General features: G+C 68.9%; 60 protein-coding genes, 2 tRNA genes, 1 other RNA gene and 2 pseudogenes (1 of these 65 running past the window's edge). 16 read left to right on the forward strand and 49 right to left on the reverse strand.

Going from position 1 to position 54890, the window contains the following annotated elements; translation table 11 throughout:
* The 4 genes and pseudogenes from LF41_RS09510 to LF41_RS09525 all read left to right on the forward strand — a co-directional run.
* Positions 1-414 (forward strand): annotated as a pseudogene (locus LF41_RS09510) (DUF664 domain-containing protein); the annotation flags it as partial.
* On the forward strand, positions 411-998 hold the full coding sequence (locus LF41_RS09515) for an IMPACT family protein (protein WP_036168995.1): 588 nt from the start codon (positions 411-413) through the stop codon (positions 996-998). The pseudogene LF41_RS09510 and the gene LF41_RS09515, both read left to right, overlap by 4 nt.
* Positions 998-2773: an ABC transporter transmembrane domain-containing protein gene (locus LF41_RS09520; protein ID WP_036168998.1), complete on the forward strand. Its 1776-nt coding sequence runs from the start codon at positions 998-1000 to the stop codon at positions 2771-2773. Before LF41_RS09515 ends, LF41_RS09520 begins: the two co-directional genes overlap by 1 nt.
* Positions 2774-2775: 2 nt before the next feature.
* The gene (locus tag LF41_RS09525; RefSeq protein WP_036169000.1) at positions 2776-3354 is read left to right on the forward strand and encodes an HD domain-containing protein; all 579 of its coding nucleotides are present in this window, start codon (positions 2776-2778) and stop codon (positions 3352-3354) included.
* Here the strand turns inward: LF41_RS09525 and LF41_RS09530 are convergent.
* The 18 genes and pseudogenes from LF41_RS09530 to rpoE form a co-directional block, all read right to left on the reverse strand.
* Positions 3351-4947 (reverse strand): annotated as a pseudogene (locus tag LF41_RS09530) (acyl-CoA dehydrogenase family protein). The gene LF41_RS09525 and the pseudogene LF41_RS09530 overlap by 4 nt on opposite strands.
* Positions 4904-6160 carry an FAD-dependent oxidoreductase gene (locus LF41_RS09535; protein ID WP_036169003.1) on the reverse strand — a complete coding sequence of 419 codons (1257 nt, stop codon included), beginning with the start codon at positions 6158-6160 and terminating at the stop codon, positions 4904-4906. The pseudogene LF41_RS09530 and the gene LF41_RS09535 overlap by 44 nt, the downstream one beginning before the upstream one ends.
* A gap of 56 nt (positions 6161-6216) precedes the next feature.
* Positions 6217-6423: a cold-shock protein gene (locus LF41_RS09540; protein ID WP_036169005.1), complete on the reverse strand. Its 207-nt coding sequence runs from the start codon at positions 6421-6423 to the stop codon at positions 6217-6219.
* Positions 6424-6525: 102 nt separating this feature from the next.
* Positions 6526-7287, reverse strand: a complete 762-nt coding sequence (locus tag LF41_RS09545) for an S-methyl-5'-thioinosine phosphorylase (RefSeq protein ID WP_036169008.1) — start codon at positions 7285-7287, stop codon at positions 6526-6528.
* Positions 7288-7289: 2 nt separating this feature from the next.
* Complete coding sequence (locus tag LF41_RS09550; protein ID WP_036169009.1) at positions 7290-7841, reverse strand: hypoxanthine-guanine phosphoribosyltransferase; 552 nt, start codon at positions 7839-7841, stop codon at positions 7290-7292.
* A complete protein-coding gene (gene nagZ / locus LF41_RS09555) occupies positions 7838-8836 on the reverse strand; it encodes a beta-N-acetylhexosaminidase (RefSeq protein ID WP_036169010.1) in 999 nt (332 codons plus the stop codon). Before nagZ ends, LF41_RS09550 begins: the two co-directional genes overlap by 4 nt.
* A gap of 36 nt (positions 8837-8872) precedes the next feature.
* Positions 8873-10207 carry a 23S rRNA (uracil(1939)-C(5))-methyltransferase RlmD gene (rlmD, locus tag LF41_RS09560; RefSeq protein WP_036169011.1) on the reverse strand — a complete coding sequence of 445 codons (1335 nt, stop codon included), beginning with the start codon at positions 10205-10207 and terminating at the stop codon, positions 8873-8875.
* A 57-nt stretch (positions 10208-10264) separates the two neighbouring features.
* Complete coding sequence (locus tag LF41_RS09565; RefSeq protein WP_036169012.1) at positions 10265-10909, reverse strand: YdbL family probable chaperone protein; 645 nt, start codon at positions 10907-10909, stop codon at positions 10265-10267.
* Positions 10910-10956: 47 nt separating this feature from the next.
* Complete coding sequence (locus LF41_RS09570; RefSeq protein WP_036169013.1) at positions 10957-12972, reverse strand: intermembrane phospholipid transport YdbH family protein; 2016 nt, start codon at positions 12970-12972, stop codon at positions 10957-10959.
* Positions 12973-12998: 26 nt separating this feature from the next.
* Positions 12999-13730 (reverse strand): DNA repair protein RecO, encoded by a 732-nt coding sequence (gene recO / locus LF41_RS09575; RefSeq protein ID WP_036169014.1) that lies wholly within the window; start codon positions 13728-13730, stop codon positions 12999-13001.
* Positions 13731-13733: 3 nt separating this feature from the next.
* On the reverse strand, positions 13734-14630 hold the full coding sequence (gene era, locus LF41_RS09580; protein WP_036169016.1) for a GTPase Era: 897 nt from the start codon (positions 14628-14630) through the stop codon (positions 13734-13736).
* Positions 14631-14690: 60 nt separating this feature from the next.
* Positions 14691-15365 (reverse strand): ribonuclease III, encoded by a 675-nt coding sequence (gene rnc / locus LF41_RS09585; protein WP_036169018.1) that lies wholly within the window; start codon positions 15363-15365, stop codon positions 14691-14693.
* Positions 15349-15729 carry a DUF4845 domain-containing protein gene (locus LF41_RS09590; RefSeq protein WP_036169020.1) on the reverse strand — a complete coding sequence of 127 codons (381 nt, stop codon included), beginning with the start codon at positions 15727-15729 and terminating at the stop codon, positions 15349-15351. The genes rnc and LF41_RS09590 overlap by 17 nt, the downstream gene beginning before the upstream one ends.
* A 41-nt stretch (positions 15730-15770) precedes the next feature.
* Positions 15771-16568 carry a signal peptidase I gene (gene lepB / locus LF41_RS09595; protein WP_036169022.1) on the reverse strand — a complete coding sequence of 266 codons (798 nt, stop codon included), beginning with the start codon at positions 16566-16568 and terminating at the stop codon, positions 15771-15773.
* Positions 16569-16604: 36 nt separating this feature from the next.
* The gene (lepA, locus tag LF41_RS09600; protein WP_036169032.1) at positions 16605-18398 is read right to left on the reverse strand and encodes a translation elongation factor 4; all 1794 of its coding nucleotides are present in this window, start codon (positions 18396-18398) and stop codon (positions 16605-16607) included.
* Positions 18399-18495: 97 nt separating this feature from the next.
* Entirely contained in the window at positions 18496-20010 is a 1515-nt protein-coding gene (locus LF41_RS09605; protein ID WP_052116299.1) for a Do family serine endopeptidase, read from the reverse strand.
* 60 nt (positions 20011-20070) lie between these two features.
* A complete protein-coding gene (locus tag LF41_RS09610; protein WP_036169034.1) occupies positions 20071-20931 on the reverse strand; it encodes a sigma-E factor negative regulatory protein in 861 nt (286 codons plus the stop codon).
* Positions 20928-21545, reverse strand: coding sequence for an RNA polymerase sigma factor RpoE (rpoE, locus tag LF41_RS09615; RefSeq protein ID WP_036169036.1), 618 nt, complete (start codon positions 21543-21545; stop codon positions 20928-20930). The genes LF41_RS09610 and rpoE overlap by 4 nt, the downstream gene beginning before the upstream one ends.
* A 204-nt stretch (positions 21546-21749) precedes the next feature.
* Here rpoE and LF41_RS09620 point away from each other — a divergent pair, with 204 nt between their 5' ends.
* Positions 21750-23801 (forward strand): 3-hydroxyacyl-CoA dehydrogenase NAD-binding domain-containing protein, encoded by a 2052-nt coding sequence (locus LF41_RS09620; RefSeq protein ID WP_036169037.1) that lies wholly within the window; start codon positions 21750-21752, stop codon positions 23799-23801.
* Here LF41_RS09620 and LF41_RS09625 read toward each other — a convergent pair whose 3' ends face one another.
* The 13 genes from LF41_RS09625 to LF41_RS09685 all read right to left on the reverse strand — a co-directional run bounded on the left by LF41_RS09625 (position 23802) and on the right by LF41_RS09685 (position 34286).
* A complete protein-coding gene (locus tag LF41_RS09625) occupies positions 23802-24167 on the reverse strand; it encodes a PilZ domain-containing protein (protein WP_036169039.1) in 366 nt (121 codons plus the stop codon). It lies immediately after the preceding gene.
* Entirely contained in the window at positions 24164-25132 is a 969-nt protein-coding gene (locus tag LF41_RS09630) for a DNA polymerase III subunit delta' (RefSeq protein ID WP_036169041.1), read from the reverse strand. Before LF41_RS09630 ends, LF41_RS09625 begins: the two co-directional genes overlap by 4 nt.
* Entirely contained in the window at positions 25129-25773 is a 645-nt protein-coding gene (gene tmk / locus LF41_RS09635; protein WP_036169044.1) for a dTMP kinase, read from the reverse strand. The genes LF41_RS09630 and tmk overlap by 4 nt, the downstream gene beginning before the upstream one ends.
* Positions 25770-26849: an endolytic transglycosylase MltG gene (gene mltG / locus LF41_RS09640; RefSeq protein ID WP_425599473.1), complete on the reverse strand. Its 1080-nt coding sequence runs from the start codon at positions 26847-26849 to the stop codon at positions 25770-25772. Before mltG ends, tmk begins: the two co-directional genes overlap by 4 nt.
* A 17-nt stretch (positions 26850-26866) precedes the next feature.
* Positions 26867-27682, reverse strand: coding sequence for an aminodeoxychorismate lyase (gene pabC, locus LF41_RS09645; protein WP_036169046.1), 816 nt, complete (start codon positions 27680-27682; stop codon positions 26867-26869).
* Positions 27679-29034: an aminodeoxychorismate synthase component I gene (locus LF41_RS09650; protein ID WP_036169048.1), complete on the reverse strand. Its 1356-nt coding sequence runs from the start codon at positions 29032-29034 to the stop codon at positions 27679-27681. The genes pabC and LF41_RS09650 overlap by 4 nt, the downstream gene beginning before the upstream one ends.
* Before the next feature lie 23 nt (positions 29035-29057).
* A complete protein-coding gene (fabF, locus tag LF41_RS09655; protein WP_084073521.1) occupies positions 29058-30290 on the reverse strand; it encodes a beta-ketoacyl-ACP synthase II in 1233 nt (410 codons plus the stop codon).
* Positions 30291-30359: 69 nt separating this feature from the next.
* Positions 30360-30599, reverse strand: coding sequence for an acyl carrier protein (acpP, locus tag LF41_RS09660; RefSeq protein WP_036169052.1), 240 nt, complete (start codon positions 30597-30599; stop codon positions 30360-30362).
* 120 nt (positions 30600-30719) lie between these two features.
* Complete coding sequence (fabG, locus tag LF41_RS09665; protein WP_036169055.1) at positions 30720-31466, reverse strand: 3-oxoacyl-ACP reductase FabG; 747 nt, start codon at positions 31464-31466, stop codon at positions 30720-30722.
* A complete protein-coding gene (gene fabD / locus LF41_RS09670; RefSeq protein ID WP_036169057.1) occupies positions 31463-32410 on the reverse strand; it encodes an ACP S-malonyltransferase in 948 nt (315 codons plus the stop codon). The genes fabG and fabD overlap by 4 nt, the downstream gene beginning before the upstream one ends.
* A 72-nt stretch (positions 32411-32482) precedes the next feature.
* Positions 32483-33463, reverse strand: a complete 981-nt coding sequence (locus LF41_RS09675) for a beta-ketoacyl-ACP synthase III (RefSeq protein ID WP_036169059.1) — start codon at positions 33461-33463, stop codon at positions 32483-32485.
* Positions 33464-33526: 63 nt separating this feature from the next.
* Positions 33527-33718, reverse strand: coding sequence for a 50S ribosomal protein L32 (gene rpmF, locus LF41_RS09680; protein WP_036169062.1), 192 nt, complete (start codon positions 33716-33718; stop codon positions 33527-33529).
* Positions 33719-33758: 40 nt separating this feature from the next.
* Positions 33759-34286, reverse strand: coding sequence for a YceD family protein (locus tag LF41_RS09685; protein ID WP_036169064.1), 528 nt, complete (start codon positions 34284-34286; stop codon positions 33759-33761).
* A gap of 118 nt (positions 34287-34404) precedes the next feature.
* On the opposite strand from LF41_RS09685, the gene LF41_RS09690 reads away from it, so the two are divergent.
* Positions 34405-34773: a hypothetical protein gene (locus LF41_RS09690; protein WP_036169066.1), complete on the forward strand. Its 369-nt coding sequence runs from the start codon at positions 34405-34407 to the stop codon at positions 34771-34773.
* 3 nt (positions 34774-34776) lie between these two features.
* Positions 34777-35346: a Maf family protein gene (locus LF41_RS09695; protein WP_036169068.1), complete on the forward strand. Its 570-nt coding sequence runs from the start codon at positions 34777-34779 to the stop codon at positions 35344-35346.
* A gap of 3 nt (positions 35347-35349) precedes the next feature.
* Here LF41_RS09695 and LF41_RS09700 read toward each other — a convergent pair whose 3' ends face one another.
* Entirely contained in the window at positions 35350-37233 is a 1884-nt protein-coding gene (locus LF41_RS09700; RefSeq protein ID WP_036169069.1) for an ArnT family glycosyltransferase, read from the reverse strand.
* Between the two features lie 69 nt (positions 37234-37302).
* Between LF41_RS09700 and LF41_RS09705 the strand changes: the two genes are divergently transcribed.
* The 4 genes from LF41_RS09705 to LF41_RS09720 all read left to right on the forward strand — a co-directional run bounded on the left by LF41_RS09705 (position 37303) and on the right by LF41_RS09720 (position 41738).
* The gene (locus LF41_RS09705) at positions 37303-38253 is read left to right on the forward strand and encodes an AAA family ATPase (RefSeq protein ID WP_052116300.1); all 951 of its coding nucleotides are present in this window, start codon (positions 37303-37305) and stop codon (positions 38251-38253) included.
* 2 nt (positions 38254-38255) lie between these two features.
* Complete coding sequence (locus tag LF41_RS09710; RefSeq protein WP_036169071.1) at positions 38256-39215, forward strand: DUF58 domain-containing protein; 960 nt, start codon at positions 38256-38258, stop codon at positions 39213-39215.
* 8 nt (positions 39216-39223) lie between these two features.
* Positions 39224-41185 (forward strand): transglutaminase TgpA family protein, encoded by a 1962-nt coding sequence (locus LF41_RS09715; protein ID WP_152599974.1) that lies wholly within the window; start codon positions 39224-39226, stop codon positions 41183-41185.
* A 64-nt stretch (positions 41186-41249) separates the two neighbouring features.
* Complete coding sequence (locus tag LF41_RS09720; RefSeq protein ID WP_036169073.1) at positions 41250-41738, forward strand: Slp family lipoprotein; 489 nt, start codon at positions 41250-41252, stop codon at positions 41736-41738.
* Between the two features lies 1 nt (position 41739).
* On the opposite strand, the gene LF41_RS09725 is transcribed toward LF41_RS09720, so the two are convergent.
* The 12 genes from LF41_RS09725 to LF41_RS09775 form a co-directional block, all read right to left on the reverse strand.
* Positions 41740-42093, reverse strand: coding sequence for a histidine triad nucleotide-binding protein (locus tag LF41_RS09725; protein ID WP_036169076.1), 354 nt, complete (start codon positions 42091-42093; stop codon positions 41740-41742).
* Positions 42090-42680 carry a recombination mediator RecR gene (gene recR / locus LF41_RS09730; protein WP_036169078.1) on the reverse strand — a complete coding sequence of 197 codons (591 nt, stop codon included), beginning with the start codon at positions 42678-42680 and terminating at the stop codon, positions 42090-42092. Before recR ends, LF41_RS09725 begins: the two co-directional genes overlap by 4 nt.
* 4 nt (positions 42681-42684) lie before the next feature.
* The gene (locus LF41_RS09735) at positions 42685-43005 is read right to left on the reverse strand and encodes a YbaB/EbfC family nucleoid-associated protein (protein ID WP_036169080.1); all 321 of its coding nucleotides are present in this window, start codon (positions 43003-43005) and stop codon (positions 42685-42687) included.
* 31 nt (positions 43006-43036) lie between these two features.
* Positions 43037-44764: a DNA polymerase III subunit gamma/tau gene (gene dnaX / locus LF41_RS09740; RefSeq protein WP_036169082.1), complete on the reverse strand. Its 1728-nt coding sequence runs from the start codon at positions 44762-44764 to the stop codon at positions 43037-43039.
* 35 nt (positions 44765-44799) lie between these two features.
* Positions 44800-44896: signal recognition particle sRNA small type (ffs, locus tag LF41_RS16465), an RNA gene on the reverse strand.
* 56 nt (positions 44897-44952) lie between these two features.
* Positions 44953-45045, reverse strand: a tRNA-Ser gene (locus tag LF41_RS09745).
* Positions 45046-45135: 90 nt separating this feature from the next.
* Positions 45136-45552, reverse strand: coding sequence for a molybdenum cofactor biosynthesis protein MoaE (locus tag LF41_RS09750; protein ID WP_036169084.1), 417 nt, complete (start codon positions 45550-45552; stop codon positions 45136-45138).
* A 1-nt stretch (position 45553) separates the two neighbouring features.
* Entirely contained in the window at positions 45554-45799 is a 246-nt protein-coding gene (locus LF41_RS09755; RefSeq protein WP_036169085.1) for a MoaD/ThiS family protein, read from the reverse strand.
* Positions 45796-46287, reverse strand: coding sequence for a cyclic pyranopterin monophosphate synthase MoaC (gene moaC, locus LF41_RS09760; protein WP_036169088.1), 492 nt, complete (start codon positions 46285-46287; stop codon positions 45796-45798). Before moaC ends, LF41_RS09755 begins: the two co-directional genes overlap by 4 nt.
* Positions 46287-47312: a GTP 3',8-cyclase MoaA gene (gene moaA, locus LF41_RS09765; protein WP_161786946.1), complete on the reverse strand. Its 1026-nt coding sequence runs from the start codon at positions 47310-47312 to the stop codon at positions 46287-46289. The genes moaC and moaA overlap by 1 nt, the downstream gene beginning before the upstream one ends.
* Before the next feature lie 8 nt (positions 47313-47320).
* On the reverse strand, positions 47321-48091 hold the full coding sequence (locus LF41_RS09770) for an MBL fold metallo-hydrolase (RefSeq protein WP_036169090.1): 771 nt from the start codon (positions 48089-48091) through the stop codon (positions 47321-47323).
* Position 48092: 1 nt separating this feature from the next.
* A complete protein-coding gene (locus LF41_RS09775; RefSeq protein WP_036169092.1) occupies positions 48093-48857 on the reverse strand; it encodes a 3-deoxy-D-manno-octulosonic acid kinase in 765 nt (254 codons plus the stop codon).
* Between the two features lie 25 nt (positions 48858-48882).
* Between LF41_RS09775 and LF41_RS09780 the strand changes: the two genes are divergently transcribed.
* Positions 48883-49947, forward strand: coding sequence for a glycosyltransferase family 9 protein (locus LF41_RS09780; protein WP_036169094.1), 1065 nt, complete (start codon positions 48883-48885; stop codon positions 49945-49947).
* Here LF41_RS09780 and LF41_RS09785 read toward each other — a convergent pair.
* On the reverse strand, positions 49941-50375 hold the full coding sequence (locus tag LF41_RS09785; protein WP_036169096.1) for a VOC family protein: 435 nt from the start codon (positions 50373-50375) through the stop codon (positions 49941-49943). The two genes, LF41_RS09780 and LF41_RS09785, sit on opposite strands and share 7 nt — an antisense overlap.
* 351 nt (positions 50376-50726) lie before the next feature.
* Positions 50727-50817, reverse strand: a tRNA-Ser gene (locus LF41_RS09790).
* 113 nt (positions 50818-50930) lie between these two features.
* On the opposite strand from LF41_RS09790, the gene LF41_RS09795 reads away from it, so the two are divergent.
* Both LF41_RS09795 and LF41_RS09800 read left to right on the forward strand, forming a co-directional pair.
* On the forward strand, positions 50931-51338 hold the full coding sequence (locus LF41_RS09795) for a DUF6165 family protein (protein WP_036169098.1): 408 nt from the start codon (positions 50931-50933) through the stop codon (positions 51336-51338).
* A 151-nt stretch (positions 51339-51489) separates the two neighbouring features.
* Entirely contained in the window at positions 51490-52194 is a 705-nt protein-coding gene (locus LF41_RS09800; RefSeq protein WP_036169101.1) for a PP2C family protein-serine/threonine phosphatase, read from the forward strand.
* Here LF41_RS09800 and dnaQ read toward each other — a convergent pair.
* From dnaQ to LF41_RS09815, 3 genes are read right to left on the reverse strand one after another with little or no spacing between them, the layout of a single operon-like run.
* On the reverse strand, positions 52191-52925 hold the full coding sequence (dnaQ, locus tag LF41_RS09805; protein ID WP_036169103.1) for a DNA polymerase III subunit epsilon: 735 nt from the start codon (positions 52923-52925) through the stop codon (positions 52191-52193). The genes LF41_RS09800 and dnaQ overlap by 4 nt on opposite strands.
* The gene (rnhA, locus tag LF41_RS09810) at positions 52922-53377 is read right to left on the reverse strand and encodes a ribonuclease HI (RefSeq protein ID WP_036169106.1); all 456 of its coding nucleotides are present in this window, start codon (positions 53375-53377) and stop codon (positions 52922-52924) included. Before rnhA ends, dnaQ begins: the two co-directional genes overlap by 4 nt.
* Positions 53374-54036 (reverse strand): class I SAM-dependent methyltransferase, encoded by a 663-nt coding sequence (locus LF41_RS09815; protein ID WP_052116302.1) that lies wholly within the window; start codon positions 54034-54036, stop codon positions 53374-53376. Before LF41_RS09815 ends, rnhA begins: the two co-directional genes overlap by 4 nt.
* A 46-nt stretch (positions 54037-54082) precedes the next feature.
* Between LF41_RS09815 and gloB the strand changes: the two genes are divergently transcribed.
* Positions 54083-54847 carry a hydroxyacylglutathione hydrolase gene (gene gloB / locus LF41_RS09820; RefSeq protein ID WP_036169107.1) on the forward strand — a complete coding sequence of 255 codons (765 nt, stop codon included), beginning with the start codon at positions 54083-54085 and terminating at the stop codon, positions 54845-54847.
* Positions 54844-54890: the start of a lytic transglycosylase domain-containing protein gene (locus tag LF41_RS09825; RefSeq protein ID WP_052116303.1), read on the forward strand. It continues 994 nt past the right edge of the window; 47 of the gene's 1041 nt are visible here — the first part of the coding sequence; its start codon is at positions 54844-54846; its stop codon lies beyond the right edge, outside the window. The genes gloB and LF41_RS09825 overlap by 4 nt, the downstream gene beginning before the upstream one ends.

Genomic DNA, 54890 nt, shown 5'->3' on the forward strand with positions numbered 1-54890 from the left:
CCGCCGCGGCAGGAAGAACATGTCTTCGTGCTCGACGAAGCCGTGCATCCGTCCGCCGCGCCAGCCGCGCCGCCCGCAGCGGCCGCGGCCGCACCCGCGAGCGCGATGGAATCGGCACAGATGCAGTCGCAGCGCGAAGCCGACGCCGCGCAACGCTACCAGCGCGCCGCCGCAGCGAGCGACGCAGCCGCGAAAGCCAGGCAAGCCGAAGAACCCGCGTTCGCCGAACCCGACGAAGAAGTGGTGCCGCCCGCCACCGCCAACGACCCCGCGGTGCGCGACGCCTGGTTGCAGCGCATCCGCGAACTCGTGCGCGCCGGCCAGCTCGACCAGGCCCGCGAGAGCCTGCAAGCGTTCCGCGCACGTTATCCGGGGCACGCGTTGCCCGAGGACCTGCGCGCACTCGGCGAATGAGCGACACGCTCGCCGCGCCCGCCTCGCACGCGATCGAGGTCAAGCACAGCCGCTTCCTCGCGCAGGCGACCTCGGTCGAATCACCTGCGCAGGCGCTGGCCTTCCTCGAAGACATCGCGCGCACGCCCGCGACGCACCACTGCTGGGCCTGGCGCATCGGCGGCGATTACCGCTCCAGTGACGATGGCGAACCCGCCGGCACCGCGGGGCGTCCGATCCTCGCGGCGATCGACGGCCAGGGATTCGACCGCGTCATGGTCGTGGTCACGCGCTGGTACGGCGGCATCAACCTCGGCGCGGGCGGGCTCGTCCGTGCCTATGGCGGCGCCGCGGCCGAATGCCTGCGCACCGCGCCGCGCCTGCCGCTGGTCGATTGGCGCGAACTCGACATCCACGCGGGCTTCGAGGACACCGGCGCGGTCCACGCGGCGCTGGACGCCCTCGGCGCGCAACGCCTCGCCGAAGCCTTCGACGCCGACGGGCTGCGCCTGCGCGTGCGCCTGCCGGCCGAGCGCGTCGATGCCCTGGCCGTCCGATTGCGCGACGCCACGCGCAATCGCGCGCGCATCGGGGACAATGGCTGATGGCCGACGCTTCCTCCGATATCGAAAAGACCGCGCAGGCGAAAGGCAAGGTCGTCAGCCTGCGCGGCCTGTGGCCTTTCGTGCAGCGCCAGCGCGGCCTGTTCGTCGCGTGGTTGCTCGCCTTGTGCGCTTCCTCGGCGGCGACCCTCGCGTTGCCCGTGGCCGTGCGCGGCATGATCGACGACGGCTTCCGCAGCGCGAGCAACATCGACGCGACCTTCGCGCTGTTGTTCGCGGTGACGGCGGCGCTCGCGCTCGCGACGGCGGCGCGGTTCTACTTCGTCTCGCTGCTGGGCGAACGCGTGGTCGCCGATCTCCGGCAACGTCTCTACAGCCATCTGCTCGGGCTGGATCCGGCGTTCTTCGAAACCACGCGCAGCGGCGAGCTCGTCTCGCGCCTGTCGGCCGACACCGAATTGCTGCGCAGCCTCGTGGGCTCCAGCATCTCCATCGCGTTGCGCAGCTTCGTCATGGTGCTCGGCAGCATCGCGATGATGTTCGTGACCAGCCCGCGCCTGGCGGCGTACACGATGATCGGCATTCCGCTGTTCGTTGCACCGATCGTGATCGGCAGCCGGCGCTTGCAGAAGATGTCGCGGCAGAGCCAGGACCGCGTGGCCGACGCGAACGCATTGGCGAGCGAAGTGCTCGGCAACATTCGCACCGTGCAATCGCATGCGCGCGAGCCGTACGAGCGCGGGCGTTTCCTCGATGCCGTCGCGCGCGCGGTGGCCACCGCGCGCCGCCGCATTTCGATGCAGGCCATCGTCACGGCGGTGGCGATCACCGCATTCTTCGGCGCGATCATCATCGTGTTGTGGTCGGGCGCGCACGACGTCGTCGCCGGGCGCATGAGCGCGGGCACGCTCGGCCAGTTCGTGCTGTACGCGATGCTCGGCGGCGGTTCGGTCGGCGCGCTCGCGGAAGTCTGGAACGACGTGCAGCGCGCGGCCGGCGGCATGGGCCGCATCAACGACCTGCTGATGGAGAACGCCTCGCTCGTCGCGCCCGCCCATCCGACCGCGCTGCCGAATCCCTTGCGAGGCGACATCCGCCTCGACGATGTCGTCTTCCACTACCCCTCGCGCGCGGATGCGCCGGCGCTGGAAGGCTTCACGCTGCACGTGCGGCCCGGCGAAACGGTCGCGCTCGTCGGCCCGTCGGGCGCGGGCAAGAGCACGGTGTTCGCGCTGTTGCTCCGCTTCCACGATCCGCAACGCGGCGGCATCGCCATCGATGGCGTGGACCTGCGGCAGCTGGATCCCGCACGGTTGCGCGAATCGATCGCGCTCGTCCCGCAGGCCCCGACAATCTTCGCCACCACCGCCGGCGACAACATCCGTTACGGGCGCCTGGAAGCGAGCGATGCGGACGTCGAACAAGCGGCGCGGTCGGCCGAAGCGCATGAATTCATCACCGCCCTGCCCCAGGGCTATGCGAGCGAACTCGGCGAGCGCGGCGCGCGCCTCTCCGGCGGCCAGCAGCAGCGCATCGCCATCGCGCGTGCGTTGCTGAAGGACGCGCCGGTGCTGCTGCTCGACGAGGCGACCTCCGCGCTGGACGCCCAGAGCGAGCGCGCCGTGCAGCACGCGCTGGAAAACCTCATGCAGGGCCGCACGACGCTCGTCATCGCGCACCGCCTGGCGACCGTGTTGAAGGCCGACCGCATCATCGTCATGGACCGCGGCCGCATCGTCGCCGAAGGCACGCACGCGCAACTGCTCGCGCAGGGCGGGCTGTACGCCGACCTCGCGCGGCTCCAATTCCTGGATTGACCATGCAGCACGTCGTCGACTTCATCCTCGAACTCGATCGCCTCAAGGGCGTCACGCGCAAGTCGCGCCCCATCGGCCTGGATCGCTACGAGAATTCGGCCGAACACAGCTGGCAGATCGCGATGCTCGCCGGCGCGATGGCCGAGTTCGCCGAACCCGGCGTGGACGTACACCGCGTGATGCAGATGTTGCTCGTGCACGACATCGGCGAGATCGACACCGGCGACACCATCGTCTACGACGACACGGGCCTGGCCGAGCGCAAGGCCGCCGAACGCGTGGCGGTCGAGCGCATCTTCGGGATGTTGCCGAATGCGCACGGCGCGCGCTTCCTCGCGCTGTGGCAGGAGTTCGAGGATGGGGAAACGCCGGAGGCGCGTTTCGCGCATGCGGCCGATCGCGCGATGCCGGTGCTGCTCAACCTCGCCAACGGTGGCGGCAGCTGGGTGGAACACGGGATCAGCTACGAGCGCGTCATCCGCAAGGTCGGTCCACCGGTCGAAGCCGGGTGCCCGGCGCTGTGGGCATGGCTCGCGCCGCAGTTGGAAGACGCGCGCGAGCGCGGGTTCTTCGGAGGCTAGAGGGCGCGGGCCAGCACGGATTCCAGAAGCTCCTCGTCGAACGGCAGCGTGCCGAAGGCCAGGCCGTGCGCGCCGCCCAGGCGCGTTCCGACGAACAGCGTTTCGGCAGGGCTCCCGGCGCGCAGGAGCACGGCGGCCTGCAGCGCGAGGGCCATGCGCTCGACCAGCGTCCGCGCGTCGCCTTCGGACGGCGCCTGCAGCATCGTGCGCATTCGGGCGACGGCCCAGTCGAGCAGCGGATGCAAGCCTTCGCCGAGTTCCGCGAAGAACGCCTCACCCGTTTCCGGTTCGCGGTGCAGCGCGCGCAGGACGTCGAGGCACTGGATGTTCCCGCTGCCTTCCCAGATCGAATTGAGCGGCGCCTGGCGATACAGGCGCGGCAGCAGCGATTCTTCGACGTAACCGTTGCCGCCCAGGCATTCCTGCGCCTCGTTGACGAACGCGGGCGCGCGCTTGCAGATCCAGTACTTGCCGATGGCCGTGGCGATGCGCGCGAAGGCGGCTTCGCGCGGATCGTCCGGCGCGGCATCCACCGCGCGGGCGACGCGCATCGACAACGCGAGCGCGGCTTCCGCTTCGATGGCCAGGTCCGCCAGCACGTTGCGCATCAACGGCTGATCGACGAGCCGCTTGCCGAACGCCATGCGATGGCGCGCGTGATGCACCGCCTGCGCGAGCGCCATGCGCATTTCCGCCGCCGAACCGAGCATGCAGTCCAGGCGCGTGAGCATCACCATGTCGAGGATGGTCGCGATGCCGCGCCCCTCGTCGCCGACGCGCGTGGCGCGCGCGCCCTGGAATTCGACTTCCGACGAGGCGTTCGACCAATCGCCGAGTTTGTCCTTCAGGCGTATCAGGGTGAACGCGTTCTTCGTGCGGTCGGGCAAGCGCCGCGGCAGCAGGAAACACGTGAGCCCGGCGGGCGCCTGCGCGAGCACGAGGAAGCCATCGGACATCGGCGCGGAGAAGAACCATTTGTGGCCCGTCAGCGCGTAGTCGTCGCCATCGAGCGGTTGCGCGCGCGTCGTGTTGGCCCGTACGTCGGAACCGCCCTGCTTCTCCGTCATCCCCATGCCGAGGGTGACGCCACGTTTTTCGCCGATGGGTACTTCGCGCGCGTCGTAATACGGGGCCGCGGCTTTCTCCGCCCATTCCGCGAGCGCGGGTTGGCGACGCAACGCCGGCACCGCCGCGTGCGTCATCGTCAACGGGCAACTGGTCCCCGGTTCGACCTGGTGGTGCAGGTAACTCAGCGTCCGCGCGCGCGACGTGCGCGCCGGGCATCGGCTCACGCCATGACAGGCCGGCGACGCCGTGTTCGATCGCCGCCTGCATGAGCGCGTGGTAGTTCGGGTGGAACTCGACGCGGTCGATGCGCGCACCGAAGCGATCGTGCGTGCGCAGGCGCGGGCGATCGCGATGCGCATCGAAGGACAGCGCGTACAACCTGTCGCCGGCCAGTCGTGCGTAATCGGCGATGCGCCCTGCGAAAGGAGACGCGCCTTCGCGTTCGACGGCCTCGCGCAGCGCGACATCGTCGCGCCACAAATCACGCGGGGCGAACTCCGGTGGCTGGTTGCTGTCCTGGGTCACGCGGCGACGATAGCACCAGCGCCTCGAGGAATTCCTCGTCCAGTCGCACCGTGCCGAACCATCCGCACTGCGTGCCCGCCAGCACGCGCAGCGACTGGCCCTTCGACCCCGGCAACCGATTCAACGGATGGAACACGCGGTCGCGCACGGCGGCGAGGCGGTCATGTTCGGACTGGAACAACGGTGTGAGCCAGCGGCTCCACACGTGGTAGATCGCCACGTGCGCGCGCCGCGCCTGTTCGTAGGCGGCGAAGGCTTCGGGCAGGTGCGGATGCGCGCGCAACGCATCGCGCAAGGCGAGCGCGTCGAGCAACGCCATGTTCGCGCCCTGCCCCAGTTGCGGACTCATCGCATGCGCGCTGTCGCCGAGCAGCACCGCGCGGCCGCGATGCCAGCGCGTCTGCACGACGTCGCGATAGCGCGCGACGGCCAGGCCGCCCGGCACCTGCGTGTCGCACAGCGCGTCCGCCGCTTCGGGCCAGACCGATGCGACGTCGCGACGCCACTGGTCGGCGTCGTGCGCCGTGTCGAAGGCGTCGGTGCGCACGCTCCAGAAAAAGCTCACGCGCGGCGTCGGATCTCCGGGGCGCGTGCCGACCGGCAGCATGCCCGCCATGCGGCGCGCGCCGACGTAGCGTTGCTGCAATTCATCCGCGAATTCCCAGTCGCGCGCAGGCACGAGGCACCAATGCGCGCCCCACGGATACGGGCGATCGAACGCGGGCGGCGCGACGGCGGTGCGCAGGCGCGAGTTCGCGCCGTCGGCGACGATGATCAGGTCGTATGCGCCGTGCGATTCACCGGCATCGTCGTGCACGACGCCTGCGTCCGCATCGATCGAAACGATGCGCCGCCCCGCATGCAGCGAACGCTGCTCGGTCCACGCCGCGTCGAGCAGGCCGAACAACGCGCCGCGCTGCAGGCCGAGGCCGAACAGGCGCGGGTCGAGCTCGCGGTAGCGCATGTCCATGACGGTGCGCCCGCCCTGCGACGTGCCGAACAAGCGTGCGATCGGTGCGCCGTGCGCGAGCGCGGCATCGAGCAGCCCCATGCGCCACAGCGCCGACAGGCCCGTGGGCTGCAGCAGGAAGCCCGCGCCGACGGGACCGGGGGCCGGCGCCTGTTCGAAGACATCCACGCGATGGCCGTCGCGCGAAAGCGCGACCGCAGCCGCCTGGCCGCCGGTTCCGTATCCGATGATCGCGATGTGCATATGAAAAAAGCCCCGCTATGCGCGGGGCTTTCCGAGCGAATCGATGCGCTCGAGTCTCAGGCGACGGGCACCACGCCGGCGGCCTGGGCGCCCTTCGGGCCCTGGACGACGTCGTAGCTGACACGCTGCCCTTCCTGCAGGCTGCGGAAGCCCTTGCTGTTGATCGCCGAGTAATGCACGAACACATCGGCGCTGCCGTCTTCCGGGGCGATGAACCCGAAACCCTTCGCGTCGTTGAACCACTTCACGGTGCCGTACTGCATGAGCTGTGTGACCTCGTCTGGTGTGCGGTTGCGTGCGCGGGCGCGGGGGGGCCCTGCGCACGGCGCGAGTATGCATGAGTGTGAACGGTTGGCAACAGCCGTTCAGGCCCCAAATCCGCCCAACAAGGCCCTCAACAATGGCGGAATGCCACTGGAAGCGGTTTCAACATTGGCCAGCACTTCGGCCATCGTGATCTCTGCTGCATCGCCGCAACCGGCGGCCCAGTTCGCGACGATGCCCAGGCATGCGTAGTCGAGCCCGAGTTCGCGGGCCAGGCCGGCTTCCGGCATGCCGGTCATGCCGACGAGATCGCAGCCGTCGCGACGCATGCGGGCGATCTCGGCCTTCGTTTCCAGGCGCGGGCCCTGCGTCGCCCCATAGCACCCGCCATCGACCATCGCGACGCCGGCACGTTGCGCCGCAGCAACGACCTGCCCCCGCCATGCCGGCGAATACGGATCGCCGAAGTCGACGTGCAGTACGTCGGTGCCGGGTTCCTCGCACAGCGTCGAGATGCGGCCCCACGTGTAGTCGATCAATTGGTCGGGACAGGCGAGCACGGTGGGGCCGAAGCGTTCCGTGATCCCGCCGACCGTGTTGAGCGCGAGCACGCGCGTGGCGCCGACCATCTGCAACGCGACGAGGTTGGCGCGGTAGTTGATGCGATGCGGGGGCACGCCGTGTGCTTCGCCATGGCGCGCGAGGAACGCGACGCGCTTGCCGGCGATGCGCCCCACCCGCACGGGCCCCGAGGGAAAGCCATAGCGCGTTTCGGGCAGATGGCTTTCGACGTCCTCGAGCTCGGCGATCCGGTACACACCGGTGCCGCCGATGACCGCGAAGGCGAGGTCGGCGTGGTGCATGCTCACTCCAGCGCGTAGATGGCCGGCAGGTTGCGGCCCTGTTCGTGATAGTCCATGCCGTAGCCGTAGACGTAACGGTCCGGCACGGAAAGCCCCGCGTAATCGGCGGTCAGTCCGGGCACGCAGCGGTTGTGCGCCTTCACCGCGAGCGCGGCGATGCGCACATCAAGGGCGCCTTCGCTCCGGCACCAGTCGCGCACTTCGGCGAGCGTGTGGCCTTCGTCGACGATGTCGTCGACCAGCAACACGCGACGCCCGCGCAGCGACGTCGCGGGGCGGTGTTTCCAATGCAGCTTGCCGCCCGTCTGCGCGCCGCGATAGCGCGTGGCGTGCAGGTAATCGAATTCCAGGTCGAGCCCGCGCGCACCCAGTTCCAGCGCGAGCTGCCCGGCGAACGGCAGCCCGCCATGCATCACCGTCAGGTACACCGGCACGCTGCCCGCGAAATCGTTGCGGATCCGCACGGCCATCTTCGCGATCGCCGTTTCGATCGCGGTGCGGTCATGGATGACCACGGACCGCTTCAGCGCATCGGCCAGGGGCGCGGCGTTCATGCGAGGTCGCCGCCGAAGCGCGCGTGCGCATCGGTGTAGCGCGCATCGGCGAGCAGGCCTTCCCACGCGAGCGGGCCGCGGCCGATCAGGCCGGCGAGCGCCATCGTGTTGAGCTTGCGGCCTTCGACCGCGGCGAGCGAATCGGGCACGAGATCCGGATGGCAGACGAGGACGACGTCGCATCCGGCATCCAGGTGCGCATCGATGCGCGACTTCACGCCGCCGGCGGAGAACGCCGCGGCCATGCCGATGTCGTCGGAGAACACGACGCCCTTGAAGCCCATTTCCTTGCGCAGGATCTGCTCGATCCACAACGGCGAGTAGCCCGCCGGTTCCGGCGCGACCTGCGGATAGACCACGTGCGCCATCATCACCGCGTCGGCGCCGGCGTCGATGCCCGCGACGAAGGGGACGAGGTCGAGCGCGCGGATTTCATCGAGCGTGCGCTTGTCGATCGCATCGTCGAAGTGCGTGTCTTCCAGCACCGAGCCATGGCCCGGGAAATGCTTGAGCGTGGCGGCCATGTCGGCGGCATGCATGCCTTCGACATACGCGCGCGTGAACTCGGCGACGATCTGCGGATCGGCGGAGAACGCGCGATCGCCGATGGCGCGATTGCCGCGGCCGAGGTCGACCACCGGCGCGAAGCTCAGGTCCACGCCGCTGGCGCGCACTTCCGAGGCCATGACCCAGGCATGTTCCTTCGCCAGTTCGATCGCGCGGTCGGGCAGGCTGCCGTAGAGCTTGCCGAACTGTTCGAGCGAGGGCAGCGCGCTGTAACCGTCGCGGAAGCGCTGCACGCGGCCGCCTTCCTGGTCGACGCAGATCAGTTGCGGGCGCGGCGCGGCTTCGCGGATGGCCTGCGACAACTCGGCGACCTGCACGCGCGAGGAGAAATTGCGGGTGAACAGGATCACGCCGGCGCAGGCGTCGTGCTGCAGCCAGTCGCGCTCCTGCGCGGTGAGTTCGGTGCCGGCGATGCCGATCACGAGCATGGTTGGGGCTCCTTCGGATAGCGGTCGATCATACGGTCAGCGCGGTTCGAACATCGCGATGCTTTCCACGTGCGCGGTGTGCGGGAACATGTCCATCACGCCGACGGCCTTCAGCTTCCAGCCGCGCTCGTTCACGAGGTAGCCCGCATCGCGCGCCAGCGAGGCGGGATGGCAGCTCACGTAGACGATGCACTTGAGGCCGTCGAGGGACAGTTGTTTCAGCACGACATCGGCGCCCGAGCGCGGCGGGTCGAGCAGCAGGCGGTCGAATCCCGCGCGCATCCACGCGTGCGAGGACAGGTCCTGGGCGAGGTCGGCGGCGTGGAAGTCGACGTTCGACAGATGGTTGTGCGTGGCGTTTTCGCGTGCGCGGCGGATGAGGCCGGCATCGCCCTCGACGCCCACCACCTCGCCCGCGGTGCGCGCCAGCGGCAGCGTGAAATTGCCCAGGCCGCAGAACAGGTCGAGCACGCGGTCGCCGGGTTGCACGTCGAGCAATTCGATCGCCTTCGCGATCATGGTCTGGTTGAGGCCCGCGTTGACCTGGATGAAGTCGAGCGGACGGAACAGCAGTTCGATCTCCCACGTCGGCAGCGTGAACGCGAGCTTCGCCTGGTGCGGCCACAACGCATGCACCGAATCGATGCCACCGGGTTGCAGGTACACGGCGAATTGATGTTCCTTCGCGAAATCCTCCAGCGCCTGCATATCGCGCGGCGACAGCGGTTGCAGGTGGCGGAACACGAGCGCGATGGTGTCATCGCCTGCAATGAATTCGATCTGCGGGATGTCGCGGCGGCCGTCCATGCCGTCGACCAGCGCCGACAGCGCGGCGACCTTCATGCCGATCTGCGGGATCACCGTGTGGCATTCGGAAATGTCGGCGACGAAACGCGGATCCTGTTCGCGGAATCCCACGAGCGTCTTGTCCTTCTTCTCGACGCGGCGCACGGAGAAGCGGCCCTTGCGGCGATAGCCCCACGCGGCGTCGACCATCGGCGGCAGCACCGTTTCCGGCGTGACGTGGCCGATGCGTTCGAGGTTTTCCATCAGCACGCGCTGCTTGGCGTGGATCTGTCTGCCTTCGTCGAGGTGCTGCAGCGCGCACCCGCCGCAGACGCCGAAGTGCGGGCAGCGCGCCGTCACGCGCTCGGGCGCGGCGACGAGGACTTCCAGCGTGCGGGCTTCGTCGAAGCTCTTGTGGCGCGCGGTCTGCTGCGCGATCACCGTCTCGCCGGGCAAGGCGCCCGCGATGAAGATCGCCTTGCCCGCGCCGGGCACTTTCGGATCGGGCCGGCGGGCGACGCCGCGGCCGTCGTGGGTGAGGTCGGTGACCGTGATTTCGAACGGGGTGAGGTCTAGGCGGGCCAAAGCGTGGGACTGCGGGGGACGTGGCCGGGCATTATCGCCCGGCCTCCCCCGCCCCGCTTACTTCTGCTTCCAGCTGCCACCGGCGTCCTGGTACCACCAGCCGCCGCGGGCGCTGTCGACCCACTGCTTGGCGAAGACGCTGCGGATGTTCTTTTCCCAATCCGCGTGGCCGTTGGCGACCGCGATTTCCTTGTAGACCGCTTCGCGGTCGCGGTTGTCGTCGGCCACGGCCTTCTGCATGCCCACGCGGTCCTTCAGTTCCAGCGAGGCGGCATCGCGCAGGACGATTAGGCCGTCCTTGCTGAAGCCGAGCGCGCCGAGGTCGAAGCCCTTGCGCAGCGTGGAATCGAAGCGCGCGGCCATGCGCGACTGGATCGCCTGGATCGCGGGCGTCTTGATGGTGATGTCCGGCTGCGACTGCGCATATGCGCTGCCGATCCCGATCAGGCTGAGCGGATCGATGCGCTGCAGCAGGCTCGCCATGCCGCCGCCGTTCGGCGTCTTGCTGCCCTCTTCCGGCTTGGCTTCGGGCTTCACGCCGTTGGGCAGCTCGTCGCCGATGACCTTCTCGACGAATTCCTTCGCCGCTTCCTTCGCCTCCGCCGCGGGGAAGTAGACATTGATGGTGACGCAGGCGCTGAGCAGCGCCATGGCGGCGAAACTCGCCGCGGTCGGCGCGAACTTGCTGCGGGTGGCGGACATTCGGAGGCTCCTTGGAACGGCTTGGGTCGGGTTGATGGCATCGTCACTCAGCGGACCTCGGGTGTCACCTCACCGCCGGCGACCGCCGTCAGGCGCTCCACCAGCGTAGGCCAATCCACGTTGTCGTGGATGCCGACGACCGTCAGGCGGGGCAGGCCCGCGCCTTCGACGATAGTAAAAGAGTCGCCGGCTGAACGAAGCCCGCGCATGGCGCACACCTCGTTGGACAGCGTGCAGCCGATGCCGATGCGCTTGTAGCCGAAGTCGTCGAACAGGGCGATCGCCTTGCCCTGCAGGGTGGAGACGAACGAGCTGTCGCCGACGCTCGAGATGCTCTGCACCGCGCGCTGGCTGATGCGCTGGCGCGTCGTGTGCGTGGGATCGGTGTGGAGGTCGGCATCGAAGGCGGTGACGGTCCAGTCCACCAGGCGCAAGGCATCGATGCGCCCATCCAGCCGCCCGCTGATGCTGCCGAAGTCGAAGACTTCCGTGAGCGCGAGCAGGTCGAGGTCTTCCACCGCGAGGTCCGCGGCCAACGTGGGCGCGACGCCGAAGGGGCGTTCCATCGACAACTGCGAGACGTCGACACGGCCGTCGAACACCGCCATCGACAAGCCGCCTTCGAAATCGAGCCGCTCGTTCGCGTAATGCGCGCGCGGCAGGCGCCCGGTGAGTTCGCCGCGGAAGGCGGGCCAGCCGAAGGTGGTGGCGAGTTTGCCGACGTCGAGATGTTCGACGCCCAATCCGAACACCGCATCCGCGCCCTGCTCGCCCGACGGCGGGCGCAGCGTCATGTTCTCGAAACGCAACGCGCCGCCGAGGAACGGCACGGACACCGCGTCTGTCAGCGAGATCGCGCCGTCGCCGCTGCGCATCGGCAACCGCGCCTGCGCGAACGGCATTTCCCACAGCGCGCCCTCGCGCCACGTGAGCGTGCTTTCGACGGGGGACGTGCGCGAGTAACGCAGGTCGCCATCCAGGCCGAGGAACGCGAAGCGATGCGCGCCGCCGTCTTCGATGTCCACGCCGTGGGGAACGACGCTGAAGGCCTGCACTTGCCCGCCCTCGATGTGGAGCCGTGCATCGAGCGCGCCGGCGAGCGTGAGATCGGACAGGCCCGCGGTGCCGAGGGGGCCGGAGAGGTAACGATCCCGCACGGGCGCGAGGTCGCCGCTGTGCGCCTGCACGTCGAGCAGGCGCAGCGTCGCGTCTTCGGCGAAGGCCGCGCGGCCGCGCACGGTGAGCACCTCGCCGTCGGTCCAGGCGATCGACGGCAACGACCAGCCCGCGCCTTCGCGCGACTCGCCAGTGATCGACAGCCGCACCGGCGTCGAGGGCAGCGCGATGTACGCGGTGCCCGCGAGGAACTCGCCGCCGCGCAGCGTGCCGTCGAGCGTGAGCAGCGACGGTCGTGGTGCGTCGAAGATGCGGTAATCGAAATCGAAGGTGCCGGCGAGGTTGTCGGCGGCGATCGTCGCGTCGACGGTTTCGAGTTTCGCACCCGCGGCCGTCAGCCGGCCGCCGATGCGCAACGGGCCCTGCGCTGGTGCGGCAACATCGACGCGGCCATCGAGCGTGCCGCCCTGCAGGCGCGCGTCGGCCCAGGCTTTCGACAACAGGCTTTGCGCCCACGCGATGGGCACGCGCGTGAGATCGATGCGCGTGAGGTCCGGCGTGGCGGTGCCGCGGTCGACGCGCATCGTGCCGCGGCCTTGTTGCAGCGTGCCCGACAGGCCGGCTTCGTCGAACGCGATGCCGAGGCGGAAGGTTTGCCTGCCTGCATGCAGCGTGCCTTCGCAGCCCCAACCGTGCGCGGTGGTGCGTTGCAGCGGGCAGGTCCATGCAAGGTTGCGTGCATCGACGCCGAGGCCGGGCGCGCGCAGGCGCGCGGTCTGCAATCGCAACGTGCCTTGCGGCGCATCGGCGGGCCAATCGAGTTGGACGTGCACGCGTTCCAGCGTGCCGATGGGCAAGGCGATCTTCGCGATGTCCGCTTCCAGCGTGCGCGCGTGCGCGTGGCCGGCGAGGGCCATCAGGCAGAGGAGGAAGAACGCGCGCGTCATTGGGGCCGGAGGATAGCCGACGCCTGTCATCGCGGCTTCGACAACCGCCCCAACTCCGCCAGCATGTCCCACGACTTCAGCCCGCGGGGGCCGAGGTGATACGCCAGCACCTCGCGCATCGTGCGGCGCAGGCTGGACAGGTCGTCGCCATCGGGTTGCGTGTCCTGCGCGAGCGCGAGCAGCGCCCGGCCCGTGGCCGCGGTGTCGCGGTCGGTCTGCCCGCGGTCGTGGCGGACGCGGCGCGTACCCTGCTCGGGGTCGAGGCGATACCGCGCGGCGGGGTCGATCGCGACGCCATCGGTGTCGGCATCGAGGACCAGGCCGAACCCGAGCGCTTCGAGCAGGTCGCGTTCGAACCGCCGCAGCGTCCACGCGAGCGGTGCGTCGCTCGCGAGGTCCACGCGCACCTGTCCGTAGGCATCGAACAACTCCGGCAACGCATCGCCGCGCGGCGCGAGGCGCAGCACGAGTTCATTGACGTAGAACGACGCGAGCGACGCATCGCCCTGCAACACGGGGGCGGCGTCCAATGCCTCGGCGCTGCGCAGTTGCGCGAGTTCGCCGCGCAGGACGGCGTCGAGCCGAATGTGTTGCATCGGTTGCAGGGCGGCGCGCAGGACGTGGCGTTTCGGGCCCTGCACGCCGCGCGCGATCAATCCGAGGCGGCCCTGGTCCTGCGCGAGCACTTCGACGAGCAGGCTCGTCTCGCGCCACGGGCGCGCGTGAAGCACGTACGCGGCTTCACCCGTGATGCGCACGCGTCAGTCGTGGTAACCGAGCGTGCGCAGCGCGGCTTCGTCGTCCGACCAGCCTTCGCGCACGCGGACCCACGTTTCGAGGAAGACCTTGCCGTCGAACAGGCGTTCCATCTGCTCGCGCGCGCGCGTCCCGATCTCGCGCAGGCGTTCGCCCTTGTTGCCGATCACGATGGCCTTCTGCCCGTCGCGTTCGACCCAGATCACGGCATTGATGCGCCACATGCGGCCGTCGAGTTCGAACTTCTCGATTTCCACCGTCGTGGCGTACGGCAACTCGGCCCCGAGCTGGCGCATGAGTTGTTCGCGCACGAGTTCGCCGGCGAGGAAGCGCTGGCTCTTGTCGGTGATCTCGTCTTCGCCGTAGAGCGCGGGTTGCTCGGGAACGAGCTTGAGCAGGTCGTCGACCAGCGGCTCGAGGCCCTTCTTCTTCAGCGCGGAAATCGGGTGCACGGCGGCGAACTCGCGTTCGGCCGCGACCTTCGCCAGGAAGGGCAACAGCGTGGTCTTGTCCTTGACGCGATCGACCTGGTTGACGGCGAGCACGACGGGGACGCCGGCCTCCTTCAACGCCTCGTAGGCGAGCGTGTCTTCGTCGTCCCAGCGGCCGGCTTCGATGACGAGGAGCGCGGCGTCGACGCCTTCCAGCGCGCCGCGCGCGGCGCGGTTCATCCAACGGTTCATCGCGCGCTTCTGTTCGCGATGCAGGCCGGGGGTATCGACGAGCAGCAGTTGTCCGTGCGGGAACGTCGCGATGCCGAGCAGTCGATGCCGCGTGGTCTGCGGCCGGTTGGAGGTGATGCTGATCTTGAAGCCGACCAGGGCGTTGACGAGCGTCGACTTGCCCACGTTCGGGCGGCCGATCACGGCGACATGGCCGGCGCGGTGGGGGGTGGTTTCCATGGGGGGCATTGTAGTCCGTGGGCGACGTCATCCCCGCGAACGCGGGGACGGGGATGACGGCTACGGGTCGATCTTCGCCAGCACGGCTTCGGCGGCGACTTGCTCCGCCGCGCGGCGCGAGGTGCCCTCGCCTTCGCATTCGATGCGCGGCTCGGCCAGGGCGCAGGCGACGCGGAAGGTCTTGGCGTGTTCGTCGCCCGATTCGGACACCAGCGTATAGGCGGGCAGCGGTTTGCCGCGGGCCTGCAGCCATTCCTGCAGGCGCGTCTTGGCGTCCTTGCCGATCTTGTTGGGCGGCGGCAATGCGTCGATGGAGGATTCGAACCACGGCAGCACGGCCGTGCGGCAGGCTTCGAAACCACCGTCGAGGTGGATCGCGCCGACGATGGCTTCGACCGCGTCGGCGAGGATCGAATCGCGGCGATGCCCACCGGATTTCATTTCGCCGGGGCCGAGCACCAGGTGCTGGCCGAGTTCGAGCGTGCGCGCGATGGCGGCGAGCGCCGATTCGCGGACCAGTTCGGCGCGCGCGCGGGTCAGCGTGCCTTCGTCGGCGCGCGGCCAGCGTTTGTACAAGGCTTCGGCGACGAACAGGTTGACGAGCGCATCGCCGAGGAATTCCAGCCGCTCGTTGTGCGCCGGCGCGGCGCTGCGGTGCGTGAGCGCCTGCGCCAGCAAGCCCGGATCGACGAAGTCGTATCCGGGCAGGCGGAGGCCGTCAGTCGCTCGGACCACCGTGGACCAGGTCCTTCTCGGCGACGAAGTTACCGACGACGTCGAGGTTGGCGATGATCGGGCGGCGCACTTCGTACGACACCGTCATGTGCCAGCCGCCGTCCATGCGCTCGATGGAGACGTTTTCCGGCTTCACGTTGTCCGAGTAGTTCACGTACAGCCGGCGGAAGAACGCGCTGCGGATGCGGTCCGGCGGCGCATTGTTGATGCCCGGCTCCAGCGAGAGCCCCTTCATCGATTCCTTGACGGCATAGAACTCCGAGTACATCGGGATGACCTTCATCCCCACGTACACCGCGATGCCCGCGACGGCCAGGATCAGGATGAATCCCAGCAGCGTCATGCCCCCTTGCGTGCGCTTCATGTTGTCCCCTTCCCCTCGGGTCGATCGATGTGTGCTGGCGGTTACGGGATGTTCGAGCCGATCCTCGAGAAATCCACGCCCCCGGCCTGGCGGTCCCAGTTGAACCAGATCAGGAATGCCTTTCCGCGGAGGTTTTCCTCCGGCAGGAAATGCACGGCCCAGAACCGGCTGTCCTCGCTATTATCACGATTGTCGCCCATGACGAAATAGTGTCCGGGCGGCACCACCCATTCCCCTTCTCCCTGGATGGAGAACGGAGAGTCCTCGCGTTCCAGGACGGGGTGCGGCCGGCCCGGCAGGGCTTCCTGCCGCAGGTCCGCGCCGGTCATGTCCACGCCCTGGCCCTTGCCGACATACTGGCCGATCTGCTGGTACTTCATCGCGACACCGTTCACGAACACGGTGTTGTCGCGATAGGCGACCGTGTCGCCCGGCAGGCCGATCACGCGCTTGATCCAGTCCTGGTCGGGGTGGTGCGGCGGGCGGAAGACCACGACGTCGCCGCGCTTGGGCTCGCCGATGGTGACGAACTTCTTGTTGTTGATCGGCAGGCGCAGGCCGTAGGCGAACTTGTTGACGAGGATGAAATCGCCGATCAGCAGCGAGGGCATCATCGAGCTCGACGGGATGCGGAAGGGCTCGGCCACGAAGCTGCGCAGGCCCAGCACGATGGCCAGCACCGGGAAGAACGCGCGCGAGTAGTCGACGAGGAGCGGTTCCTTCTCGTCGAGCAGGCCGGCGGCCTCCTTGCGGCGCTTGGCGAAGAACAGCTTGTCCCCCAGCCAGATGATCCCGGTGAGCAGGGTCAGCACCACCAGGATCGTTTCGAACCACACCATGCCAGCTCCTTGTTGCCGGTCGACGCCGGGGCAAGCTTACTTGTTATCGACCTGCAGGACGGCAAGGAAAGCTTCCTGCGGGATCTCGACGCGACCCACCTGCTTCATCCGCTTCTTGCCCTCTTTCTGTTTCTCGAGGAGCTTCTTCTTGCGGGTGGCGTCGCCGCCGTAGCACTTGGCCAACACGTTCTTGCGCAACGCCTTGACCGTGCTGCGCGCGATGATCTGCGAGCCCACCGCGGCCTGGATGGCGACGTCGAACATCTGGCGCGGGATCAGTTCGCGCATCTTCTCGGTCAGGTCCCGGCCGCGACGGTCGGCGTGCGCACGGTGGGTGATGATCGACAGCGCGTCCACCTTGTCGCCGTTGATCAACGTGTCCACGCGGACGAACGGGCCGGGCTGGAACCGCACGAAGTGGTAGTCCAACGAAGCGTAGCCGCGCGAGACGGACTTGAGGCGGTCGAAGAAATCCAGGACGACTTCGGCCATCGGCAGTTCATAGCTGATCTGCACCTGGCTGCCCATGTACGTGATGCCGACCTGCGTGCCCCGCTTTTCTTCGCACAACGTGATCACGTTGCCGACGTAATCCGGCGGCGTGAGGACGTTGGCGCGGATGATGGGCTCGCGGATTTCCTCGATCTGGTTCACCGGCGGCATCTTGGCCGGGTTGTCGAGCGGCATGACGCTGCCGTCGGTCTTGAGGACTTCGTAGATCACCGTCGGCGCGGTGGTGATCAGGTTGAGGTCGTACTCGCGCTCCAGGCGCTCCTGCACGATCTCCAGGTGCAGCATTCCGAGGAACCCGCAGCGGAAGCCGAAGCCCATGGCTTCGGAGCTTTCGGGCTCGAAGCGCAGCGCGGCGTCGTTGAGGCGGAGTTTTTCCAGCGCTTCGCGCAACGCCGGGTAATCCTCGGCATCCACCGGGAACAGACCGGCGAACACGCGCGGCTGCATCTCCTGGAAGCCCGGGAGCGGCTTGGTCGCCGGATCGGCGGCCAGCGTGAGCGTGTCGCCGACCGGCGCGCCGTGCACGTCCTTGATCGACGCGGTGATCCAGCCCACCTCGCCCGCGCCGAGCTTCGGCAGCACCTTGCGCTTGGGCGTGAACACGCCGACCGAATCCACCAGGTGCGTGCGGCCCGTCGACATCACGAGCATCTTGGTGCCCGGCACGATGTCGCCCTGCATCACGCGCACGAGGCTCACGACTCCGAGGTAGTTGTCGAACCACGAGTCGATGATCAGCGCCTGCAGTTTGTCGGTGTCGCGCGGCTTCGGCGGCGGGATGCGCGCGACGATGGCTTCGAGCACGTCTCCCACGTTCAGGCCGGTCTTCGCGCTGATGGCCACCGCGTCTTCGGCGTCGATGCCGATGACCGCTTCGATTTCCTTCTTGACGCGGTCGATGTCGGCCGTGGGCAGGTCGATCTTGTTGAGGACCGGCACGACTTCCAGCCCCTGCTCCACCGCGGTGTAGCAGTTGGCGACGGACTGGGCTTCCACGCCCTGCGCGGCGTCGACGACGAGCAGCGCGCCCTCGCACGCGGCGAGCGAACGCGAGACTTCGTAGCTGAAGTCCACGTGGCCCGGCGTGTCGATGAAGTTCAGCTGGTAGGTGACGCCGTCCTTCGCCTTGTACGGCAGCGAGACGGACTGCGCCTTGATGGTGATGCCGCGTTCGCGCTCGATGGGATTCGAGTCGAGCACCTGCGCTTCCATCTCGCGGGCTTCGAGCCCGCCGCAGAGTTGGATGATGCGATCGGCCAGCGTCGACTTGCCGTGGTCGACGTGGGCAATGATGGAAAAGTTGCGAATGTGCTGCATCGAGCCCGGGCCAGGAAAAAAGCGCGGCATTATCGCATAGGGGCCGGGGCCGACCCTGTACGGGGTGGCCTCGGCCCGTTCGCGCGATGCGCCGGGGTTACTGGGTTTCGGCCGCGGCGCGCGGGGACACGGCGATGTAGCGGCTGGTGCCGCCGCGCTGGACGAGCAGCATCGCGGTGTCGCCGGGCTTGAGGGCCGCGAGTTCTCGGTCCAGTTGCGCCACCGACCCGACCGAATTGCGGCCGACGGCCAGGATGATGTCGCCCGCCTGCAGGCCCGCGCGTTTGGCCGACAGGCCTTCGATGCGCGCGATGGCCACGCCCTCGTTGGTGTCCAGGCCCAGGCGGCGGCGCTGCGCGCCGTCGATGTCGTCGCCGACGATGCCCAGCGGATTGCGCTGGTTCGGCGCCGGCGTGACGGAGGCCGGGATGGCGCGCGGTTCGGGGACGGCGAGTTCGCCCAGGACGACGGTGACGTCGCGCGCCTTGCCGTCGCGCATGATCGAGAGCGTGGTCTTCGCGCCCGGCGGCAACGCGCCCACCAGCGGCGGCAGCGACGAGGCGTCCTCGATCGGCGTGCCGTTGAATGCGCGGATCACGTCGAGGCGTTGCACGCCCGCCTTCGCCGCGCCGCTGCCCGGTTGCACTTCGCGGACAAGTGCGCCGCGCGTGTCGGGCAGGCCGAGTGCGCGCGCCTGTTCGTTGTCGATGCCCTCCAGGCCGATGCCGAGCAGGCCGCGGCTGACGCGTCCCTTCGACTTGAGCTGGTCGACGGCGTTCATCGCAACGTCGATGGGGATCGCGAAGCTCACGCCCATGTAGCCGCCGGAATTGCTGAAGATCTGCGAATTGATGCCGACGACCTGCCCGCGCGTGTCGAGCAGCGGGCCGCCGGAATTGCCGCGATTGATCGCGACGTCGGTCTGGATGAAGGGCACGTACTGCTGGTTGGCGTACGGATTGGAACGACCGACCGCGCTGACGATGCCCGCGGTCACCGAGTGATCGAGCCCGAACGGCGAGCCGATCGCGACGACCCACTGCCCCGGGCGCAACGTGCGCGAATCGCCGACACGCAGCGACGGCAAGCCCGTCGCGGGAATCTTGAGCAGCGCGACGTCGGATTGCTCGTCGCTGCCGACCACCTTCGCCTTGAACTCGCGGCGATCCGACAGGCGCACCGTCACCTCGCCCGCGCCATCGACGACGTGGTGGTTGGTGAGGACGTAGCCGTCGTTGGAAATGATGAAGCCGGTGCCCATCGACACGCCGCGGTCGCGGCCGCCCGGCGGCATCTGCGGCATCGGCATTCCGGGACCGAAGAAGCGCTTGAAGAACTCGGGCATCTCCTCGTCTTCGTCCATCGACGGCTGGTCGCTCGCGCCGCCGCCGATGTTGGCTTCGACATTGACGACCGCGGGGCCGACCTGGTCGACGAGGTTCGTGAAGTCGGGCAGCCCGCTGACCATCTGCGGGGCCTGCGCGGCGGGGGCGGCGGGCGCCGGTGTTTGCGCTGCGATGTCCGTCGACAGCAGCACCGCGGACGTGACGGTCGCCGTGGCGGCGACCAGTGCGAGATTGCGGACGGGGAGACTACGGAGCAGGTTGCGCATCGGGACCGGGACCTCGATCAGGGGGTCGGACGAAGGGATGTGCGATGTGCGCCGCCGGGCTCAGGGTTCCGGCGGCGATGCGGGCGCGGTGTCGTCGTTGGCCGCGGGCTCCAGCGTGGGGCCGGGCTTGAACGGATAGAACGACGGGCCGGTGGTCGCGTAATCGGCCGACAACGTGCCGCCGCCGTTGAGCTGCGGCAACACGGCGCGCGGCCACGGGCGCGCGGTGTCCGCCTGCAGTGCGGAGGCAGCCGGCGCGACCGGTGCGTCGGCGACGAGGTTGGCGTTGATCGGCATCGGTTGCGGCGCTTCGCCCGTGACGGGCGAGGACTTGGCGGCCACCGCGGTGCTCACCACGCGATCGGTGGCGGCGCGGCCACGCGCGACATTGCGCGAACGCTGCGTGACGCGCTCGGACAACGGACGCGCGCCGGCCACCATCGCCGCTGCAGCGGAGGCTTGCTGCAACGCCTGGTCGGGCGCGGCCGGCGATTGCACCGGCGCGTGTTGCGCAGCCTGCGCGGCGACTTGCGCCGGCGCGGCATCGCGCCCCGCATCCGAACCGAGCGGCATGCGCGCGAGGAAGAACGCGACCACCGCGGCCGAGGCCGCCATGCCGACGCTGCCCCAGCGGATGCGGCCACCGCCGGCCGCGCGTTGCGCAGGCACCGCGGCGACGGCGACTTCGTCGCGCAATGCATCGCGGACGCGTTCGGGGAAGGAGGACGGCAGCGCGTCGGCCTTCGCACGCAACGCATCGCCGATGTGTTGCCAGCGACCGCAGGTGTCGCGCCAGGCCTGGTCGTGGTCCAGGCGCTTGAGGGCGAAGCGCGCGACGTCGCCGACGAGCTCGCCGTCGAACAACGCGCTCAGGGCTTCGCGGTCGGATTCGGGATGCGGTGTGTTGGTTTTCGTGTTCATCGGGTGGCACGCTCGCGTTTCGGTTCGGTATCGAGCACGGGGCGCAGTTCCGCGTCGATGGCCTCGCGCGCACGGAAGATCCGCGAGCGCACCGTGCCGATCGGGCATTGCATCCGTTCGGCGATGTCTTCGTAACTCAGTCCATCCACTTCGCGCAGGGTGATGGCGTCGCGCAATTCCGCGGGCAGGCGTTCCACCGCGCGCATCACGGTGCGTTCGATCTCCTGGCGCATCAGCTCGCGCTCCGGTGTGTCCGTGTCGCGCAGGCGGATGCCGGAGTCGAATTGCTCGGCGTCGGTGACGTCGATGTCGTCTGTCGGTGGGCGCCGGTTGTGTGCGACAAGGTGGTTCTTCGCCGTGTTGACCGCGATGCGGTGGAGCCAGGTGTAGAACTGCGCATCGCCCCGGAAGTTCCCGATCGCGCGATACGCGCGGATGAACGTGTCCTGGGCGACATCCTGGACTTCGCTCCAGTCGTGGATGTAACGCGCGATCAGCGCCTGCACGCGATGCTGGTATTTGCGCACCAGCAGGTCGAAGGCGACGCTGTCCCCGCGCTGCACCCGGGCGACGAGCGCCTGGTCCAGTTCCTGCGATTCGTGTTCGGTGGCCATGGCCGCGCCGAGGCTCCTGTGGTCAGCCCGGCTTGAGGCCGGGCGTTGTGACAAGTCCGCGGACGGGAAGTTCAACGGTGCGCGCCGGGCGGCGGGCACCACCGGGACCTGATGGGTTCGACTCTAATGGGGGCGGCATTGACGCCAGTCAAACGTCGCCGGGATCATAGACCCCTTCCCCGTACCCGAACGAATGGTGGCCGCATGCTCGCTGGTCTCGACGGTTTGCGCTTCCGGCACTGGCACGCCGAGTCCGCCGCCGACGGCATCGTGGTGCTCAGTTTCGACCGCGCCGGCGAAAGCGTGAATACGCTGGCGCAGGAGGTCCTGCTGGAGCTCGACGCCATCCTCGAACGCCTCGCGCTCGACCCGCCCAAGGGCCTGGTCGTGCGTTCGGCCAAGCCGGCGGGCTTCATCGCAGGCGCCGACATCCGCGAGTTCGCGGCCTTCGATGCGAAGGGCACCGTCGGCGACGCGCTGCGCCGCGGGCAGCAGGTCTTCCAGCGGCTGGCGGAAATGCGCTGCCCGACGGTCGCCGCGATCCACGGCCACTGCATGGGCGGCGGCACGGAAATCGCGCTCGCCTGCCGCGCGCGCGTGGCCTCCAACGATGCCTCCACGCGCATCGGCCTGCCCGAAGTGAAGCTCGGCATCTATCCGGGCTGGGGCGGCAGCGTGCGCTTGCCGCGCCTGGTGGGCGCGCCGGCCGCGTTCGACATGATGCTGACCGGCCGTGCGTTCTCGGCCAAGCAGGCCAAGGCGATCGGGCTCGTCGACAAGGTCGTCGAACCGGCGTTGTTGACCGATGCCGCGATCGACCTGGCGCGCAAGGGCGTCGTGCGTCCGTTCAAGCAGCGCGCGCTCGCGTGGCTCACGAATCTCTGGCCGGTGCGGCAGGCGCTCGCGCCGATGCTCGTCAAGCAGGTCGCGCGCAAGGCGCGCAAGGACCACTATCCCGCGCCGTACGCGATGATCGAAACGTGGCGTCGCGCGGGCGGAAGCATCCAGTCGCTGCTGTCGGCCGAACGCAAATCGGTGATGAAGCTCGCCTCGACGCCGACCGCGCGCAATCTCACGCGCGTGTTCTTCCTGCAGGAACGCCTGAAAAGTCTCGGCGGCAAGGACCACGGCATCGCGCGCGTGCACGTCGTCGGCGCCGGCGTGATGGGCGGCGACATCGCGGCGTGGTCGGCCTACAAGGGCTTCGAGGTCACGCTCGCCGATCGCGAGCAGCGCTTCATCGACGGCGCGCTCGCGCGTGCGCAGGACATGTTCGCCAAGCGCGTGAAAGATGAGACCAAGCGTCCCGCGGTGGCGGCGCGTCTGCGCGGCGACCTGATGGGCGACGGCGTGCGCAACGCGGACCTGGTGATCGAAGCGATCATCGAGCAGCCCGACGCGAAGCGCATGTTGTATTTCGAAGTCGAGCCGCAGATGAAACCGGATGCGTTGCTGACGACCAACACCTCCTCCATTCCGCTCGGCGAATTGCGCGAGCAACTGACGCGTCCCGCGCACTTCGCGGGACTGCATTACTTCAATCCGGTCGCGATGATGCCGCTGGTGGAAATCATCCGCCACGATGCGATGGCCGAAGACACGCAGCGTCGCCTCGCCGCGTTCTGCCGCGCGATCGACAAGTTGCCGGTGCCGGTCGCGGGGACGCCGGGGTTCCTCGTCAATCGCGTGTTGTTCCCCTACATGCTCGAAGCGATGGCCGCGTACGCCGACGGCATCCCGGGCCCGGCGATCGACAAGGCCGCGGTGAAGTTCGGCATGCCGATGGGGCCGATCGAACTGGTCGACACCGTCGGCCTAGACGTGGCCGCCAGCGTCGGGCGCGAACTCGCGCCGTTCCTCGGGCTGCCGATCCCCGCCGGGCTCGAGAACAAGCTCGAATCGGGCAAGCGCGGCAAGAAGGACGGCCAGGGCTTCTACACCTGGGAAGAAGGCAAGCCGCGCAAGCCGGAACTGCCGAAGGACTACAAGGCGCCGGACGACCTGGAAGATCGCCTGATCCTGCCGATGCTCAACGAATCGGTCGCGGCCTTGCACGACGGCGTTGTCACCGATGGCGACCTGCTCGATGCGGGCGTGATCTTCGGAACGGGCTTCGCGCCCTTCCGCGGCGGCCCGATCCAGTACATCAGGACGGTCGGGGCGGACGTGCTGGTGGCGAAGCTGAAGGCGCTGGAAAACAAGTACGGGGCGCGCTTCGCGCCGCGCGCGGGATGGGATTCCCCGGCGCTGCGGTGATTACATCGTGTGCGTCGGCTTGTCCGCGGTGAGCGTGCCGGCGAGGATCGTCTCGATCTTGTGGCGCACCGCTTCGCCTTCGGCGCTGTCGGCGAACTGCACGCCGATGCCGGCGGCGCGGTTGCCCTGCGCGCCCGGCGGCGTGACCCACACGACCTTGCCGGCGACCGGCAGGCGGTCTTTTTCTTCGAGCAGGGTGAGCAGCAGGAAGACTTCATCGCCGAGGAAGTAACGCTTCGGCGTCGGCACGAAGATGCCACCGCTTTTCAGGTACGGCATGTACGCGTTGTACAACGCGGCCTTGTCCTTGATGGCGAGCGACAGGATGCCCTGCCGTGCCCCGCCTGCCCCTGCCACTGCGCTCATCCCCGCCCCCCTCGTGCTTCACGCGCCGGCGCATCGCCGCGCCAGGCCAACAACAATTCCGTGACCGCGAGATCGGCGCGCACCGTGGTGCGCAACAGGTCTCGGGTGCGATTCGCTGCATCGAACCACGCGGCCAGCCTGCGGGTTCGCCCCGCGTCGGTCAAGCGCGCGGCCTGCTGCAAAGCGAGATCCGCTGCATGACGAAGACGCAAACCGGCGTATTCATCGGCCACCCACGCCTGCGCGGTGGCGAGCGCGCCGGCGGTGCCCTGCGCGAGTTTGTCGAGGTCCGATGCGACTTGCTTGCGCAACGCCAGGCCATCGCCGCGCAGCCATTCGTGCGCCAGGCCGGGGTGCCCGCGTGCGGCGTCGAGGGCGTCTTCTGCGGCGGCGGGCTTGTGGCCTTGCGCCGCAAGCCACGCAAGCGCTTCTTCACCCGTCGGGAGGTTGAACTCGACGCGATGGGTGCGGCTGCGGATCGTCGCGGACAGGCGCGCCGGATGCGCGCTCAGCAACCACAGATACCGGCCCGGCTGCGGTTCCTCGAGCGTCTTGAGCAATGCGTTGGCGGCGGCGTGGTTGATCGCATCGGCAGGGTCGAGCACCGCGACCTGCGCGCCGCCGTACTGCGGCGTCAGCGCGAGTCGTTCGGACAACTCGCGGATCTGCTGGATGATGATCTCGGTGCGCAGCTTCGTCCCTTCCGTGTTCGGAATGAACGACACGCGCGAATAGTCCGGGTGCGTGCCCGCGACGAACAACTGGCAACTCTTGCACGCACCGCACGGCTCGCCCGATGCGGGCGGCTGGCGACACAACACGCGCTGCGCCAGGCGTTCGACCACCGCGCGCTTGCCGATGCCGGCCGGGCCCGCGAACAACACGCCGTGGCCCAGCCGCCCGGCGGCATGCACCGACACGAGATGGTCGTACACGCGTTGCTGCCAGGGCGCGAGCGGTGTCACAGTGCGTGTTCCATGTAGTGCTGCAACAACGCGGTGGCGCGCATGGCGACGTCTTCGGCGGAGGCGGCGGCATCGATGACGCGGATGCGATCGGGCTCGCCGCCGGCGCGCGCGAGGTAGGCGGCGCGCACGCGCTCGAAGAATTCGTCGCGTTCGCGTTCGATACGGTCGGGCACGAGATCGCGCACGCGCGTGCGTTCGCGCCCCTGTTGCACGCCGAGGTCGAGCAGCAGCGTCAGCCCCGGACGCACGACGACGAAGCGGCGTTCGAGGTCGGCGATCAATGCCGCATCCAGCCCGCGTCCGCCGCCCTGGTAGGCGAAGCTGGAATCGGTGAAGCGATCCGACAGCACCCAGGCATTGCGGTGCAACGCCGGGAGCACCGTTTCGCGCACGTGCTGGGCGCGCGCGGCGAACATCAGCAACAGTTCGGTTTCCGCCGACGCCGGCTCGTGCGTGGGATCGAGCAGCAGGTCGCGGATGCGTTCGGCCAGCGGCGTGCCGCCGGGCTCGCGCGTGCAGACGACTTCCGCGCCTGTCGCCATCAGCACATCGCGCACGGCGTTGAGTACCGTCGACTTGCCCGCGCCTTCGCCGCCTTCGAGCGTGATGAAACGCGGTTGCGTGACCAGGCCCGTCATTGCGCGCGGTTCCTTGCGCGATAGCGCGCCATGTACGCGCGCCAGGCGGCCTGGTGCTCCGCGTAGTTCTTGCTGAAGACATGGCGGCCGCTGCCGTCGCCGACGGCCATGAAATACAACGCTTCGCCGCCCGCCGGATTGGTGGCGGCGCGCAGCGCGTCGATGCCCGGCATCGCGATCGGCGTGGGCGGCAGGCCCGCGATCTTGTAGGTGTTGTAAGGCGTGGCGGCCTGCAGGTCCGCCTTGCGGATGTTGCCCGCGTACGCGCTGCCCATACCGTAGATGACCGTCGGATCCGTCTCCAGGCGCATGCCGAGTTTCAGGCGGCGCGCGAACACGCCCGCGATTTGAGGACGCTCGTCGGCCACGCCGGTTTCCTTCTCGACGATGGAGGCGAGGATCAACGCTTCGTCCTTCGATTTCAGCACCGTGTCCTTCGCGCGATCCTCCCATGCACCGTCGAGGGCGCGCGTCATCGCCTCGTGCGCGCGGCGCAGGATGTCGAGGTCGCTGTCGCCGCGGACGAACTGGTAGGTCTCCGGCAGGAAGCGCCCTTCCGGATGCTGGCCCGCGTGGCCGAGCTTGACCATCAGCGCGGCGTCGGTGATGTCGCCGGTTTCGTGCTGCAGCATGGTGTCGCGCGCGAGCGCCGCGCGCAGGTCGCGCATGGTCCAGCCGGGCACGATCATGAAGCCGCGGCTGATGACACGGCCATCGCGCATCGCCTTGAGCAGGTCGCGCGGCGTCATGCCGGCTTCCAGCGCGTACTCGCCCACCTGGATCTTGTTGGCCGCGCCGAGCTCGCGCGCGAGCGCCTGCCATTCGACGCGATGGCCGGCGACGATGCCCGCCTCGCGCAAGCGCACGAGCACCTTGGACAACGAGTCGCCGGGTTGCACCACCAGCGTCTCGCCCTGCTCGATGCCCGCCATGGGCGCATCGGCGAATCCGGCGTAACGCTGCCACGCCCAGAACGCCGCGCCGGCGAGTGCGAGCAGCACGACGAGGACGAACAGTTTCGAGATGCCGCGGCTGCGGCGTGGGCCGGGCTGCCGGCTGCGTCGACTTCGGGTCACGCCACCTCCATGGTCGGTCAATGTCCGGCGGCGAAACCGGGATGCACGCGCGCCAGGCGCTGCCGCAGCTCCGCCACGGCCGGGTGCGGCGAGTAGGCGTGCTCGCCGATCCGTGCCACCGGCAGGATACCGCGCACGGCATTGCAGAGCAGGACAGCGTCGGCGCTTTCGACGTCGGCCGGCCGCATGCGGGATTCCGCCGCGCCGGTTTGCGACAGGAGCCACGCGCGGCACGTGCCGGCCACCCCGCATCGGTCGACCATGGGGGTCGACCAGCGATCGCCGTGCAGGACGAACAGGTTCGCCGAGGTCGCGCAGACGACATCGCCTTCGGTGCTGCGCATCAGGCCTTCGTCGATGGCGGGGTCGTCCCATTCGCCGCGTGCGAGGACCTGCTCGAGGCGATTGCAGTGTTTGAGGCCGGCGAGCGCGGGTTGCACGGCGAGCGCGGTGGCGCACCAGCGCAGGACGAGGCCGCCTTCGCGCGGCGCTGGCGGCAAGGGGTGGCGGGAATAGCGCCAGACCGGATGCGCGTCCGCGTCGCGTGCGTACCCGCGGGCACCGCCGCCGCGCGTGACGATCAGTTTGGCGACGCCGTCGTGACCGCGGCCGAACAGTTCATGCTGCGCCCGTGCGATCAGGAGGTCCGACGGCAGAGTGAGCCCGAGCCGTTCCGCGCCGGCTTCCATGCGCGCACGATGCGCCGTCCACCAATGCACGTTGCCGTGGTGGACGCGCATCGTTTCGAACACGCCATCGCCGTAGGCGAATCCGCGGGAATCGCCGGGCAGGACGTTAACGTGCGCGCCGCCGAGGAAGATCAACTCGCTCATTCGCCCGCCCCCAGCGCGCGCAACAAGCCCTTCGCCTTCGCGCGGGTTTCCTCGAGTTCGCGTTGCGGCACCGAGTCGATCACGATGCCCGCGCCCGTGCGGAAGCGCAGCGTGTCGCCTTCGAGTTCCGCGCTGCGGATGAGGATATTGAGGTCGAGGTCGCCGTCGCGGTTCAACCAGCCGAACGCGCCGGTGTAGGCACCGCGCCCCTGCCCTTCCAGCGCGGCGATGATTTGCATGCAGCGCACCTTCGGGCAACCGGTGATCGTGCCGCCGGGGAACACCGCGCGGATGACGTCGCCCGGCGTGGCGTCCTCGCGCAGGCGGCCGCGCACGTTGCTCACGATGTGGTGGACGTGCGCGTAGCTTTCGACGGTCATCAACTCGTCGACTTCCACGCTGCCCGGCGTGCAGACGCGGCCCAGGTCGTTGCGTTCGAGGTCGATGAGCATCACGTGCTCGGCGCGTTCCTTCGGATGGCCGACGAGTTCGCGGATGCGTTCGGCTTCGTCGTCGCCCGGCAAGCGCGGACGCGTGCCGGCGATGGGACGCGTTTCGACGGCGTCGCCGCGGATCGACACCAGCCGCTCCGGCGACGAACTGACGATCGCCCAATCGCTGCCGGAAAACAGACCGGCGAACGGTGCGGGATTCGCGGTCCGCAGGCGTTGGTGCAACTCCGCCGGCGGCAACGGCGCATCGAAACGCGCGCGCCATCCGCGCGAGAGATTCACCTGGAACACGTCGCCGGCTGCGAGGTGTTCGATCACGCGTTCCACGCCGCCGGTGAAGCGATCCGGTGTGTCTTCTTCGATGCTCGCCGGCGCGCGCCATTCGGGCAGCGCGGGCAACGTGGCGGCCGCGCGCGCGTCGTCGCGGAGCGTGTCGATCCAATCGCGCTGCGATGCTTCGGCGATCGCGAACACTTCGCCCGTCGCGTGGTCGCGCAATACCGCCGCCGGGCTGCGCATCGCATAGGCGATGGGCACGCGGCCTTCGGCCTGCGGCAGCCGCAGCACGGGTTCGACTTCGCCCGCGAGTTCGTATGCGAGGAAGACCACCCAACCGCCGCGGAAAGGCCAGCGCGGTTCGTCGCGCGAAACGCGTTCGGCGCGCCAGGCATCATCGAGTGCGGAGAGGAAGTCGCCTGCGACCGTGCGGCCATCGCGATCGCGCACGAGGCCATCGCGATCCAGGCGCAACAGTGCGCCGCCGTCGACGAACAGCATGTCCCAGCGCCCCTGCGCCGTTCCGTGCGCGCTGGATTCCAGCAGCACCGGGTAACGCGCCGGGGCCTGCCGGTGCAATGCCAGCAGGTCGAGCGAGGGATCCAGCGGATGCGTGACGAGCACGGGCCCGTCTCCGTTGCGTGCCGTCAGATCCGGCGGAACACCAGCGTGCCGTTGGTGCCGCCGAAGCCGAAGCCGTTCGACACCGCGATGTCGATCTTCTTCTCGCGCGCGGTGTTGGGCACGTAATCGAGGTCGCAGCCTTCGCCCGGGTTTTCCAGGTTGATGGTCGGCGGGATGATGCCCGCGTGCAGCGCCATCACCGAGAACACCGCTTCGGCGCCGCCGGCCGCGCCGAGCAGGTGCCCGGTCATCGACTTGGTGGAGCTGACCATCGTCTTGTACGCGTGGTCGCCGAGCGCGCGCTTGATCGCGAGCGTTTCGGCCACGTCGCCCAGCGGCGTGGAGGTGCCGTGCGCGTTGAGGTACTGGACCTGGTCGGCGTTGATCTTCGCGTCCTTGAACGCGGCGGCCATGCAGCGCGCGGGGCCGTCGCCGTCTTCGCTGGGCGCGGTCATGTGGAACGCATCGGAACTGGCGCCGAAGCCGGCGAGTTCGCAATAGATGCGCGCGCCGCGGGCCTTGGCGTGTTCGTATTCCTCGAGGATGAGGATGCCGGCGCCGTCGCCGAGCACGAAGCCGTCGCGGTCGCGGTCCCACGGGCGCGAGGCGCGCTGCGGTTCGTCGTTGCGCGTGGACATCGCCTTCATCGAGCAGAAGCCGCCCATCGAGGTGGGCGTGGAGCCGCGTTCGGCGCCGCCGGCGATCATGACGTCGGCGTCGCCGTGCTGGATCAGGCGCATCGCCATGCCGATCGAGTGGTTCGACGTGGCACACGCGGAGACCGCGGAGAAATTGGGGCCCTTCGCGCCGGTGAGCAGCGAGACCTGGCCGGGCACCATGTTGATGATGGTGCTGGGCACGTAGAACGGCGAGATCTTGCGCGGGCCGCCTTCGTGCGCCTTGATGGTTTGTTCTTCGATGCCGAGCAGGCCGCCGATGCCCGAACCGATCAGCGCACCGACGCGCTCGGCGTTGGAGTCGTCGATGGTGAGGCTGGCGTCCTCGATGGCCATCATCGAAGCGGCGACGCCGTAATGGATGAACTCATCCATCTTCTTCGCGTCCTTCGGCCCCACCCAGCGGGTGACGTCGAAATCGCGGACTTCGCCGGCGATGCGCGTGGTCAGGTTGGATGCATCGAAGTGCGTCACCGGGCCGATGCCCGAACGCCCGTTGACGATGCCGTCCCACGTGCTGCCCAGGTCGTTGCCCAGCGGCGAGACGATGCCCATACCCGTTACGACGACGCGACGCATAGATTGCTCCTGTTGCAGAAACACACAGGGCCGCGATAGCGGCCCCGTGATTACGACACGCGCAAGGCGTCAGGCCTTGACGTGGGCCTTGATGTAATCGATCGCCTGCTGCACCGAGGTGATCTTCTCGGCCTCTTCGTCCGGGATCTCGCACTCGAATTCTTCCTCGAGGGCCATCACCAGTTCGACGGTGTCGAGCGAATCGGCGCCGAGGTCGTCGACGAACGAAGCGCTGTTGGTCACTTCTTCTTCCTTGACGCCAAGCTGTTCGATGACGATCTTCTTGACGCGTTCTTCGATGCTGCTCATGGATCGTGCTCCTCCAGGGAGTCTGTTCAGGCGGGTAGTGTAGTGGAAGCCGGGGGGCGGCGCGTGGAGGCCGGTCCCGGCAAGCCGGTGGTGGTGAAAGGGTGTGGAAGGCAGCCCGTGTCAGGGCATGTACATGCCACCGTTGACGTGCAGCGTCTCGCCGGTGATGTAGGCGGCCGCCGGGCCGGCCAGGAAGGCCACGGCGCGGGCGATGTCCGCCGGTTCGCCGAGGCGGCCCAGCGCGATCTGGCCCACCAGCGCGGCCTTGGCGTCCTCGGGAAGCCCGGCCGTCATGTCGGTGGCGATGAAGCCCGGGGCGACGACGTTCACGGTGATGCCGCGGCTGCCGATTTCCTTCGCGAGCGACTTGCTGAAGGCGATGATGCCGGCCTTCGCGGCGGCGTAGTTGGCCTGCCCAGCGTTGCCGGTGACGCCGATGACCGAGGCGATGTTGACGATGCGGCCCTTGCGCGCCTTCATCATGCCGCGCATGACGGCCTTGGAGGTGCGGTAGACGCTCGTCAGGTTGGTGTCGAGGATGGCCTGCCAGTCTTCGTCCTTCATGCGCATCAGCAGGTTGTCGCGCGTGATGCCGGCATTGTTGACGAGGATGGAGACGCCACCGAATTCCTTGCCGATCGCATCGATCAGCGCATCGACCGACGCGCCGTCGGTGACGTTGAGCATGCGGCCGTGGCCGCCCTTCGAAGCGAGGCGCTCGCCGATGGCGGCCGCGCCGGAATCGGAGGTCGCGGTGCCGATGACGGTGGCGCCGAGCGATGCGAGTTCGTCGGCGATGGCCGCGCCGATGCCGCGGCTCGCGCCGGTGACCAGGGCGATCTCGCCCTTCAAGGTTTGCTCGCTCATGCCTGGCTCCATTCGTTGCGTGCGGATTCCATTTCGGAGGGCGTGCCGATCGCTCGCGCGTCGAGCGATTTGTCGATGCGCTTTACGAGACCCGTCAGCACCTTGCCCGGGCCGCATTCTGCGATGCGCGTGGCGCCGCGCGAGGCGAGCGCCTGCACGCAACCGGTCCATTGCACCGGGAGGTACAACTGCCGCACGAGGGCGTCGCGGATCGATTGCACGCCGTCGTGCACTTCGGCATCGACGTTCTGGATGACGGGGCGGTCCGGCGCGGACCACGCGAGCGTGCCCATCGCTTCGGACAAGCGGTTCGCGGCTTCGCGCATCAGCGGCGTGTGCGACGGCACGCTGACGGCGAGCTTCACCGCCTTGCGCACGCCGCGTGCGGCGAGCAGTTCCAGCGCGCGATCCACCGCGGCCGCATGGCCGCCGATGACGATCTGGCCGGGCGAATTGAAATTGGCGGGGACGACGATGTCGTCGCCCGAGGCTTCCTTGCAGACCTCGAGCACGAGCGCGTCCTCGGCGCCGAGCACGGCGGCCATCGCGCCGGTGCCGGCGGGCGCTGCGTCCTGCATCAGCTGGCCGCGCAAACGGACGAGCTTGGCGCCGTCGTGCAACGACAACGCGCCCGCGGCGACGAGCGCGGCGTATTCGCCGAGGCTGTGGCCCGCGAACAACGCCGGCTGCGCCCCGCCCTGCGCCACCCATGCGCGCCATGCGGCGACGCCGGCGGCCAGCAACGCGGGCTGCGTGAATTCGGTCTTGTTGAGTTGCTCTTCCGGGCCCTGCTGCGAGAGCGTCCACAGGTCCGCGCCCGCGCCTTCGGAGGCTTCGTCGAACGCGGCGCGCACGCACTCGTCGGCGGCCGCGAGTTCGGCCAGCATGCCGACCGATTGCGAGCCCTGTCCTGGGAACACGAAGGCGAGTTGGGGGTTGCTCACGCGATCACCCGTTGCGAAGAGGGCGGCATGATAAGTGCGTTCGCCGCAAGCCGTCTGTACGACGACGTATGCTCAATAACGAATGAGCGCCGAGCCCCAGGTGAAACCACCGCCGAAGGCTTCGAGCAGCAGCAGCTGGCCGCGCTGCACCTTGCCCGAGCGCACCGCTTCGTCCAGCGCCAGCGGCACCGAGCCGGACGAGGTATTGCCGTGCTTGTCGACGGTGACGACCACGCGCTCCATCGGCATGTCCAGCCGCTTGGCGGTGGCTTCGATGATGCGCAGGTTGGCCTGGTGCGGGATCAGCCAGTCGATGTCGTGGCGATCCAGGCCGTTGGCCTCGAGGGTTTCCTCGACGACCGAATCGAGCGCCTTGACGGCGTGCTTGAACACGTCGTTGCCGCTCATGTTGATGCGCACGCCGGCGTTGGGTTCGTGTTCCTTGAACCCGACCGACACGCCGACCGGATTCCACAGCAATTCCTTCTTGCTGCCGTCGGCATGCATGTGCGTGCTGAGGATGCCCGTGTCCGCGTCGGCCTTGAGCACCACCGCGCCCGCGCCGTCGCCGAAGAGGACGGCGGTGGTGCGGTCGGTCCAGTCGACCATGCGCGTGAGCGTTTCCGAGCCGATGACCAGTGCGGTCTTGGCGGCGCCGGAACGGATGAACTTGTCGGCGACCGTCAGTGCGTAGACGAAGCCCGAGCACGCGGCGTTGACGTCGAAGGCGGGGCAGCCGTGCGCGCCCAGGCGATGCTGGACGAGGCAGGCGGTGGACGGGAACACGAGGTCCGGCGTGGTGGTGCCGAGCACGATGAGGTCGAGCTCGCTCGCCTGCACGCCTGCGGCTTCGAGCGCGCGGACGGCGGCGTGGAACGCCAGGTCGCCCGTGGTTTCGCCTTCGGCGGCCACGTGGCGCTCGCGGATGCCCGTGCGCGCGGCAATCCACTCATCGCTGGTGTCGATGATCTTCGACAGGTCGTCGTTGGTGACGACCTTCTCCGGCAAATAGCTGCCGGTACCCGCGATGCGCGCGAACACTTGCTGGGTCATGCCCCTGCCCTGATACGGATCACCGAGGTGCGCCGGCGCGGTGTCGCGCCGGCGACGCGATCGTCATTCTTCGACGATGCGGCTCTTCGACGGGACGACCTTCTTGCCGCGGTAGTAGCCGTCGGCCGTCACGTGGTGGCGCAGGTGCGTCTCGCCCGTGGTGGGGTCGGTCGACAGCTGCTTGGCGGTCAACGCGTCGTGCGAGCGGCGCATGCCGCGCTTGGACGGGGAAACACGGGACTTCTGGACAGCCATGGTCTTGCTCCGATGAAAACTTTTTAGATGTCGAAGGGGTTCAGCCCTTCGGTTTGTCCTTCAGCGCGGACAGCGCCGCGAACGGGCTTGCGCGCTGGATTTCCTCTTCCGATGCGGTCCAGTCGCGCTCGACCGCCTCGGTGCCGGGCGCCACGGGGACCACGGGGACGGCGAGGATCAATTCGTCCTCGACCAGCTCCGCGAGCCGCAGCAGGCCATCGTCGCCGACCAGCAGCGCTTCGTAGCCTTCCGGCAATGCGTTCTCCCCTTCCTCGTCGCGGATCAGACCGAGCCGTTGCACGATCTTCACCGGGAGCGCGAATCGCTGCAGGCTGCGCTGGCATTCCAGCGGCAACTTCGCATCGATGCGCAACTCGACGAAGGGGATGCGCAACATGTCCTGGCCGAACTCGACCTCGACGCGTGCGCTGCCTTCGGTACCCGCCAACGCCCCTTTCAGCCGCGGCATGTCGGACAGCGGCAACGCGCCTTCGAAGGTGCGTTGCGCCGCGACCATGCGCCAGGCGTCCAGCTGTTCCGGCAACCTGGAGGGCGAATCGGCGGACATAAGCCGGGAATTGTTAGGCACGCGCCTACCCGGTGTCAAACCGCGGGACCGCGAAATGCTTGATCCGGCAGGGAATCCGACGGCAGACTGACCGGCGAAATTATCCCCGGAAGCCTGCGTGACGACCACTGTCCTCGTCCTCTTCGCCGCGGTGGTCCTCGTGGCCCTGTTCATCCTCACGCTGCGGCGCCAGTTGGGCCGGGGCCGCCGGCAGAAGGCGGTCGCCCGCCTGCTCGACTCGGCCGACGCCCTGGAAGCCCGCCTGCGGGTGGCGCGGGCCGAGATCGAGGCGGTCGCGGGCGACGACGACAACCCCGTCCACGAAGCCCTGCGTGAAATGCTCCGCCAGCGGCTGTGGCTCCAGCAGCACGGGCAGACGGCCTCGCTGGAAGAACTCCAGGCGGTGCGCTCGTCGATCGACGCCGCCCGCGCCCGCATCGAAACCCAGCTCGAGCGCATCGAGCGCGCCCGCGCGCCGCAGACCTGAACGATGCGACTGATCCTCGCCTCCACCTCGCCCTACCGGCGGGAGCTCCTCGGCCGCCTGCGACTGCCGTTCGACGTCGTGCGGCCACAGGTCGATGAAACCCCGGCGCCGGGCGAAACCCCGTCGTCGCTGGCCCTGCGGCTGGCGTGCGCGAAGGCCGAAGCGGTCGCGCGCGCCCACCCGGCGGCCTGGGTCATCGGCTCCGACCAGGTCGCCGACCTCGACGGCACGCCGCTCGGCAAGTCCGGGGACCGCGACACGGCGATCGGCCAACTGCTCGCGATGTCCGCGCGCACCGTGGTGTTTCGCACCGCGGTGAGCGTGCGTCGTGGCGATGTCGCGTTCGATTCGGTCGATTGCACCCGCGTGCGTTTCCGCCGGTTGTCGCGCGAGGAAGTCGAGCGTTACGTCGACGCAGAGCAGCCGTTCGATTGCGCGGGCAGTTTCAAGTCGGAGGGTTACGGGATCGCGTTGTTCGACGCGATCGAAACCCACGACCCCACCGCCCTCATCGGCCTGCCGATGATCGCCACCGCGCGCATGTTGCGCACGGCGGGTTTCGCCCTGCCCTGACGCTCAATCGACGATGCGCAGCGGTTGCTCGGGCCACTGCTCGACGCTGCCGTCGCGCCCCGTCAGGCGCAAGCCAAGCCAGTGCAGGCCCGGCGACACCGAACCGGCGCGCACGCGCGCGGTCCATGCGACGTAGGGATGCTGCGGATCGTTGGATTCGCGCCAGAAGCCGCGGATGCCGACGTGCTGCTGCCCGTAGTCGGCGACGCCGACCACTTGCCCATCCAGCGTGACTTCCACGCGCGCGATCCCGACGCCGTCCTTGAAGGCCCACCCCGCCGCTTCGAAATCTCGCGACACGCGCGCCTTCGCCAGCGGCGCGTCGATGTAGGCCATCGCCGGCGCGGTGCATTCGCCCGATTGCTTCTGCGCGGGCATGCGGAACAGCAGGAAGCGTTGGCGGCCGTGGTCGATGTTAACTACGCGCGGCGGCGGCAACGGGCCGAGCAAGTCGCACAACGCGTGGTAGTGCCGCAGCAATTCGCGATATCGCACTTCCGATGCGCCGACGACGAGCAGCAACGGTTGGTCGCCGAGCGAGGCGCGATCGTGCGCGAGCAGCTTCCACACATCCAGCTGCGGCGCGCGTCCGTGCAGGGCGTTGAGGCGGTGCGGGAGCACCGCGATGTCGGGGGTGTCGAGCGCGAAGCCGAGTTCGGCGCCGACCTTGAAATTGTCGGCCACGATGCGCGTCTCGCGCGGCAGCTTCGCGCGCTCGTCGCGCACCGCGTCGGCCAGCGCATCCCAGCCGGCGAAATTGGCCGGATACCACTTCGCGGCGGCGAAGCGAGCGCGCGCCGCGGGACTCGATACGACGACGTAATACCCGAGCATCGCGACCAGGCCCGCCGCCGCGAGGACCCACGTCGCGCGACGCCATCCGCGCGGCCACTGCGCGAGCGTCGCCGGCACCAGAGGCAACAGCGCGTACAGTCCGGCGAGCGTCCAGTGGAAGCTCACGCGTTCGTTGTCTGCGAAGAAACCGAGCAGACAGAACGCGACCACGGTGCCGCCACCGATCAACGCGAAGTACCGCGCCTGGTGGCGATCGGCCCCTTGCCCGTGCCAGCCGCGCACCGCCGCGTGCGCCATCGCGGCGAACAACAGCGGCGTGGCGAGCACGGCCTGCACGACGAAGAACCACGCGCCGTCGAAATGAAAGTTCCAGGGATGGCGGTCGACGAGCTGGAAGCGCAGGCCCGCTTCGGCGTTGTCGAGATTCCAGACGATCAACGGCGTCCACGCGATCGCACCGATCGCCAGCGCGACCCACGTGCGCACGTCCTTCAGCACGTGCCGCCCGCGCGGGAACGCCAGGAACGCGATGAAGCCGACGGCGACCACCGCGGCGAAGCGATAGTGGCTCAATGCGCCGATGGCCAGGCCGGCGGCGAGTTCGAGCGCGGCGGCGGGATCCACCTTGCGCAACATGCGCGCGCCGGCATCGACGCACAGCAACGTCGCGAAAGCCATCGGCACATCGGGCAGCGCGAGCAACCCGAGCGTCCCGCCCAGGGGCAGCAACACCGCGAGCAAGCCCGCCTGCCACGCGAACACGTCCCCCGTGCGATCACCGTCGACCGGTGCGCACGCCTGCCGCGCGATGCGGACGACCAGCCACGGCAACGCCGCGCCGAGCAACAGGAACGGCCAGCGCAACCCGAAGACGTTGGTGCCCGCGACGGCCGTGCCCAGGCGCGCGAGCCATGCGGTCAGGCCCGGCAGGTCCGAATACGCGAGTGCGAGATGCCGCCCTTCCTGCCAGTAGAAGGCTTCGTCGACGAACGGCGGCAGGCGCATGGCGACGAGCAGCTTGATGGCCGCCACGGTGCCCCACACCCACAGGAACGCGCGTCGTGCGCGTCGTGCGTCTTGTTCGTTCCGCATCGACCCCGGCCTCGTTAGACTCGAACTCGTACACTCCATCGCACACGTGCCCAACCCAGCAGGAAGCGTATGTCCGCACTCCCGGCCGCGAAGATGCTACCCGATGCGCTGCGCCAGGCCCTGCGGGACGGCCAGGACCAGGTGAATTCCCTGGTGCTGGGCAAGGCGCAGGAAGTCCGGCTGGCGTTCGTCGCGCTGCTGTCCGACGGCCACCTGCTGATCGAGGACCTGCCCGGGCTGGGCAAGACCACGCTGGCCCACGCGATGGCGGCCACCCTGGGCCTGGGCTTCCAGCGCGTGCAGTTCACCTCCGACCTGCTGCCGGCCGACATCCTCGGCGTGTCGGTGTTCGATGCGCAATCGCGGCGTTTCGATTTCCACCCCGGACCGATTTTCGCGCACGTGCTGCTGGCCGATGAAATCAATCGCGCGCCGCCGCGGACGCAGAGCGCATTGCTCGAAGCGATGGCCGAACACCAGGTCACCGTCGACGGGCGCACGCATGCGCTGCCCTCGCCGTTCTTCGTGATCGCCACGCAAAACCCGGTGGACCTGGCGGGCACGTATCCGCTGCCCGACTCGCAACTCGACCGGTTCCTGCTGCGGCTCACGCTCGGCTATCCGGGCGAGGACGCCGAACGCGCGCTGCTCGCGGGCATCGACCGCCGCGAACTGATCGCGCAGGTCAAACCCATCCTCGGCAATGCCGACGTGCTCGCGTTGCGCACCGCCGCCAGCGACGTCCACACGGGCGATGCGCTCGTGTCGTACGTGCAGGCGTTGCTTGCGCGCAGCCGGCGGCACCCGGGCGTGCGCGTGGGCTTGTCGCCGCGCGCGGGCCTCGCGTTGCTGCGCGCCGCGCGTGCGTACGCGTTGCTGCTCGGCCGCGAGCACGTGGTGCCCGAGGACGTGCAAGCCCTGTTCGCCCCGGTGGCGGCGCATCGCCTCGTCGCCGATGCGGACGCGGGCGACGGCGCATCGCTGGCGCGCGCGATCCTGCACGCGGTTCCCGTCGACTGACCATGCGCGGCACGATGCACCGCCTCCGTGCGCGCATCGAGGCGTTCGCGCGCCCGCGCGGGCCGGAAGCCTTCCCGATCGAACTGCATCGCGGCCGCATCTACGTGCTGCCCACGCGCTTCGGCCTGTTCCTCTCGGCCGCGCTGATCGCGATGGGGCTCGGTGCGCTGAACTACAACAACAATCCGGCATTGCTGCTGATGCTGCTGCTCGCGGGCGCCGCGCTGACGAGCATGCTCAGCGCGCACCTGCAATTGAGCGGATTGCGGTTCGTCGCCGTCGGCGCCGATCCGGTGCCCGCCGGCACGCCGATCCTCGTGCGCGTGCATGCGCGCGCCGATACGCGCGGCCGCGCGCGGCGCGGCATGCGCGTGGATTGCGAAGACGGCGCGGGCACGCTGTCGCTGGTCGACGGCACGGGCGATGCGGAAATCGCGTTGCCGACGGTGCGGCGCGGTTGGTTGGACGTGCCGCGGCTGCGCGTGTCGACCACGCGTCCGCTCGGCATCGTGCGGGCGTGGTCATGGATCTGGCCCGAGCAACCGATGCTCGTCTATCCGCACCCCGAACCCGACGGCCCGCCGTTGCCCGAAGGCGCGGGCGAAGCCGCCGCGGCGCGCCTGCATCCGCTCGGCGACGACGTACACCACCTGCGCGCGTACCGCCGCGGCGATGCGCCGCGCACGATCGCGTGGAAGCCCACGGCACGCCTGGGCAACCTGCTCGTGCGCGAATACGAACGCCCGCAGTCGGCCGACATCGTGCTCGATTGGCAGGCCTTGCACGGCTTGGATACCGAAGCGCGCATCCGCCGGCTCGCACGCTGGGTGGATGAAGCCGAACGCGACGCGCGCCGGTATCGCCTGGTGGTGCCCGGCCATGCGGCGATCGGCCCCGGGCAAGGTCCCGCGCATCGGCACGCGTGCCTGCGTGCGCTCGCGCTGCTGCCGGCACGCGCATGACGACGCCGATGTCATCGACCCGGATTTCATCGACGCGCATCCGGCTCGACCCGCGCTCGCGCGCGACCGTGCTGATCGCTGGCGCCGCGTGCGTGCTGCCCCTGTTGCTGCGGCTCGAACCGAAGCTCGCCATCGGGACCGCGGTCGCCGGTGTCGCGGTCGCGATCGGCGCGTGGCGGCGTCCGCTGCCGGCGTGGTTGCGCGTGATGCTCGCGCTGGGCCTGGCCGTCGCGGTGTTCGCGACGATGGGCGTCAACTTCGGCCGTGATACCGGTTGCGCGATCCTCGCCGCGATGCTCGCGGTGAAGCCCGCGGAAACCGACAGCGTGCGCGACGGACGCAGCTTGCTCGGGTTCGCGTTGTTCGCGCCGTTCGCGACCTTCCTGCTCGACCAGGTGCCGTTGTCGCTCGTCCTCGGGCTGGTCGCGGTGGTGTGCGCCTTGCTGGCGATGCAGCGTTTGTCGGACCTGGAATCGGGCGAGCTGCAGGACGAGGTGGCGTGGTGGAAGCGGCTCGCGGGGGTCGGGCGCATGCTCGCGCTCGGGTTGCCGATCGCGCTGGCCGCGTTCTGGTTGTTCCCGCGACTGGCCACGCCGCTGTGGGGCGTGCCCGATCGCGCACAGGCGCGGCCGGGGCTCGCGGACAGCATGTCGCCCAGCGATTGGGAAGACATGGCGCTCGACGACACGCCCGCCGCGCGGGTGCGGTTCTTCGGCAACACGCCCTCGCAATCGCAGATGTATTTCCGCGGACCGGTGTTCAGCGACTACGACGGGCGCACGTGGTCGCGCGCGCGCTGGGCCGTCGCGTATCCCGTCGCGCCCGTACGCAGCGGCCGCACGCGGTGGGATTACGAATTGTCGATGGAGCCCACCGACCGCCGGCAGCTCGTCGCACTCGACGTGCCGCTCGCGGCGCCGGCGAATGCGTTCCTCGGCGAGGACCGCGCGCTGCGCGTCGAACGACCGCTGGATTCGGTGACGCGCTGGCGCATGCGGTCCGGTGAAGTCGCGCGCTTCGGCGACACCACGCTCGCGCCCTTCCTGCGCACGCGCAACCTGGCGTTGCCGGAGGGATTCAACCCGCGCACCGTCGCGCTCGCGCGCCAATGGCGGCAGGACGCGGGCACGGACGATGCGGCCATCGTCAACCGCGCACTCGACTGGATCCGCCGCGATTTCGGTTACACGTTGCAGATCACGCTCGCGGGGCGCAACGCGGTCGACCAGTTCCTGTTCGTCGACAAGCGCGGATATTGCGAGCAGTTCGCGGGGTCGTTCGTCGTGCTGATGCGCGCGGCGGGCATTCCCGCGCGCGTGGTGGGTGGCTATGCGGGCGCCGAATACAACGCGGTCGGCGAATACTGGGTCGTGCGGCGCTCCGATGCGCACGCATGGGCCGAGGTGTGGCTCGCCGACCGCGGATGGACTCGCATCGACCCCACCGCGGCGGTCGCGCCGGAAAACGTCTTCGACACGCTGGCCGATCGCCGAGCCGATGGCGGCCTGATGGCGTCCCTGCAACCGGTATGGGATGTCGGCGATTGGGCGTTGAACGGGTGGAACGAGTTCGTCCTCGGGTTCAACGCCGAGCGGCAACGCGCGTTGTTCCGTCCCTTCGGGCTGGGCGACATCGACACCGAGTTGTTGCTGATGCTGTTTTCGCTGATCGCCCTGACCTGCCTGGCGGCGACGGTGTGGCTCCTGAGCCGCGATGCGCGCGAGCGCGATCCCTTGCTGCGCGCCTGGCATCGCCTCGGGCGCCGGTACGCGAAGCTGGGCCTGGCCCGTGCGCCGCACGAGCCGGCGCTCGACTGGGCGCGGCGGGTGGACCGTGCGCGGACCGGGGGCGACGCGGCCTTGCGCGCGCTCGGCGAGCGTTTCAGTCGGTGGCGGTACGGGGTGCGTCGGGGTGAAGCCGTCGAAGGGCTGAACGCCCTGCTCCGCGACCTGCGTGCACACCGCCCGTAACGCCGGCTGGGCGTATCGTGTGCATCATGAAGCGCCCGAGCGGGCGCCTGATTGGAGACGTGCCATGACGAAGTTCCGTTTCGGTGCGCTGGCCGTGGCGAGCGCGTTGCTCGCGGCCTGCGTGACGCAGCCGATGCCGCTGCAGGGCGAGTACCTCGCCGTCACGCCGCGCGATGCGGCGGCGCAGCAGGTCACCGGTTCGGTCGTGCGTTGGGGCGGGCGCATCGTGCAGACGCTGCCGCGCGACAACAACACCTGTTTCGAAGTGCTGGCCACGCCGCTGGATTCCAGCGCGCGCCCGCACTACAACTCCGACACCGACGACGGCCGTTTCATCGCCTGCCGCAGCGGGTTCTACGACCCGGCGGTGTTCGAGCCGAATCGCGAGGTGACCTTCACCGGCCACATCGACGGTTACGACACGCGCAAGATCGGCGGGTTCGATTACAAGTTCCCGCGCATGGCGGCCGACGTGGTCTACCTGTGGCCGATCCGCGAACGCGTCGATGTGCTGACCTACCCCGCGCCGTGGCCGTGGTGGGGTTACTGGTAAGTCACTTCGACGTCCCGAACCGTCCCAGCGGCGCCCCTGCCAGCAGGTGCAGGTGCAACTGGAACACCGTCTGCCCGCCGTGGGCGTTGCAGTTGATGACGACGCGGTAGCCGTCGTCCGCGAAGCCTTCCTTGCGCGCGAATTCCGCCGCGGCGTATGCGAGCTTGCCGACCAGGTGCGACTGCGAGGATTGCATCGCATCGAGCGTGCGCACCGATTCCTTCGGCACGAACAGCACGTGCACCGGGGCCTGCGGCGCGATGTCGCGGAATGCGAACACCTCGTCGTCCTCGTACACGATGTCCGCCGGGATCTCGCGTCGCAATATGCGATGGAAGATGGTGTCCTCGCTCATGGCATCTCGCTCCTGGTTCCGAATGCATGCGACAGCGTGCCGCGGTCCACGTATTCCAGTTCGCCACCCAACGGAACGCCATGCGCCAGCCGGCTCGGCCGCACGTCGTGGCGGCGCGCGAGTTGCGCGAGGTAATGCGCCGTCGCCTCGCCTTCCACCGTCGGGTTGGTCGCGATGATGAGTTCCTGCACCTCGCCCTCGCCCATGCGCGCGTCGAGCTGGTCGAGGCCGAGCTCGCGCGGGCCGATGCCGTCGAGCGGGCTCAGCCGGCCCTGCAGGATGAAGTAGAGGCCGCGGTATCCGGTGGCCTGTTCGATCGCCAGCCGGTCCGCCGGCGACTCCACCGCGCACAACAGGTACGCATCGCGCGAGGCGCTGGCGCAGATCGCGCAGACTTCGGTTTCGCTGAAATCGCGGCAGCGCGCGCAGTGGCGGATCTGTTCCACCGCCTGCGCGAGGACGTCGGCCAGGCGCTTGCCGCCCGCGCGCTCGCGTTCGAGCACGTGGTAGGCCATGCGCTGCGCGGACTTCGGGCCGACGCCCGGCAACACGCGCAAAGCTTCGATCAGTTGGTCGATCAGCGCCACGAAATCAGAACGGCATCTTCATGCCCGGGGGAATCGGCATGCCGGCGGTGGCCGCGGACATGCGCGACTGCGACTCGGCATTGACCTTGTTGACCGCGTCGTTGAACGCCGCAGCGATCAGGTCTTCGGCCATTTCCGGGTCCGACATGACCGTCGGGTCGATGCGCACCTTGCGGCATTCCATGCGGCCGCTGATGGTCACGCTGACCATGCCCGCGCCGGCCTGGCCGGTCACTTCGAGCTTGGCGAGTTCTTCCTGCGCGCGCTGCATGTTTTCCTGCATCTTCTGCGCTTGCTGCATGAGCTGGGCGATGTTTCCACGCATGGGGGCGTTCTCTCTTTGAAAGCGACGAGGCTCAGGCGTCGTCGAAGGGACGGATGGAATCGGGGACGACGGTCGCGCCGTGGCGCTGCATCAGGCGCTGCACGTCGGGGTCGGCCACGAAGGCGGCTTCCGCGGCGACCTGGCGTGCGTCGCGTTCGCGCGCGGTGCGCTGGTGCAGCGTCTCGCCGCGCGCGGCCTGCGCTTCGAACTTGATCTGCGGCGTCGTGCCGAGCGTGCGCGACAGCGCGTCGGCCAGGCGCTTCACGAGGCCGTCGGCCTTGAGGTGATCGTCGGCCTGCGACAGCGACAGGCGCAGCACGCCGTCTTCGTAATCGACGAAGCCCGCATGCGCGGCGAGTTCCTTCGCCGGGCCGCCGAGGCCGAGGTTGGCGGCGATGTCGGGCCAGGTGGAGGCGTCGAGTGTCGTGCTGCTCGACGGCGGAGCATGCGAAACGGGCGCCGCCGGAGGCGTGGATTCGACGCGGGCTTCGGGTGCGCGCGACGGCGGAAGCGATGCGGGTGCCGCTTCGCGGATTGGAGCCGCAGGCGGCGCCGTGCGCGGCGCGGGCGCGGGGGCGCTCATCGACAGTGCTTCGCGCGCTGCCTTCGGCCCGCGCACGTCACCACCCGATGCGGCTCCGCTCTCCCGTTTCCCGGTTCCCGTGTCCCCTGCGGTCACGGCCCCCGGGCGAAACGCCAACATCCGCAGCACCGTCATCTCGAAACCCGCGCGCGGGCTCGGCGCCAGCGACAGATCGCGACGGCCGTTCAGCGCCATCTGGAACCACAGTTGCACGAGTTCGGGACGCAGTTTCGCGGCGAGCGCGTCGACCGGCACGGCGTCTTCGGCGACTTCGGCGTCGGGCACGAGCTGGCGGACCTGCACGCGATGCAGTGCGTCGGCGAGTGCGTCGAGCACGCCGTTCCAGTCGGGGGAGAAATCGGCGAGCGTGCCGACGATCTCGAGCATGCGCGCGCCTTCGCCGTCGGCGAGTGCATCGAGCAGGCCCGCGATCTGCGTGCGGTCGACCGTGCCGAGCATCGCGGCCACCGCCGCGTCGTCGAGTTGGCTGCCGGTGTAGGCGATGGCCTGGTCGAGCAGCGAGAGGCCGTCGCGCAGGCTGCCGTCGGCCGCGCGCGCGAGCTGGCGGATCGCGCCGGGCTGGGCGGGAATGGCTTCGGCTTCGAGGATCTTCGTGATCTGGCCCGTGATCTGCGCCTCGTCCAGCCGCTTGAGGTTGAACTGCAGGCAGCGCGAGAGGACGGTGACCGGGAGTTTCTGCGGGTCGGTGGTGGCCAGCAGGAACTTCACGTGGCCCGGCGGCTCTTCCAGCGTCTTGAGCAGCGCGTTGAACGCCGACTTCGACAGCATGTGGACTTCGTCGATCAGGTAGACCTTCACGCGTCCGCGGCTGGGCATGTACTGCGCGTTGTCGATCAACTCGCGGACATCGTCCACGCCGGTGTTGCTCGCCGCGTCGATTTCCAGCAGGTCGACGAAGCGGCCGGCGTCGATGTCGCGGCACGCGTTGCACTCGCCGCACGGCTCGGCGGAGGTGCCGCGTTCGCAATTCAGCGATTTGGCGAAGATGCGCGCGATGGTGGTCTTTCCCACCCCGCGCGTGCCGGTGAAGAGGAAGGCGTGGTGCACCCGCCCGGTATCGAGCGCATTGGTGAGCGCGCGCACGACGTGTTCCTGACCGACGAGCTCCGCGAACCGCCGGGGCCGCCACTTCCGCGCAAGGACGAGATAGGACATGACGGGAATGATGCCACGTCGCCGAAATGGCGATGACCCCGCCAGCTGACCTCGGCACCCGCATCGACCGATACCGTTGCTGCCTTCCGGCCCTGGCGGGATTTTCGATCTAGCGTCGCGAGGGGCCGACGGGGCCACCATGGACTGTTTCAGCGCAACGGCCCGCCGGGCGGGCCGTTGCCGGAATGTGGCGGAGAGAGCGGGATTCGAACCCGCGAAGCGGGGTTTAGCCGCTTACACACTTTCCAGGCGTGCTCCTTCAACCGCTCGGACACCTCTCCGCTGGAACCCTGGCGCCGGCTTGCGGCCGGCATTCGGGTCGCGAATTCTAGCCCCCGCCCCCCGGTGGGACAAGCGCGGGCGATTCCGGTTCACTCCGGGTGCAACCAATCCGCACCGCCTTGCGCGTACGTCTCGTGCTTCCAGATGGGCACGCGCTGCTTCACCTCGTCGATGATCCAGCGGCAGGCGGCGAAGGCGGCATCACGGTGCGCGGCGCTCACCCCCACCCACACGGCGAGTTCGCCGATGGCCAGTTCGCCCGTGCGGTGCACGCAGCGGGCATCGAGGATGTCGAAGCGCTCGCACGCCTGCCCGAGCACGCGTTCGCCTTCGGCCTGCGCCAGCGCGACATACGCCTCGTAGCGCAGGCCAGTGACCGCGCGCCCGGCGTTGTGGTCGCGGACCCAGCCTTCGAAGCTCGCGTAGCCGCCCACGCGGGCGTCGAGCAATCCCGCGCGCAGGGTCGCCACGTCGAAAGGGGTGTCGGACAACGCGAACCGGTTCATCTCAACCGCCCGACACCGGCGGGATGAATGCGATCTCGCTGCGGTCGCGCGGTGCATCGTCCCAGCGCGCGAACTCACCGTCGACCGCCACGCGCAGTTTTTCGACCGGCAACGGAAATCCGTGGCGCGCGCGCAGCTCGATGTACAGCACGCGCAGGTCCGGTGCGTTGGTGTCGAAGGTCTCGTGGTCGATCCCCGCCACGTCGCGCAACGATGCGAAATACAGCACGGTGATGCGCGTGCTCATCCGATCTCGCCCACGTCGCGCTTGCCGCCGCGCTTGGCGACCAGTTTCGCCGGGCCGATGACGATCGCGTGCGACAACGCCTTGCACATGTCGTAGACCGTCAGCGCGGCGACGGTGGCGCCGGTCAGCGCTTCCATTTCCACGCCCGTGCGGTGCGTCGTGCGCACCGTGCAGGTGATGGCGAGCTCCCGCACCCCGGTCCAGTCGATGGTGAACTTGCAGCCGTCGATGGGCAGCGGATGGCAGAAGGGAATCAGGTCCGAGGTTTTCTTCACCGCCATCGTGCCGGCGATGATCGCGGTGTCGACGATCGCGCCCTTCGCGCTGCGCAGGCCGCTGGCCCGCAGTTGCTTCGCGACCTCGGGCGGGAACTTCACGTGGCATTCGGCGCTGGCCACGCGTGCGGTGACGGCCTTGTCGGCGACGTCGACCATCGCGGGCAGGCCGTCCGCCGACACGTGCGTCAACGATTTCCCGCGCGTGGGCATCACCCACCCACCAGGTACATCTCGACGTGGCGGCGCGAGGCCGTCGCGGCGCCGCGCACTTCGCTGTAACGATCCGCGCGCCCGGCCCATGCCTGCGACACCGCATCGGCCAGCGCGTCCTCGCCCTGCCGCACGAACGCACGCAAGGGTTGCCCGTCGCCTGCGAACAGGCAGGTGTACAACGTCCCGTCCGCCGACACGCGCGCACGATGGCAGTCGCCGCAGAACGGCACGGTGACCGAACTGACGAAGCCGATTTCGCCCGTCCCGTCTTCATACGCATAACGCGCCGCGACTTCGCCGCGATAGTTGCGGTCCAGCGCGCGCAGCGGCCATCGCGCGTGCAGGCGATCGCGCAGCTCCGCGGATGGCACGACGTTTTCGCGACGCCAGCCGTTGCACGTCCCGACATCCATGTATTCGATGAAGCGCAGCACGTGGCCGTGTTCGCGCGCGTACTGCGCGAGCGGCAGCACCTCGCTCTCGTTCACGCCACGCTGCACGACGCAGTTGAGCTTGATCGGCGCGAAGCCGGCGGCGTGCGCGGCTTCGATGCCGGCGAGCACGTCGTCGATGCGCCCGCGGCCGCCGGACATCGCGGCGAACATCGCCGGCGACAACGCATCCAGGCTCACGGTGATGCGGTGCAGGCCGGCATCGCGCAGCGCGCGTGCTTGCGTGGCGAGCAGGCTCCCGTTCGTGGTCAGCGCGAGATCTTCGAGCCCGTCGATGCGCGCCAGGCGCCGCACGAGATCGGGCAGGCCCTTGCGCAACAACGGTTCGCCGCCGGTCAACCGCACCTTGCGCACGCCCAGGCGCACGAACGCACGCACCAGCGTTTCCATTTCGTCGAACGACAGACGCCCTGCCGCATCGAGCCCGTGGTCGTCGGGAATGCGGTCGGCCGGCATGCAGTACGGGCAACGGAAGTTGCAGGCATCGATCACCGACAGCCGCAGGTCGCGCAGCGGGCGGCCCAGCGCATCCACTGGCAAGGGCGGCGCGGGCATCGGCGCCAGGGGCATCGGCGTGCTCATCGCATCGGGGCCGTCAGCGCGGTCGTCGGTGCGAGCGGGATGACTTCGCCGGCGCGCGCGATGCTGTGGCCGCGCACTTCCAGGCGCGCGCCATCGGCTTCGCTGGCGTAGTGGTACAGGCGGCAGCGCGAAAGGAGTTCGGGCGGATACTCGTGTTCGAGGTCTTCGATGCCGCTGTGCGACGGATTGCCGTGCAGCGCGCAGTCGTGGAAAACGAGTTCGCCGGCGTCGGCGAATTTCGCCAGTTGTTCGGGAATCGGGCGCGTGTCGCCGGTCCACACCACGCTGCCGCGCAGGCGCAGGCCGAAGCTGGTGTCGGGCCAATGGTGGCGCGTAGGGAACACTTCCAGGCGCACGCCCTCGTGCCAGAAATGATCGCCGACGGGGATCAGGCGGAATGCATCCCAGAAGTTGGCGCCGCCTTCGGCGAGCACGTTCGGATACGAGGCGATGCGTTGCTGCAGCAGCGGCACCAGCGGCGCGGGCACGTACAGCTTCACGTCGCCGCGCACGCCGTCGCCCCAGTAACTTGCGCCGAACAGGCGTTCGAACCCGCCGACGTGGTCCAGGTGCGCATGCGTCACGAACACCGCGCGCGGCGCCCCGCCGTATTGCGCGAGGTAGTGCGTCAGGCCGTCGTTGCCGCAATCGATGGACAACCACGGGAGGCCGTCGCGCTCGATCGTCGCCATCGCCGAGCCCAGTTCGGTGGCGAATGCGTCGCCGACGCCCTGCAGGCGCAGCGACCACGACCCGGCGGCGTTCATCTCAATAACCCTTGTTCCATTGCGCTTCGTAGGCTGCGCGCAGGCGGCTAAAGTCCCGCTCGACGTCGGCCGTGTCGCGCTCGCCGCGCAACTTGAGCAATGAACGCTTCAGCCGCGCGAGGTTCTTTTCCCGCCATTTGGTGGCGGGGATGCGCAACACGCTGCGGTCGAGATCGATCATCCAGCCGTTGCCCGCATCGTCGAAGAGCAGATTGTGGGCGTTGAGGTCGGCATGGTCGAGGCCGGCGCGGTGGAAGCGCGCGATGAGCCGGCCGGCGGCTTCCCACGGTGCGGAATCGCCGGGCGTGTTGGCGCGGTGGCCGAGGGAATGCACGTGTTCGATGCGCTCGAGCAGGATTGCGGCGCGGTAACGATGCCCCTTGCGCACGTAATACGCCGCGATGGGCGCCGGCACCGGGAGCTTCTTTGCGCGCAATGCCTTCAGCAGGCGGAACTCGGCGAAGCTGCGCACGCGGTCGTTGCCGCGCCACAGATGCCGGTCGCGGCTGATGCGTGCGACCAGGCCGCCGCGCAGGTAGTGGCGCAACACCGCGCCGCCGAAGGGCCCGTCGACGAACCACGCCGCCCCACGGCCGCCCGACGACACCGGGTGCGCATGGCTGCCCCAGTGCTGCGGGTCGAACCACTCGGGCACCGCCGGGTCCGCGCCTGCTTGCCGCAACTGCGTGCGGTCGAACAGAATCGCGCCATACCCCAGCCCCTCGCGGAACGGCGTCAGGCTTTCATTGGCGTCGAACGCGGCCATTGTCCGAACGAGTCTAGCAAGCAACGTGCCCGCAACGTCGCCCCCACCCCGCTCGCTGTGCCTGCTGCGCCTTTCGGCGCTGGGCGATGTGACGCACGTCGTGCCGCTGGTGCGCACCCTGCGCCAGGCCTGGCCGGAGACGGCGATCACCTGGATCATCGGCACGGGCGAGTTCAAATTGCTCGAAGGGCTGCCGGGGGTCGAGTTCCTCGTCTACGACAAGCGCAGCGGCATCGGCGGGATGCTGGCGCTGCGGCGCGCGTTGCAGGGCCGTCAGTTCGATGCGTTGCTGCAGATGCAGGTGGCGATGCGCGCCAACCTGTTGTCCGCGTGCATCCCCGCGACGCGCCGCATCGGCTACGACGCTTCGCGTTCGAAGGACCTGCACGGCTTGTTCGTCAACGAGCGCATCGCCGACCGCCCGGGCATCCATGTGCTCGATGCGATCGGCAGTTTCTGCGAGCCGTTGGGCATCGTGCAGAACGAAGTGGTCTGGAACATGCCCGTGCCCGAATCGGCGCACGACTGGGCGCGCGCGCAATGGCCGGACGACGGTACGCCGACGCTCGTCGTCTCGCCCTGTTCGAGCCACGTGTTGCGCAACTGGCGCGCCGAGCGTTACGCGGCGGTGGCCGACCACGCGGTGTCGAAGGGCTGGCGCGTGGTGTTGTGTGGCGGGCGCAGCGCGTTGGAACGCTCGGTGGCCGACGCGATCCTCGCCGCGATGCAGGCGCCGGCGCTCGATCTCGTCGGCAAGGACACGCTGAAGCAGTTGCCGGCCTTGCTCGCGCGCGCGGACCTGGTGATGACGCCGGACTCGGGCCCCACGCACATCGCCAACGCGATGGGCACAAAGGTGCTCGGCCTGCACGCGCCGAGCAACCCGCGCCGCAGCGGCCCGTATTCGGACCTGCGCTATTGCGTCGATCGCTACGACGCCGCCGCGCGCAAGTTCCTCGGCAAAGCGGCCGAAGAGTTGCCGTGGGGCACCAAGATCGAGCGCGCCGGGGCGATGGACTTGATCACCATCGAGGACGCGGTGCAGGCCTTCGACCGTTTCTGCGCCGACCGGCGCGCGGGGCGCTACTGAGTCTCTGGCCGGATATGCTTTCCAGCCGCGTAATGGCGAAGCCGCTCGCCCAGGTCGCCCGCGTGCAACTCGAACAAATGGTTGTCGAAATCGTAGAAGTAGATCGACTCGCCTTCCACCGCGATACGCGGCCGCGATGGTACGACCTCGGCGCCCGCGCTCCGCAGTCGCGAGCGAATTTCATCGAAACGGTCGGCGTCGAGGCTCAGCGCAACGTGGTCGTATGACCGCGCACGCACCGCTTCGGGATCTTGCATGACGACCAGCCACGCGTTTCCGATCTGAAGAAAGACCTCGGGATACTTCGAGTACTCCTTGTCGGCGCTGCGATAGACCTCCCGGGCGTCGAGGGCGTCGACGAACAATCGCGCCGTCCGCGTCATATCGCGGACGACGATCGTCACGTGGTTGATGCTGTGCACGCTCATGTCGACTCCTCCGATGCGCCGAGTGCTTGCCGGACTCGGTTGTCGAGCCAGCCAGAAGCGGCTGGCCACGGCGCGTAGTGAATAGTTCTGCCGCGCAAGCCGAACGGCAACGTGAAAAGCCAACGGGAGAAGTTGCACCGACGATAGGGGAAGCAGCTGTTCCTTCGGGTCCGACGTTCCCGGGTGCGCGACGAACATGACCCGCAACAGCGATCCATCAACCGCGTCACGGCGGACGGGGTCTTGCCAAGCCCCACCCCCAGAGGATGGAGGTAGCCCTGGCTTTCCACAGGCTACTGAAGGATGTTGCCGAGCAAAAAAAAACGCCCCCGAGAGGGGGCGTTCTTCGTATGGCGGAGAGGGAGGGATTCGAACCCTCGGTGCGCTATAAACGCACGCCTGATTTCGAGTCAGGTACATTCAACCGCTCTGCCACCTCTCCTGAAGCGGGCACGCGCGGACAAGCCGGGCGGCGGGGCGTGCATGATACGGGCGCGCGTCGCGCGGGACAAGCGCGGGTAGACTGTGGGGCCCTGCCCTCATCGACATCGCCCAATGTCCGAACTCCTGGTCCCGGTCTCCTACGGCGAACTCCTCGACAAGATCGCGATCCTGCAGATCAAGTCCGAGCGCATGTCCGATCCCGCCAAGCTGGCGAACGTCCGCAACGAACTCTCCGCGCTCGAGAAAACCTGGATGGCGCATCCGGCCGCCGGCGGCGACGTCGCGAAGCTGCGCGCCGACCTCAAGGCGGTCAACGAACGGCTCTGGGTGATCGAGGACGACATCCGCGTGAAGGAGAAATCACGCGCGTTCGACGAGGAGTTCGTGCGCCTGGCGCGCAGCGTGTATTTCGAGAACGACGAGCGCGCGCGGATCAAGAAGGACATCAACCTCGCGCTGGGCTCGGCCTACGTCGAGGAGAAGTCGTACGCCGACTACCGTAGCGGCGACGCGCCCTGAGAACGCCCGCGTCCCGTCGGGTGGCGTATGGACAACGTGACGCCGTGCCCGGTTCCGACGGTTCGCGTGGCGTGCACGGCCGGATCGCAACGATCATGCCGTTGATGCCTGCAAGCCCCCTCGCGGGTCCCCTCTCCTCGTCAGCCGCCCAATGATCGAATTCGGACACCTGACCCACGTCGGCCTGCGTCGGGAATTGAACGAGGACACCTACTACGGCGACAGCGAGCTGGGGTTGTGGCTCGTTGCCGACGGAATGGGGGGCCACGAATACGGCGAGGTCGCCAGCGCCCTGGCGCGCGAGACCATCGTGCGCGAAGTGCGCGACGGCACGCCGCTCGCGCAAGCCATCCGCATCGCCGACGAGGAAATCATCCGCGCCTCGCGCCGCCGCAACGACGCGCTGCCCATGGGCACGACCGTCGTCGCCGCGCGCGTGACGGGCAACCGCTTCGAAGTGGCCTGGGTCGGCGACAGCCGCGTGTACATCTGGCGCGAAGGGCAGCTCGCGCAGTTGTCGCAGGATCACTCCTACGTGCAGGAACTGATCGCGCAAGGCGCGATTTCCGCCGAACAGGCGCGCAGCCACCCCCACCGCAACGTGGTGACGCAGGCGCTGGGCGTGACCGACCCGAATCAGCTGAACGTCGAAACGATGACCGGCGAACTGCGCCCGGGCATGCAACTGCTGCTATGCAGCGACGGGCTGACCGAGGAAGTCGAGGACGGCAACATCGCCAGCGTGCTGGGCCACGACGAATGCAGCGCGCAGGAATGCGTCGACACCCTGGTGGCGGCCGCGCTGGACGGCGGCGGGTCCGACAACGTGACCGTGGTGCTCGTCCGGCGTCACTAAGCGGGGATGGCGTCCATCGGGGCGTCTTCCTCCATCAACACATCCCACACCGCGCGGCCGCCTGCCTTCTTGCGCAGCACGGCCAGCCGCGCATCGTGCGCGGCGAGTTCTTCCACCGTCGCCGTGATGCGCGGACGCGGGCCGCCACTCGCGGCGAACTCCGCGACGATGGCGCGCGCCGGATCTTCCGCGGCGGCGAAACCGATCTCGCCCTGCCCCGACGTCAGCGCGAGGTACGCTTCGGCGAGCAACTGCGCGTCGAGCAACGCGCCGTGCAACGAACGATGCGAGTTGTCGACGCCCAGGCGCCGGCACAACGCATCGAGCGAATTGCGCTGGCCCGGGAACCGCTGGCGCGCCAGCGCGAGCGAGTCCTCGACGTTGCAGCGATCGCGCACGCACCCCAGGTGCACGCCGATGCGCGCCAGTTCGTAATCGAGAAACCCCAGGTCGAAGGCCGCGTTGTGGATCACCAGTTCCGCGCCGTCGATGAAGGCGAGGAATTCGTCGACGACGTCCTCGAAACGCGGCTTGTCGGCGAGGAATTCCAGCGTCAGGCCGGTGACTTCCTGCGCGCCGGGTTCGAACGCGCAATCGGGCTTGAGGTATCGCTGGAACGTGCGGCCGGTCGGGCGGCGTTCCACCAGTTCGACGCAGCCGATTTCCACCACCCGGTTGCCCTTGTCCCAGGACAATCCCGTGGTTTCGGTATCGAGCACCACCTGCCTCATCGCGCCGCCATCCCCTTGAACTTCACCGCTTCATCGCGCGCCAGTTGGTCGACGCGCTCGTTGTCCGGATCCCCGCTGTGCCCCTTCACCCAGCGCCAGTCGATCGTGTGGCGTTGGGTGGCGGCGTGCAGGCGCTCCCACAGGTCGCGATTCTTGACCGGATCGCCTGCCGCTGTCTTCCAGTTTCGACGGACCCAGTTCGGCATCCAGTCGCAGATGCCCTGGCGGACGTATTGCGAGTCGGTGTACAGCACGATCGTGCAGGGTTCGCTGAGCGATTCCAGGCCGGAGATCGCCGCCATCAGCTCCATGCGGTTGTTGGTCGTGAGCGCTTCGCCGCCGACCACTTCGCGTTCATGGCCCTTGTAGCGCAGCAGCGCCGCGTATCCGCCGGGACCGGGATTGCCGAGGCATGCGCCGTCGGTGTGCACCTCCACCTGCTTGGTCGTCATGCGGCGGGGACACCGTTGGCGATGCGGACGACGGGGCGCAGACGAAGCGGGGTCAGCGGCACGACTCTTTTCTCCGCGCGCAGCAGGAAGGCCGCGCGCATGCCTGCGCCCTGTTGCAGGGACGCGTTGGGGACGGGGGTCCAGCGGGGGCCCACGCCTTGCGACACCGCCTCGGGCTCGAGGCCGGCAGCGCGCAGGCGGCGGCGCCAGCGGACGGGTTCGGATGCGGTCGGCCCCTGGCGCAGCCACCGCATGCGATAGGGGGCCAGCGGATTGAGGGTGAGCAGCCACAGGCGTCCACCGGGAATGAGGACGCGCGCGATCTCTTCGAGCAGCGGCGCCGGCAGGACCGCACCGTCGCACGCATGCTGGAGAACGACGGTGCCCATGCACTCGGAGGCGATCGGCAGAGGCAGGCCGCAGCGCACCGGGCCATGGAACGCACCTCCCGCGACATGCAGCGGCAGCTCGCGTTCGCCGATCTCGCAGGGAGATTCGACCGGCGTGAGCCGCAGCCAGGGCTGTCCGGGGCGTTCGGCGGCGGCCATCCGGAGGATGTCGCCTTCGCTTTCGAGCACCGCGCGGCCCGCATCCGTGCCGAACCACGCCCCGGCGAGCGGGGCTTGTTCAGGTTGACGGGGGGTTCCGGGGAGCGGCATGGTCCCTATTCTGCGGGATGCCCCTTCCGCGTGGAGAGGCCTTTCGATGCGATTGCGACCGCTGCCGGCGTTCGAGGACAACTACATCTGGGCGCTGGTCGACGACGACGGCGCCGCGCTCGTGGTGGATCCGGGCGATGCCGCCCCGGTCCTCGAGGCGGTCGGCGAAGGCCTGTCGTTGCGCGGCATCCTGCTCACGCACCACCACCACGACCATATCGGCGGCGTCCCCGCGATCCTCGCCGAACTGCCCCACCTCCCGGTGATCGGCCCGCACGACGACCGCATCGCCACCGCCACCCAACGCGTCGGCGCCGGCGACACCGCCCGGATCGGCGATTGGGTCTTCGAGGTCCATGAGATTCCGGGCCACACCGTGAGCCACATCGCATTCCACGGCCATCAAGTCTTGTTTTGCGGGGACACCCTCTTCAGCCTCGGCTGCGGCCGCTTGTTCGAGGGAACCCCGATGCAGATGCTGGACTCGCTGGACCGCCTTGCCGCCCTCCCCGGTTCGACCCGGGTGTGCTGCGGGCACGAGTACACCGTCTCGAACGCGGCCTTCGCGCTGACCGTCGAGCCGGGCAACACCGCGTTGCAGGACCGCAGCGTGGAGGCCAAGCGCCTGCGCTTGTCCGCGCACCCCACGGTGCCGACGACCATCGACGACGAACGCGCCTGCAATCCGTTCCTGCGCATCGACGTGCCCGATGTCCGTGGCGCCGTCGCAAAGCATGTCGGTCGGGCGTTGCTCGACCGCGTGGATGCATTCGCCGAATTGCGGCGGTGGAAAGACGGGTACCGCGCATGACGGCGCGCCTGCGCCTGGCGTTGATCTGTGCCGTCGGCCTCGC

It is taken from the genome of Lysobacter dokdonensis DS-58 (assembly GCF_000770795.1).
In the GTDB taxonomy this organism is placed as follows: Bacteria; Pseudomonadota; Gammaproteobacteria; order Xanthomonadales; family Xanthomonadaceae; genus Noviluteimonas; species Noviluteimonas dokdonensis.

Bases quoted from the DNA above. Each gene is read 5' to 3' on its own strand.
- LF41_RS09770 (WP_036169090.1), bottom strand. From the start codon at position 48,091: ATGAACGCCGCCGGGTCGTGGTCGCTGCGCCTGCAGGGCGTCGGCGAC.
- LF41_RS09695 (WP_036169068.1), top strand. From the start codon at position 34,777: ATGCGACTGATCCTCGCCTCCACCTCGCCCTACCGGCGGGAGCTCCTC.
- dnaX (WP_036169082.1), bottom strand. From the start codon at position 44,764: ATGTCCTATCTCGTCCTTGCGCGGAAGTGGCGGCCCCGGCGGTTCGCG.
- era (WP_036169016.1), bottom strand. From the start codon at position 14,630: ATGGAAACCACCCCCCACCGCGCCGGCCATGTCGCCGTGATCGGCCGC.
- pabC (WP_036169046.1), bottom strand. From the start codon at position 27,682: ATGAGCGAGTTGATCTTCCTCGGCGGCGCGCACGTTAACGTCCTGCCC.
- LF41_RS09700 (WP_036169069.1), bottom strand. From the start codon at position 37,233: ATGCGGAACGAACAAGACGCACGACGCGCACGACGCGCGTTCCTGTGG.
- LF41_RS09620 (WP_036169037.1), top strand. From the start codon at position 21,750: ATGCTCGCTGGTCTCGACGGTTTGCGCTTCCGGCACTGGCACGCCGAG.
- LF41_RS09715 (WP_152599974.1), top strand. From the start codon at position 39,224: ATGTCATCGACCCGGATTTCATCGACGCGCATCCGGCTCGACCCGCGC.
- LF41_RS09610 (WP_036169034.1), bottom strand. From the start codon at position 20,931: ATGAACACGAAAACCAACACACCGCATCCCGAATCCGACCGCGAAGCC.
- LF41_RS09540 (WP_036169005.1), bottom strand. From the start codon at position 6,423: ATGCAGTACGGCACCGTGAAGTGGTTCAACGACGCGAAGGGTTTCGGG.
- LF41_RS09720 (WP_036169073.1), top strand. From the start codon at position 41,250: ATGACGAAGTTCCGTTTCGGTGCGCTGGCCGTGGCGAGCGCGTTGCTC.
- LF41_RS09735 (WP_036169080.1), bottom strand. From the start codon at position 43,005: ATGCGTGGAAACATCGCCCAGCTCATGCAGCAAGCGCAGAAGATGCAG.
- LF41_RS09755 (WP_036169085.1), bottom strand. From the start codon at position 45,799: ATGAGCACGCGCATCACCGTGCTGTATTTCGCATCGTTGCGCGACGTG.
- fabG (WP_036169055.1), bottom strand. From the start codon at position 31,466: ATGAGCGAGCAAACCTTGAAGGGCGAGATCGCCCTGGTCACCGGCGCG.
- LF41_RS09685 (WP_036169064.1), bottom strand. From the start codon at position 34,286: ATGTCCGCCGATTCGCCCTCCAGGTTGCCGGAACAGCTGGACGCCTGG.
- LF41_RS09605 (WP_052116299.1), bottom strand. From the start codon at position 20,010: ATGCGCAACCTGCTCCGTAGTCTCCCCGTCCGCAATCTCGCACTGGTC.
- LF41_RS09710 (WP_036169071.1), top strand. From the start codon at position 38,256: ATGCGCGGCACGATGCACCGCCTCCGTGCGCGCATCGAGGCGTTCGCG.
- LF41_RS09590 (WP_036169020.1), bottom strand. From the start codon at position 15,729: ATGAAGCGCACGCAAGGGGGCATGACGCTGCTGGGATTCATCCTGATC.
- dnaQ (WP_036169103.1), bottom strand. From the start codon at position 52,925: ATGAGGCAGGTGGTGCTCGATACCGAAACCACGGGATTGTCCTGGGAC.
- LF41_RS09545 (WP_036169008.1), bottom strand. From the start codon at position 7,287: ATGCACCACGCCGACCTCGCCTTCGCGGTCATCGGCGGCACCGGTGTG.
- LF41_RS09550 (WP_036169009.1), bottom strand. From the start codon at position 7,841: ATGAACGCCGCGCCCCTGGCCGATGCGCTGAAGCGGTCCGTGGTCATC.
- LF41_RS09725 (WP_036169076.1), bottom strand. From the start codon at position 42,093: ATGAGCGAGGACACCATCTTCCATCGCATATTGCGACGCGAGATCCCG.
- LF41_RS09795 (WP_036169098.1), top strand. From the start codon at position 50,931: ATGTCCGAACTCCTGGTCCCGGTCTCCTACGGCGAACTCCTCGACAAG.
- LF41_RS09785 (WP_036169096.1), bottom strand. From the start codon at position 50,375: ATGAGCGTGCACAGCATCAACCACGTGACGATCGTCGTCCGCGATATG.
- rpmF (WP_036169062.1), bottom strand. From the start codon at position 33,718: ATGGCTGTCCAGAAGTCCCGTGTTTCCCCGTCCAAGCGCGGCATGCGC.
- acpP (WP_036169052.1), bottom strand. From the start codon at position 30,599: ATGAGCAGCATCGAAGAACGCGTCAAGAAGATCGTCATCGAACAGCTT.
- rnhA (WP_036169106.1), bottom strand. From the start codon at position 53,377: ATGACGACCAAGCAGGTGGAGGTGCACACCGACGGCGCATGCCTCGGC.
- rpoE (WP_036169036.1), bottom strand. From the start codon at position 21,545: ATGGCCACCGAACACGAATCGCAGGAACTGGACCAGGCGCTCGTCGCC.
- tmk (WP_036169044.1), bottom strand. From the start codon at position 25,773: ATGACGGGCCTGGTCACGCAACCGCGTTTCATCACGCTCGAAGGCGGC.
- LF41_RS09565 (WP_036169012.1), bottom strand. From the start codon at position 10,909: ATGTCCGCCACCCGCAGCAAGTTCGCGCCGACCGCGGCGAGTTTCGCC.
- LF41_RS09800 (WP_036169101.1), top strand. From the start codon at position 51,490: ATGATCGAATTCGGACACCTGACCCACGTCGGCCTGCGTCGGGAATTG.
- LF41_RS09705 (WP_052116300.1), top strand. From the start codon at position 37,303: ATGTCCGCACTCCCGGCCGCGAAGATGCTACCCGATGCGCTGCGCCAG.
- LF41_RS09525 (WP_036169000.1), top strand. From the start codon at position 2,776: ATGCAGCACGTCGTCGACTTCATCCTCGAACTCGATCGCCTCAAGGGC.
- LF41_RS09750 (WP_036169084.1), bottom strand. From the start codon at position 45,552: ATGAACCGGTTCGCGTTGTCCGACACCCCTTTCGACGTGGCGACCCTG.
- LF41_RS09515 (WP_036168995.1), top strand. From the start codon at position 411: ATGAGCGACACGCTCGCCGCGCCCGCCTCGCACGCGATCGAGGTCAAG.
- LF41_RS09815 (WP_052116302.1), bottom strand. From the start codon at position 54,036: ATGCCGCTCCCCGGAACCCCCCGTCAACCTGAACAAGCCCCGCTCGCC.
- LF41_RS09520 (WP_036168998.1), top strand. From the start codon at position 998: ATGGCCGACGCTTCCTCCGATATCGAAAAGACCGCGCAGGCGAAAGGC.
- lepA (WP_036169032.1), bottom strand. From the start codon at position 18,398: ATGCAGCACATTCGCAACTTTTCCATCATTGCCCACGTCGACCACGGC.
- fabF (WP_084073521.1), bottom strand. From the start codon at position 30,290: ATGCGTCGCGTCGTCGTAACGGGTATGGGCATCGTCTCGCCGCTGGGC.
- lepB (WP_036169022.1), bottom strand. From the start codon at position 16,568: ATGGTGTGGTTCGAAACGATCCTGGTGGTGCTGACCCTGCTCACCGGG.
- LF41_RS09570 (WP_036169013.1), bottom strand. From the start codon at position 12,972: ATGACGCGCGCGTTCTTCCTCCTCTGCCTGATGGCCCTCGCCGGCCAC.
- LF41_RS09675 (WP_036169059.1), bottom strand. From the start codon at position 33,463: ATGACCCAGCAAGTGTTCGCGCGCATCGCGGGTACCGGCAGCTATTTG.
- LF41_RS09775 (WP_036169092.1), bottom strand. From the start codon at position 48,857: ATGGCCGCGTTCGACGCCAATGAAAGCCTGACGCCGTTCCGCGAGGGG.
- LF41_RS09625 (WP_036169039.1), bottom strand. From the start codon at position 24,167: ATGAGCGCAGTGGCAGGGGCAGGCGGGGCACGGCAGGGCATCCTGTCG.
- gloB (WP_036169107.1), top strand. From the start codon at position 54,083: ATGCGATTGCGACCGCTGCCGGCGTTCGAGGACAACTACATCTGGGCG.
- LF41_RS09535 (WP_036169003.1), bottom strand. From the start codon at position 6,160: ATGCACATCGCGATCATCGGATACGGAACCGGCGGCCAGGCGGCTGCG.
- nagZ (WP_036169010.1), bottom strand. From the start codon at position 8,836: ATGCTCGTGATCGGCATCGCCGGCACCGAACTCACCGCGCAGGAGCGC.
- moaC (WP_036169088.1), bottom strand. From the start codon at position 46,287: ATGCCCACGCGCGGGAAATCGTTGACGCACGTGTCGGCGGACGGCCTG.
- moaA (WP_161786946.1), bottom strand. From the start codon at position 47,312: ATGCCCCTGGCGCCGATGCCCGCGCCGCCCTTGCCAGTGGATGCGCTG.